General features: G+C 41.4%; 52 protein-coding genes, 2 pseudogenes and 1 other annotated feature (2 of these 55 cut by a window edge). Of the genes and pseudogenes, 38 read left to right on the forward strand and 16 right to left on the reverse strand.

Going from position 1 to position 57,671, the window contains the following annotated elements; genetic code table 11:
- The 4 genes from F895_RS10825 to F895_RS10810 all read left to right on the forward strand — a co-directional run.
- Positions 1-453, forward strand: the 3' portion of a protein-coding gene (locus tag F895_RS10825) for a 3'(2'),5'-bisphosphate nucleotidase CysQ family protein (protein ID WP_005240864.1). 405 nt of this gene lie to the left of the window's left edge; 453 of the gene's 858 nt are visible here — the last part of the coding sequence; the start codon falls outside the window, past its left edge; the stop codon is at positions 451-453.
- 51 nt (positions 454-504) lie between these two features.
- On the forward strand, positions 505-1,236 hold the full coding sequence (locus F895_RS10820; RefSeq protein ID WP_005240865.1) for a histidine phosphatase family protein: 732 nt from the start codon (positions 505-507) through the stop codon (positions 1,234-1,236).
- Between the two features lie 635 nt (positions 1,237-1,871).
- Positions 1,872-4,784: a M66 family metalloprotease gene (locus F895_RS10815; protein ID WP_005240873.1), complete on the forward strand. Its 2,913-nt coding sequence runs from the start codon at positions 1,872-1,874 to the stop codon at positions 4,782-4,784.
- Positions 4,785-4,964: 180 nt separating this feature from the next.
- Positions 4,965-6,233 (forward strand): hypothetical protein, encoded by a 1,269-nt coding sequence (locus F895_RS10810; RefSeq protein ID WP_005240875.1) that lies wholly within the window; start codon positions 4,965-4,967, stop codon positions 6,231-6,233.
- Between the two features lie 47 nt (positions 6,234-6,280).
- Here F895_RS10810 and rpsT read toward each other — a convergent pair whose 3' ends face one another.
- Entirely contained in the window at positions 6,281-6,547 is a 267-nt protein-coding gene (gene rpsT / locus F895_RS10805; protein WP_004652997.1) for a 30S ribosomal protein S20, read from the reverse strand.
- A 213-nt stretch (positions 6,548-6,760) separates the two neighbouring features.
- On the opposite strand from rpsT, the gene F895_RS10800 reads away from it, so the two are divergent.
- From F895_RS10800 to F895_RS10785, 4 genes are all read left to right on the forward strand, one after another.
- On the forward strand, positions 6,761-7,426 hold the full coding sequence (locus F895_RS10800) for a Rossmann-fold NAD(P)-binding domain-containing protein (protein WP_005240877.1): 666 nt from the start codon (positions 6,761-6,763) through the stop codon (positions 7,424-7,426).
- 12 nt (positions 7,427-7,438) lie between these two features.
- Positions 7,439-7,951, forward strand: a complete 513-nt coding sequence (gene rraA / locus F895_RS10795; protein WP_005240879.1) for a ribonuclease E activity regulator RraA — start codon at positions 7,439-7,441, stop codon at positions 7,949-7,951.
- A 12-nt stretch (positions 7,952-7,963) separates the two neighbouring features.
- Positions 7,964-8,752, forward strand: a complete 789-nt coding sequence (locus F895_RS10790) for a glutathione S-transferase N-terminal domain-containing protein (protein ID WP_005240881.1) — start codon at positions 7,964-7,966, stop codon at positions 8,750-8,752.
- A gap of 117 nt (positions 8,753-8,869) precedes the next feature.
- Positions 8,870-9,223, forward strand: a complete 354-nt coding sequence (locus F895_RS10785) for a hypothetical protein (RefSeq protein WP_005240882.1) — start codon at positions 8,870-8,872, stop codon at positions 9,221-9,223.
- Between the two features lie 85 nt (positions 9,224-9,308).
- On the opposite strand, the gene F895_RS10780 is transcribed toward F895_RS10785, so the two are convergent.
- Complete coding sequence (locus tag F895_RS10780; protein ID WP_005240883.1) at positions 9,309-10,844, reverse strand: acetyl-CoA C-acetyltransferase; 1,536 nt, start codon at positions 10,842-10,844, stop codon at positions 9,309-9,311.
- Between the two features lie 223 nt (positions 10,845-11,067).
- Here F895_RS10780 and F895_RS10775 point away from each other — a divergent pair, with 223 nt between their 5' ends.
- The 3 genes from F895_RS10775 (at position 11,068) to F895_RS10765 (ending at position 14,790) form a co-directional block, all read left to right on the forward strand.
- The gene (locus F895_RS10775; RefSeq protein WP_005240885.1) at positions 11,068-12,459 is read left to right on the forward strand and encodes a 3-oxoacyl-ACP reductase; all 1,392 of its coding nucleotides are present in this window, start codon (positions 11,068-11,070) and stop codon (positions 12,457-12,459) included.
- A gap of 142 nt (positions 12,460-12,601) precedes the next feature.
- Positions 12,602-13,456, forward strand: coding sequence for a MaoC family dehydratase (locus tag F895_RS10770; protein ID WP_005240886.1), 855 nt, complete (start codon positions 12,602-12,604; stop codon positions 13,454-13,456).
- Between the two features lie 80 nt (positions 13,457-13,536).
- Complete coding sequence (locus tag F895_RS10765; RefSeq protein WP_005240887.1) at positions 13,537-14,790, forward strand: serine hydrolase domain-containing protein; 1,254 nt, start codon at positions 13,537-13,539, stop codon at positions 14,788-14,790.
- Here F895_RS10765 and F895_RS10760 read toward each other — a convergent pair.
- Together F895_RS10760 and F895_RS10755 are read right to left on the reverse strand one after the other, a co-directional pair.
- Complete coding sequence (locus F895_RS10760) at positions 14,787-15,305, reverse strand: GNAT family N-acetyltransferase (RefSeq protein WP_005240888.1); 519 nt, start codon at positions 15,303-15,305, stop codon at positions 14,787-14,789. The genes F895_RS10765 and F895_RS10760 overlap by 4 nt on opposite strands.
- A 7-nt stretch (positions 15,306-15,312) precedes the next feature.
- On the reverse strand, positions 15,313-15,903 hold the full coding sequence (locus F895_RS10755) for a TetR family transcriptional regulator (RefSeq protein ID WP_005240889.1): 591 nt from the start codon (positions 15,901-15,903) through the stop codon (positions 15,313-15,315).
- Between the two features lie 126 nt (positions 15,904-16,029).
- Here F895_RS10755 and F895_RS10750 point away from each other — a divergent pair, with 126 nt between their 5' ends.
- Positions 16,030-17,520, forward strand: a complete 1,491-nt coding sequence (locus F895_RS10750; RefSeq protein WP_005240890.1) for an MFS transporter — start codon at positions 16,030-16,032, stop codon at positions 17,518-17,520.
- Positions 17,521-17,562: 42 nt separating this feature from the next.
- Here F895_RS10750 and F895_RS10745 read toward each other — a convergent pair whose 3' ends face one another.
- Both F895_RS10745 and F895_RS10740 read right to left on the reverse strand, forming a co-directional pair.
- Entirely contained in the window at positions 17,563-18,156 is a 594-nt protein-coding gene (locus tag F895_RS10745) for a Maf family protein (RefSeq protein ID WP_005240891.1), read from the reverse strand.
- On the reverse strand, positions 18,156-18,539 hold the full coding sequence (locus F895_RS10740) for a DUF2237 family protein (protein ID WP_004653014.1): 384 nt from the start codon (positions 18,537-18,539) through the stop codon (positions 18,156-18,158). The genes F895_RS10745 and F895_RS10740 overlap by 1 nt, the downstream gene beginning before the upstream one ends.
- A gap of 139 nt (positions 18,540-18,678) precedes the next feature.
- Between F895_RS10740 and F895_RS10735 the strand changes: the two genes are divergently transcribed.
- Both F895_RS10735 and F895_RS10730 read left to right on the forward strand, forming a co-directional pair.
- Positions 18,679-19,866, forward strand: coding sequence for a phosphoglycerate kinase (locus F895_RS10735; RefSeq protein WP_005240892.1), 1,188 nt, complete (start codon positions 18,679-18,681; stop codon positions 19,864-19,866).
- Between the two features lie 154 nt (positions 19,867-20,020).
- A complete protein-coding gene (locus tag F895_RS10730; RefSeq protein WP_005240893.1) occupies positions 20,021-20,266 on the forward strand; it encodes a hypothetical protein in 246 nt (81 codons plus the stop codon).
- Positions 20,267-20,317: 51 nt separating this feature from the next.
- Here F895_RS10730 and F895_RS10725 read toward each other — a convergent pair whose 3' ends face one another.
- Positions 20,318-20,698 carry a hypothetical protein gene (locus F895_RS10725; protein WP_005240894.1) on the reverse strand — a complete coding sequence of 127 codons (381 nt, stop codon included), beginning with the start codon at positions 20,696-20,698 and terminating at the stop codon, positions 20,318-20,320.
- Positions 20,699-20,950: 252 nt separating this feature from the next.
- On the opposite strand from F895_RS10725, the gene F895_RS10720 reads away from it, so the two are divergent.
- From F895_RS10720 to ahpF, 18 genes are all read left to right on the forward strand, one after another.
- Complete coding sequence (locus F895_RS10720; protein WP_010589949.1) at positions 20,951-21,529, forward strand: nitroreductase family protein; 579 nt, start codon at positions 20,951-20,953, stop codon at positions 21,527-21,529.
- Between the two features lie 48 nt (positions 21,530-21,577).
- Positions 21,578-22,651, forward strand: a complete 1,074-nt coding sequence (locus F895_RS10715; protein ID WP_005240897.1) for an NAD(P)H-dependent glycerol-3-phosphate dehydrogenase — start codon at positions 21,578-21,580, stop codon at positions 22,649-22,651.
- 57 nt (positions 22,652-22,708) lie between these two features.
- Complete coding sequence (locus tag F895_RS10710) at positions 22,709-23,164, forward strand: SixA phosphatase family protein (RefSeq protein ID WP_005240912.1); 456 nt, start codon at positions 22,709-22,711, stop codon at positions 23,162-23,164.
- A 40-nt stretch (positions 23,165-23,204) separates the two neighbouring features.
- Positions 23,205-24,344 (forward strand): type II secretion system protein GspL, encoded by a 1,140-nt coding sequence (gene gspL / locus F895_RS10705; protein WP_005240915.1) that lies wholly within the window; start codon positions 23,205-23,207, stop codon positions 24,342-24,344.
- Complete coding sequence (gspM, locus tag F895_RS10700; protein WP_005240916.1) at positions 24,344-24,823, forward strand: type II secretion system protein GspM; 480 nt, start codon at positions 24,344-24,346, stop codon at positions 24,821-24,823. Before gspL ends, gspM begins: the two co-directional genes overlap by 1 nt.
- An 88-nt stretch (positions 24,824-24,911) precedes the next feature.
- A complete protein-coding gene (locus F895_RS10695) occupies positions 24,912-25,919 on the forward strand; it encodes a quinone-dependent dihydroorotate dehydrogenase (protein ID WP_005240919.1) in 1,008 nt (335 codons plus the stop codon).
- 1 nt (position 25,920) lies between these two features.
- The gene (locus F895_RS10690) at positions 25,921-26,514 is read left to right on the forward strand and encodes a CvpA family protein (protein WP_005240920.1); all 594 of its coding nucleotides are present in this window, start codon (positions 25,921-25,923) and stop codon (positions 26,512-26,514) included.
- 24 nt (positions 26,515-26,538) lie between these two features.
- Complete coding sequence (gene purF / locus F895_RS10685) at positions 26,539-28,077, forward strand: amidophosphoribosyltransferase (protein ID WP_005240922.1); 1,539 nt, start codon at positions 26,539-26,541, stop codon at positions 28,075-28,077.
- A 100-nt stretch (positions 28,078-28,177) separates the two neighbouring features.
- Positions 28,178-30,067, forward strand: coding sequence for a M48 family metalloprotease (locus F895_RS10680; RefSeq protein WP_026040172.1), 1,890 nt, complete (start codon positions 28,178-28,180; stop codon positions 30,065-30,067).
- Between the two features lie 120 nt (positions 30,068-30,187).
- Positions 30,188-30,988 (forward strand): undecaprenyl-diphosphate phosphatase, encoded by an 801-nt coding sequence (locus tag F895_RS10675; protein ID WP_005240926.1) that lies wholly within the window; start codon positions 30,188-30,190, stop codon positions 30,986-30,988.
- 106 nt (positions 30,989-31,094) lie between these two features.
- Positions 31,095-31,892 (forward strand): PaaX family transcriptional regulator C-terminal domain-containing protein, encoded by a 798-nt coding sequence (locus F895_RS10670; RefSeq protein WP_005240927.1) that lies wholly within the window; start codon positions 31,095-31,097, stop codon positions 31,890-31,892.
- A 122-nt stretch (positions 31,893-32,014) separates the two neighbouring features.
- Positions 32,015-33,004, forward strand: a complete 990-nt coding sequence (locus F895_RS10665; RefSeq protein WP_005240928.1) for a fatty acid desaturase family protein — start codon at positions 32,015-32,017, stop codon at positions 33,002-33,004.
- Between the two features lie 50 nt (positions 33,005-33,054).
- Positions 33,055-33,474, forward strand: coding sequence for a PaaI family thioesterase (locus tag F895_RS10660; RefSeq protein ID WP_005240929.1), 420 nt, complete (start codon positions 33,055-33,057; stop codon positions 33,472-33,474).
- A gap of 217 nt (positions 33,475-33,691) precedes the next feature.
- Positions 33,692-34,636 (forward strand): putative solute-binding protein, encoded by a 945-nt coding sequence (locus F895_RS10655; RefSeq protein ID WP_010589947.1) that lies wholly within the window; start codon positions 33,692-33,694, stop codon positions 34,634-34,636.
- A 179-nt stretch (positions 34,637-34,815) separates the two neighbouring features.
- Complete coding sequence (locus tag F895_RS10650; RefSeq protein ID WP_005240932.1) at positions 34,816-35,592, forward strand: hypothetical protein; 777 nt, start codon at positions 34,816-34,818, stop codon at positions 35,590-35,592.
- Between the two features lie 12 nt (positions 35,593-35,604).
- Entirely contained in the window at positions 35,605-36,735 is a 1,131-nt protein-coding gene (locus tag F895_RS10645; RefSeq protein WP_010589946.1) for a toxic anion resistance protein, read from the forward strand.
- Between the two features lie 30 nt (positions 36,736-36,765).
- Positions 36,766-37,683 carry a hypothetical protein gene (locus F895_RS10640; RefSeq protein WP_005240934.1) on the forward strand — a complete coding sequence of 306 codons (918 nt, stop codon included), beginning with the start codon at positions 36,766-36,768 and terminating at the stop codon, positions 37,681-37,683.
- A gap of 127 nt (positions 37,684-37,810) precedes the next feature.
- Positions 37,811-39,376, forward strand: coding sequence for an alkyl hydroperoxide reductase subunit F (gene ahpF / locus F895_RS10635; RefSeq protein ID WP_005240935.1), 1,566 nt, complete (start codon positions 37,811-37,813; stop codon positions 39,374-39,376).
- A 47-nt stretch (positions 39,377-39,423) separates the two neighbouring features.
- Here ahpF and F895_RS10630 read toward each other — a convergent pair.
- Positions 39,424-41,262, reverse strand: a pseudogene (locus F895_RS10630) (esterase/lipase family protein); the annotation flags it as partial.
- A gap of 48 nt (positions 41,263-41,310) precedes the next feature.
- On the opposite strand from F895_RS10630, the gene F895_RS10620 reads away from it, so the two are divergent.
- Positions 41,311-42,530 (forward strand): IS3-like element ISAba19 family transposase gene (locus F895_RS10620; RefSeq protein WP_087486619.1). Its coding sequence is split into 2 segments (ribosomal slippage): positions 41,311-41,587 and positions 41,587-42,530, totalling 1,221 coding nucleotides; the frame shifts between segments, so codons are not numbered across the junction.
- Positions 41,586-41,702 (forward strand) — a sequence feature (AL1L pseudoknot). It overlaps the preceding gene by 117 nt.
- A 35-nt stretch (positions 42,531-42,565) precedes the next feature.
- On the opposite strand, the pseudogene F895_RS10615 reads toward F895_RS10620, so the two are convergent.
- The 5 genes and pseudogenes from F895_RS10615 to dnaE all read right to left on the reverse strand — a co-directional run.
- Positions 42,566-42,766, reverse strand: a pseudogene (locus F895_RS10615) (alpha/beta hydrolase); the annotation flags it as partial.
- A gap of 123 nt (positions 42,767-42,889) precedes the next feature.
- The gene (locus F895_RS10610) at positions 42,890-43,789 is read right to left on the reverse strand and encodes an ABUW_2363 family tetratricopeptide repeat lipoprotein (protein ID WP_005240938.1); all 900 of its coding nucleotides are present in this window, start codon (positions 43,787-43,789) and stop codon (positions 42,890-42,892) included.
- A gap of 114 nt (positions 43,790-43,903) precedes the next feature.
- Positions 43,904-44,716 (reverse strand): serine O-acetyltransferase, encoded by an 813-nt coding sequence (gene cysE, locus F895_RS10605; RefSeq protein WP_005240939.1) that lies wholly within the window; start codon positions 44,714-44,716, stop codon positions 43,904-43,906.
- Positions 44,709-45,548 carry an RNA methyltransferase gene (locus F895_RS10600; protein WP_005240940.1) on the reverse strand — a complete coding sequence of 280 codons (840 nt, stop codon included), beginning with the start codon at positions 45,546-45,548 and terminating at the stop codon, positions 44,709-44,711. Before F895_RS10600 ends, cysE begins: the two co-directional genes overlap by 8 nt.
- A 13-nt stretch (positions 45,549-45,561) precedes the next feature.
- Positions 45,562-49,125: a DNA polymerase III subunit alpha gene (dnaE, locus tag F895_RS10595; protein WP_005240943.1), complete on the reverse strand. Its 3,564-nt coding sequence runs from the start codon at positions 49,123-49,125 to the stop codon at positions 45,562-45,564.
- 216 nt (positions 49,126-49,341) lie between these two features.
- Between dnaE and F895_RS10590 the strand changes: the two genes are divergently transcribed.
- Positions 49,342-50,238, forward strand: coding sequence for a tetratricopeptide repeat protein (locus F895_RS10590; protein WP_005240945.1), 897 nt, complete (start codon positions 49,342-49,344; stop codon positions 50,236-50,238).
- 35 nt (positions 50,239-50,273) lie between these two features.
- On the opposite strand, the gene F895_RS10585 is transcribed toward F895_RS10590, so the two are convergent.
- Positions 50,274-51,704, reverse strand: coding sequence for a pyridoxal phosphate-dependent aminotransferase (locus F895_RS10585; RefSeq protein WP_005240946.1), 1,431 nt, complete (start codon positions 51,702-51,704; stop codon positions 50,274-50,276).
- Between the two features lie 241 nt (positions 51,705-51,945).
- Between F895_RS10585 and msrB the strand changes: the two genes are divergently transcribed.
- The 4 genes from msrB to F895_RS10565 all read left to right on the forward strand — a co-directional run bounded on the left by msrB (position 51,946) and on the right by F895_RS10565 (position 54,422).
- On the forward strand, positions 51,946-52,365 hold the full coding sequence (msrB, locus tag F895_RS10580) for a peptide-methionine (R)-S-oxide reductase MsrB (RefSeq protein WP_005240948.1): 420 nt from the start codon (positions 51,946-51,948) through the stop codon (positions 52,363-52,365).
- Complete coding sequence (locus F895_RS10575) at positions 52,362-52,847, forward strand: glutathione peroxidase (RefSeq protein ID WP_005240950.1); 486 nt, start codon at positions 52,362-52,364, stop codon at positions 52,845-52,847. Before msrB ends, F895_RS10575 begins: the two co-directional genes overlap by 4 nt.
- 69 nt (positions 52,848-52,916) lie before the next feature.
- A complete protein-coding gene (locus F895_RS10570) occupies positions 52,917-53,720 on the forward strand; it encodes an AraC family transcriptional regulator (RefSeq protein WP_005240952.1) in 804 nt (267 codons plus the stop codon).
- Between the two features lie 72 nt (positions 53,721-53,792).
- Entirely contained in the window at positions 53,793-54,422 is a 630-nt protein-coding gene (locus F895_RS10565) for a LysE family translocator (RefSeq protein ID WP_005240953.1), read from the forward strand.
- 37 nt (positions 54,423-54,459) lie between these two features.
- Here F895_RS10565 and F895_RS10560 read toward each other — a convergent pair whose 3' ends face one another.
- Positions 54,460-57,609, reverse strand: coding sequence for an efflux RND transporter permease subunit (locus F895_RS10560; RefSeq protein ID WP_005240955.1), 3,150 nt, complete (start codon positions 57,607-57,609; stop codon positions 54,460-54,462).
- A gap of 1 nt (position 57,610) precedes the next feature.
- On the reverse strand, positions 57,611-57,671 hold the final stretch of the coding sequence (locus F895_RS10555; RefSeq protein ID WP_005240956.1) for an efflux RND transporter periplasmic adaptor subunit. 1,130 nt of this gene lie beyond the right edge of the window; 61 of the gene's 1,191 nt are visible here — the last part of the coding sequence; its start codon lies off the right edge, out of view; its stop codon occupies positions 57,611-57,613.

Raw genomic sequence — 57,671 nt, forward strand, 5'->3', positions numbered from 1 at the left:
TATATCGGTTACACCTCGCAACGACCTTATAAATATAGCTTTAGCCGACAAGAATGGGCGCAATATCAGTTAGCAGAACATGACTTGGCAGCACCACTGCAAATTGGTTTGAGTCACAACAGCAAAAATCCTAAATATAAAAATTTTATTGAGCCGATTTTGCAAAATCGTGAAGTGGAGCGTCGTGAAGCCGGCAGTGCTTACAAGTTTTGTATGATGCTGGAAGGTGAAATTGATATTTATCCTCGTTTTCACCCAACCTCTGAATGGGATACCAGCTCAGGACAGGCTTTACTGGAAAGTATTGGGGGTGGTTTGATGACGTTGGACGAAAAACCTTTTATGTATAACCAGCGTGAAACAGTCTTGAATGGTGGCTTTATCGCTTATCGAGATCAACATTGCAAAAAAATTGCTTATGAGGCTTTGGCGCTTTCTGGCATTTTAGATTGAGAGTCATCCTGCTCATGCTATAGTGGAGTAAATCCGAACTTGTGTGTGAATATGGCCCTGCATTTATTGCCTAAAAGCATGTTTGAAGCAATTGATTTATTACCCGATGCTTCAACACCTGTGACGTTATTTACTCGTCATTCCCTACGTGAGTTGGTGAATGGACAGGGCTTGGCGGGTTATGATCTACAGTTGACTGAACAGGGGCGAGAGTTGGCCTATGCTTGGGGTGAATATTTAAGCCAGCATAGTGATCGTGCAATCCAGCATTGTATTTCAAGCCCAATTCAGCGTTGTGTGGATACTGCAGCCTTGATGATTGAAGGGGCTGATCAGACCCGTAAAGCCGTGAATACCCATCGTATTGAAATTGTGGAACAGCGTTTATTGGTTGAGCCTGGTAGTTTTGTGTTGGATATACAGCAAGCAGCCCCGTACTTTCGCAAGCAGGGAGCTTTGGGGTTTATTAATAGTTTTGTGAATAATGCATTACCAGGAATGAAGCATCCGATTACAGGTGTGTTTGATGTACTTGAATTGCTTTACCATACGCATCCCACACAAAAGAATGGTCTGAGTTTAGCGGTTAGTCATGACACGATTATTGCAGCAATCCTTGCTGTGATTTCAGGTAAAAATCAAATTGAACAAACAGATTGGCCCGCCATGATGGAAGGATTGTTTGTCTGGTTTGAGGGCGAGGATTTTGTTGAAAGCCAGTTGAAATGGATCTGGCGTGGCGAACTTAATAAATTAGATGTTAAACAGTTTTTGCATCAATAGGATTAATAAACGACGGGCAACTTTATAAGAGTAAAAGGCACTGAATCGCTGTTAATTTGAATCCAAATGCTATATTTGGATTTATCTATAGCTGATTGCAAAATAACCTGATTATCGGCCTTTTACTAATTTCTGTCCTTCGATACTGCTAAGATGGGCTTACAACGTGGTTGAGATTGAGCCATGTATATCACTAGAAATAATCGATTTATCTCAGCTGAATGTGGTCGCTGAATCTGCAATAAGTACATCATCCCTCGCACTTGAATGAATTGATCTAATCGCTTTTGCCTGATTGGCTTGAATACTATTTTGCACTGAAGAGCCATGTTCCAATTAAACATCCGCCTTTTTGAATATCAATATCCTCTTTAATTGATGAATTGTTTAGCGTGCAGTTTGCTCGTGAGGGGATGGTAAGCTTGCTGGATGGTTTATATTTAATTTAGCGGTGTGAATAAACTGGGGGTGCGTGTGCCATAAACTTAGCGTTTCTTGTTTTTAACTATAAATTAATTTCCCTTGATGGTAATAAAATTGCTAGTATATATAAGCATATGATTTATATAAATTTTAACTATTTAACCTAATTTGTCGTTAACGATAATTTATCAAATTTTTCTTGGGGAAATGTGATGCAATTACAACTTAAGCATTTAACAGTTTGTTTGCTATCGATCATGCTGGCCGCTTGTGGAGGTGGGGCTGATCGTACAAGTGGGGCAAACCATAATGAACCACCAAAGAATGATCAAACCACTGCTGGAAATGGCAACCTCATTCCAGGTGATGGAACCAATGAGTTACCGGGTGACGGCACATCTGAGACACCGAATAATGGCTCGGGGAATATTACACCGGAGACACCAAATAACGGTTCAGGGACTAACACGCCAGAAACACCAAATAACGGTTCAGGAAATACTACGACCGAAATACCCAATCAGGGCGGGAATGGAAATACTGAGACGCCTTCAGTCCCACCCGTTGCCGAAAAGTATCCCGAACCTCGTAAAGATCTTATCGATGAAGCGGTATTAGGTTTTTATGATTACGATAAACTTGGATTACCACGGTTACTACGCAATGATTTAAATGGCAGTTTTGCTGCAATGTTGCAGTTTGCACAAAGCCATGTAGTGAACCCTAAAAATAATGAAAAAGATTCAATGCCGCGTTTAACCACAGAAAAAGATGCTTTGTTGTTGGTGACACCTCTGGCGGAAATGGGTGATCTGCAAAAACTACAAGTCGAAATTTATCAAGGTAATCAACTGCTCAGAACGGTTAAATTAAAAGAGCCATCACGAATTGCGGCTTCTGATCAGTCCAATACCGATGGGCGCCCACCAGTAAGCTATTCAAAGCGAGCATGGACGGTTGCATTAAAATGGAGTGAAATTCGTGCAGGCCTGCATCTTCGGGTCATTGATCCACTGAATAATCGTAGTGGTGAGCTCACTGCTGATAATATTGATTTAGCCGCACCGGGTGAATTGGTATTGCAAAATATCCGTCTAGGCCTATTGACCGACCCGCCAAAATCAACAGGTCATTATATGTTGCTCGAGCCTGCAAAGGCAGGCACAGATTATTTTCAAACGATTCCTGCGGCACGCATGATTGTTGCTAAATATGATGACTTAAAGTTGAATAAAGTTATGGTGGCAAGCGGTATCATTTATGATACTGCCAGTGCAAGCACGGGTGATGTCTATAGTGGTGATATGCGTGAGGATACGGCTAAATCGACCTTTGGTGTTGGGATTAACCTAGCCAATTGGGGGATTACCAGTGCTTCAATGGCCAGTCAGGAACAACCACAAATTACTCAAAGTGTCGTGGCACATTATGCACGTGGTAAATATAGCAACGGTGAGGCAACCCATGGCTTAAGTGGTGGTAATGGTATGCTGACCTTGATTGACTCTGTGGGTAATGAGTTTAGTCACGAGATTGGACATCACTATGGGCTTGGGCATTATCCTGGCGCTGTGGGTGACAATATGTTTTGGGCTGCGCATCATGCAGATAGTGGATGGGGCTATATTGCCTTTAGAAATAAAATGCGTGGTAACCTCAATTGGACCACCACCAATCTAGGTGATGGTGCCAATGGAGTTCCTAACTTCCTGAATAAATATGCCTATGGTTGGGATGCAATGTCTGGTGGTGCAACTGCAAGCAGTATTTCTAAATATACCCATTACACTGGTTATAGTACCTATTTGAAAATTCAGCCAGCATTTGATCGTTATGTCTGGGATGCAAGTTCGCCAACAGGCTATAAAAAATGGAATGCAATAACCCGTAGTATGGAAGTGGCTCAGCCTAAAACGCCTAATTCAAGCAATGTTTGGTATAACCGCGCCGATGGCAATTACTTGAAACCAAGAATGTTTGGTGTGCCTGTGTATACCATTCTGGGTGGCTATGATCCAGAAACACAAACAGGCTTGGTCTATCCTGCTGCCAAAGGGAACTGTGGTAATGTATTTGACCTGCCGCAAGCCAATCCGAATGCAGTCACGGCAAGTTGCTGGTTGAATGTGCAGTTTGCAAGTGCGAGTCAAAATATTGCTTTGGCTCCACAGCGAATGAACAGCAATAGCAATGCCAATAAATTCCATGTCAACCTTGCACAAAGTGAGGTGCCACAGCAAGTTAATCTGTATTGTAAAAAAGCCAATCAAGCGGCGGTATTACTGTCGAGTATGTCGATTCCAGCCAATACAATTGCTTTAGCACCCGCAGTTGAAATTGGTAAAGAAGCAGAATACTCAGCGCTCAGAGCGATAGAGCTACCTCAACTCGAGCAGGTCTTGCTTGATAATAAAGATAAGGCTGTTGTAAATCTTTCGCCTGAATCTAAACTGTTGTTTGATTCATACCGAGGTTTTAAAGATCAGCTTTCTTCAGATGCTCAGAATGAAATGGTACGTTATACCCAGCAGCAAATTAAGCTGTATCGTTTAAATCGCTGGATCAATGTGTATCGTTCAGATTTAGATCATTTAAATGCTGATGCAGTAACGGCATTTCAGGCCTTTGTGGAAAAGCTAGCGCTTAAAGGTGATTTGAACTTTGCTTCGAGTACCAATTTAATGAACCGTACCAACTGCCTAAAAGCTGAAACTTTGGCCAATGGACAACTCAATGCATTTATCAGTGGTTCTACGGGTTGTGTTGGTAATGATTCGGAAAAGTGGGTCTACGATGCCTTGGGTAAAATTCATAACAAGCAATATATCGATCAATGTTTAACGACCACCGCAGGCAATGTGATTAATCTTATGCCTTGTAGTGGCGTGAGTAGTCAGGTTTGGGAAATTGATACGACTGCACAAGCGATTAAGCAGTCAAATCAGTGCTTTGATTTGGAGGGTGGTTATTTAACCAATAATCGTGCACGCTTAATTCGCTATCGTTGTACCAGTGGTGCGAATCAAAAATGGACAATTCCTGTAGCAAATAACAGTTTGATCCTTGCAGGTTTGTCTGCCAAGAATTTACCCGTTGCGAGCAAGATTTTGGCTGTTGCCCCTTAATATTTTTATTTGTGTGTCATAAATGAATGGTATGAAGCTCTTCGGAGCTTCATATTTTTTTATCCAGAATATATTTGTTATAAAGTTTAAAAAATAATAAAAGTGCACTTTTAAAATTTATCATTTTTCGTCATGATAAGGCTATAAAAAGAGAAACTTGACACATAATTGGATAAAAAGATGTTATCAAACACAATTTATTTATGGGAGCCTGAAATTTTTACAGGTAAAGTTCCCGCAGAAGATGATTCATATCAAGTTGCTTTTGAGTTGCATCAGCAATATCGTAATATCTCTAGTCATGGCAGAACTTTGCAGGCGTGGTTAGAGTTATTTAGCAACAAGATTGGTGATCCACAATATCAATCCTATTTTTCTGAACAGACCCTACAGTGGGTGCAAGAAATTAAGAATAAATTTGCTCAGGGCATATGTGCCAGTATCCAGTTGGAAACTTGGGCAAGTGAAGCGCAAAATGATGCGGTATATCGGGTTTTCTATGAGGCGGTTCATGAAACAGGGATAGGCTTCTATGAGCCGAATTATAATGTATGGGCTACAGGAGAGTTGCAATCTCCTGAAAATGCGGTTTCCCATATGCTGCAACCTTATTTATTGGAGCCTTTGCATACTCAGCAGATCGAAGCTTTGGTTGAACCTGAGCCTGTTAAGGTTGCAGGTGAGTTACCAGCCCCACAGAATATGCCTGAGGCTGAGCAATTGATCAGTCAGTGGTTTGAACAACAATTCTATACCCAGCAGTTAAGTCTTAATGTGTTTAATGTTGCTCATGACTTTATTTCAAATTGGGGGAATATTGGTCGTCCTGAATTGGCTTTGGATACAGGCTATCGCTGTTTTTTATTGACGCAAAAACAACTGGGTGTTTTTTATCAGTTAAAAATGGTGCTAAGAAAATTAACAGTTAGTCCAATGCTATCTTTTGCGATGGACTTTACTGACCGCTTTATTCCTCAGCAGTTGCAAGAACAGTTATCAGAGCGTTTGATTTTTAGGCTGCGCTCTATGGATGTACATAAGAATACAGGGCAGAAGTATCACGCAGAACCGTGTTTTGCCTTAACAGGTCGATGGGATACACAGGCTGATATTCAGAATTTCTTTAAAAATCTGGATGATTATATTAATTTTATCTTTTCTAATTTGGGACAAAGCCGATTAGAGGTGTTGCAGGCCTGGGCGTATGGGGATATGCCTGAAGGAATTAAAATTGATCTGGATTTTCGTTTTGAATTAATGATGCTGGCGTTGAGCCAAGATGAACTATATTTGCAAGAGCGTTATCAGTATCATAAAACTGTGCTGACACAGAATCATGCACGTGCCAGTGATTTAGGTTTACTTGAAGAAAGTCATAACTTTTGTCAGAAGTTAGTCAGGATCGTGACAGAAGCGGGAACAGGGATGCAGCCTTACATCAAAAATTAAACACAATAAAAAAGCCCGAATATTCGGGCTTTTTTATATGCATCAAATTAGTTAGCTAATGCTTTAACTTGAGCGTTCAAGCGGCTCTTATGACGAGCAGCTTTATTTTTGTGGATAATGCCTTTATCAGCCATACGGTCGATAACTGGAACAGCAGTTTTATAAGCTTCTGTAGCAGTAGCATAATCACCAGCAGCGATCGCATTTACAGTACGTTTGATATAAGTACGAACCATAGAACGTAAGCTTGCGTTGTGTTTACGTGCTTTAACGTTTTGACGAGCACGTTTTTTAGCTTGAGCAGAGTTTGCCACTCGTGCACTCCTTGAAAATAAGTTGGTCTGGGCGGGCTGAAGTTAAAACCAATAAAACATTAGCAACATTCACCAGCCCGTAAACAAGTGCCATATTTTGAGGAAACTAAGCCGCGAAGTCAAGTCTTGTGATACTTTTAAGTAGATTTAACAGGTGAAAAACGTGCAAGAAAACGTTACATTAGCCTTAGTCATTGATTGGAACAAATAAAAATGAAAATAGGTGATAAAAAGGCAATTGTTATTGGCGCAACAGGCTTGGTTGGTCAAGCCCTTGTAGATGCGTTGCAGCAAGCAGGTGATTTTAGTTCAATTACAGTGGTGGTTAGAAAAAGTTCAGAAATATTAAAATCTTACAGCAAAGTAACACAGCTGATATTAGAAGACTTTCTGCTATTGAATGATGAGGATGTAAGTCCCTATACCCATGCATTCAGTTGTTTGGGAAGTACGATCAAACAAGCAGGATCTAAAGATGCTTTTTATGCGATTGACTATGAAATCAATGCCCATTTTGCAGATTTAGTTCAGGATAAAAATATTCATTTATTGGTGGTGAGTGCATTGGGAGCGAATGCTAATTCGCCAGTTTTCTATAATAAAGTCAAAGGCGAATTGGAAAACTACCTAAAAAACCTGTCAATTTATAAGCTATCAATTTTCCAACCCTCACTGTTAATTGGTAAGCGTAGTGATATTCGCTTGCTTGAGGACTTGGCGCAGACCGCATTTAAGCTGGTCGAAAAAGCATGGACCAGACCGTTTAAATTTAAACCTGTTACTGCTGAGCAATTGGCGCATACTATGTTGATTGCAGCACAAACTCAAACTGCAGCACTCAAATACTATGATAATTTAAGCATACAACAAACTAGATAAAGGAGCATTTCAGTGACCGCAATCCCTTTCGTAACATGTGATTTGTTAGATGATAATCCTGAAAAAAAGTTACAAGTCGTAACACCATCTCTAGATGGTAAATTCTTTAAAAGTTATGGTGCCCGTAAGACATTTGGTGGACAAGCCGTGACCGTTAAGTGTTTTGAAGACAATTCACGTGTAAAAGAATTATTGGCAACCGATGGTACGGGTAAAGTGTTGGTGGTTGATGGTGGTGCTTCGATGCGTTGTGCGCTCATGGGGGATTTGATTGCTGAGTCAGCGGTTAAGCATCACTGGAATGGTGTGGTGATTTATGGTTGTGTCCGTGATGTTGATGCGATTGCAGAACTCGATTTAGGCGTACATGCATTGGCTGCCATTCCACAAAAAAGTAATCGTAAAGGCATAGGTGAAGTGGACATCACATTGTATTTTGGTGGTGTGACAATCAACTCTGGCGATTATATCTATGCAGATAATAATGGCATTGTGATTGCAGAAGAAAAATTAGTCGACTGCTAAAAGGATAATATTATGTTGAAAATGGTGAGCCATCAATTCAAGGTTTTACAATCTGTATGTGCAACTGTAATTGAAGGTGGAAGAGGTGTTTCTGGTACACCATTTCCAAATCAGCCTGCAAAAGCACTTAAGCTCTACGAGTTTGAAGGTTCTCCATTTTGTCGCCGTGTTCGTGAAGTAATGACTTTATTGAATCTGGATGTAGAGATTTATCCCTGCCCAAAAGGGGGGCAGAAATATCGTCAGATTGTCAAAGCAACTGGTGGTAAAAAACAGTTTCCATTTCTGATAGATGAAAATACGGGTGATCAGTTATATGAGTCACAGCAAATTATTCATCATCTGTTTAAACATTATGGCAAAACAGGACAAACACCAAAGAAGTTTAGTCATTATCCAAAGCTCCCGTATGTATCTGCTTTAGCTTCCGCTGCCAATGCTGCGCGTGGAGTATGGATTAATCCGCAGATTGTTGACCGACCAGCGCCAGCACAGTTACTGGAGCTGTGGAGTTTTGAGGCAAGCCCTTATACACGGCTGGTTCGTGAAGTACTGACTGAGTTCGAACTGCCTTATCTTCTGCATAATGTTGCTAAAGAGCGTTGGCAGGATATGGGGCCAGCAATTTTGCGTTTGAAGCCTGGAAAATATATTCCACTGCCCAATGGTAAACGTGAAAAAATTGTTGAAGTAATGGGGCGAGATATTCAGGTCCCATATTTGGTTGATCCGAACACAGGTGTGAAAATGTTTGAGTCGGCTAAAATTGTGGAATACCTCAAGCAGCAGTACGGGCAATAAAATGAAGGCAGAGAAGGCATCTTTTGGAAGATACTTTTTTATGTGAGATGAAGTGATTGCTTCCATCGAAGATTTAGCGGTTTAATAGACCCGAAAATAGTTATGTGATCATCCACCATGTTGAGTCAATTCACCAATCTCTTTAAAAGTTCCAAAGAAACACCTGAGCAATTATTTTTAAAAGAACATGCTTTGGTGTTTGATGCTGAGCAAGGCGCCATTCTGAATGGTGTAGTGTTGAATGGGTTGAGCGTTCGTCTGGAATATTTTTCTAATCGAAAATTAGACCGATTTGATGATCTGGAGAAGTTATTTCGGATTACACCGCAAATTAATGAAAAGATTGATTTGGAATTGCATTCGCAACGTTTTGTTGAGCGGTTAGGGAATACAGAGGAAAATCTGAAAGAACTCAAGCAAGCGATTAAAGTGTTAAATGATTATTATGTGAAGTTTAAACGGGCGAGATGAATGCAGCTACTGTGTAAGTCAAAGATGTGCTCTAAATAAAAAAGCTGAATCAAATGATTCAGCCTTTTTATGGGTAGGTGAACAATTATTTTTCAATAATCGCTGTTACACCTTGACCACCAGCAGCACAGATCGAAACGAGGATACGACCTGAACCTTTTTCATTTAAGATTTTCGCAGCAGTTGCAATGATACGACCGCCTGTAGCAGCAAATGGGTGACCCGCAGCTAAAGAAGAACCTTTAATGTTTAACTTACTACGATCAATTGAACCTAAAGGTGCATCTAAACCTAAACGCTCTTTACAGAATTTCTCATCTTCCCAAGCTTTCAATGTAGAAAGAACTTGTGATGCAAATGCTTCGTGGATTTCATAGTAGTCGAAATCTTGAAGTTTAAGACCAGCACGCTCAAGCATACGTGGAACTGCATAAGCAGGTGCCATCAATAAGCCTTCTTTCTTGCCAACGAAATCAACTGCTGCAGTTTCCGAGAAAGTCAGATAAGCAAGTACTTCATGACCATTGGCTTTCGCCCATTCTTCAGACGCTAAAAGTACACAAGACGCACCATCAGTTAATGGTGTTGAGTTACCCGCAGTCATGGTTGCAGCTTCGCCTTTACCAAAGACTGGTTTTAATTTTGCTAATTTTTCAGATGTAGAGTCTGCACGTAAGTTGTTGTCACGGCTTAAACCCAAGAATGGTGTGATTAAGTCATCGAAGAAACCTTCTTCATATGCTTTTGCCATTTTTTGGTGAGAAGAAGCAGCTAGAATATCTTGCTCTTCACGTGGAATACCCCACTCAAGCGCAGTAATTGCTTGATGGTCACCCATCGATAAACCTGTACGTGGTTCACCATTTTTAGGTGCATCCATAAGATCTTTCACATTGATTTTCGCTAAAGCTTTTAAACGGTCTTTACCTGTTTTCGCAATGTTAAGTTCAAGTAGGGCTTTACGTAAGCCATCACCGAAAGCAATTGGCGCATCAGAAGTGGTATCAACACCACCTGCGATACCCACTTCGATTTGACCTAAAGCAATTTTGTTTGCGACAAGGAATGCTGCCTGTAAACCCGTACCACATGCTTGTTGAATGTCATATGCAGGGGTTTCTGGCGCAAGTTGAGTATTTAATACACACTCTCGTGTCATGTTGAAATCACGGCTGTGCTTTAATACAGCACCAGCAACCACTTCGCCTAGGCGTTGGCCTTGTAGGTTGAAGCGCTCAACCAAACCGTTTAACGCAGCTGTAAACATATCGATGTTGGAAGCTGTGAAATAAGCGCCGTTAGAGCGAGCGAAAGGAATACGGTTGCCGCCGATAATGGCAACTCGGCGCACAGTGTTTTGGCTCATGGTTTTATCCTGTTGAACAGAAGGTTTGGTTGTTTTAGCTGCAACTGCTTTCGTTGTTGTCGAAGAAGCAGTGCTTTTTGTCGTAGCTGCACTACGCGCGGTAGAGCGAGCACGCGTTGTTTTTGGTGTCGTCGTTGCGGCTTTTGGAGTTGTGCTTGCAGTTTTACGTGAAGTTGAAGCTGCTTTTGATGTATTTGACACAGTCTCTTGAGCTGAAGTCTCGACTGCTGGATTTTCTTGAGTTGTTTTGCTCATAAGGCTTTTCCAAGCATAATTGCGATATTCTTGCTACAAACATACCATATTTCCAATACTGCTGTATTGACTAGAATGACGCTTGAGACCACATTCAGGTCAAGACATCCAGACATGAACTCAAGTATGATTTGCGATGAGTCAATCAGACATTGATTTCATGCCACATCCCAACATGATTCATGTGTTTGTAACAAATTCATTTGTATGAGAGATAATAACCATGACTGATCAGTACCAAGCATTTACACAATCACCATTAGGTAAGTTTGTCGTAAAAAATCTAGGTTTACCATCGCCAGTTGCGCTAGATCGTTTTGTAAGTGCTCAACCAGTTGTAAATGGTGCAGTATTGCTTGGCGCAGCACCATCAAGCACGATTTCTGCTGCGATTGCTCAGGTTTTGAGTAATATTCATGCCGATAGCTATGTCGGTAATAATGTTGAATTACAACAAACAGCTGCGAAAGTAGGCTTAAACCTTCGTCCACTGAATTCAGATGATAAAGAGTCTAAATTTAAAGCGGTTGTATTTGATGCTTCTGGTATTCAAGATTCAGAGCAGTTAAAAGCGTTATACGATTTCTTCAATCCTATTGCTCGTCAGATTTCAAGTTCAGGACGTGTGATCGTGATTGGTACCACACCAGAAACTGCAAAAACAGTCAAACAGGCGATTGCACAACGTGCGCTAGAAGGTTTTATCAAGTCTGTTGGTAAAGAGTTCAAAAAGGGGATTACTGCACAAGTGGTCTATGTCGATCAAGGTGCGGAAGCAAACCTTGAATCAACTTTACGTTTCTTGATTTCACCACGTTCAGCTTATGTTTCTGGTCAAGTGATTCGTGTTTCTAAAGCAGATGTGGTTGATTTGGACTGGGCAAAACCACTTGCAGGTAAAACTGCATTAGTGACTGGCGCGAGCCGTGGTATTGGTGAAGCGATTGCACATGTTTTGGCACGTGATGGTGCACATGTGATTTGCTTAGATGTACCACAACAACAAGCAGATCTTGAGCGTGTTGCGGGTTCAATTGGTGGTTCAGTATTGGCAATCGACATTACTGCTGCTGATGCAGGTGAAAAAATCAAAACTGCTGCTGCAAAACAAGGCGGTTTAGATGTAATCGTGCATAATGCGGGGATTACTCGTGACAAGACTTTGGCAAACATGAAACCAGAGCTTTGGGATCTTGTAATTAACATTAACTTGTCTGCCATTGAGCGTGTTAACGATTACTTACTTTCTCATGATGGTTTAAATGCAAATGGCCGTATCGTTTGTGTATCATCAATCAGTGGTATCGCGGGTAACCTTGGTCAAACCAACTATGCTGTGTCTAAGGCGGGTGTGATTGGTTTGGTGAAATTTACTGCACCGACATTAAAGAATGGGATTACCATCAATGCAGTTGCGCCAGGTTTCATTGAAACGCAAATGACTGCTGCGATTCCATTCGCGATTCGTGAAGCGGGTCGTCGTATGAACTCAATGAACCAAGGTGGTTTACCTGTAGATGTCGCTGAAGCAATTGCTTGGTATGCGTCAACGGGTTCAACAGGCGTGACGGGTAACGTTGTTCGTGTCTGCGGTCAAAGCTTGTTAGGTGCCTAAGAACTTCAAGCTATAAAATCTCCCCTAACCCCTCTTTAAAAAGAGGGGAATTCCTAAAAATTAAAACCTGTATAATTTGTGGAAGCTCCCTCCTTTATGAAAGGAGGGTTGGGGAGGATTCCTAAAATATAAAAGGTTTATTATGAATACACGTCATTTTAGTCAACTGCCAAAACCTTATTTAGCTTATCCAAAAGTCATTCAAGGTCTGATTTTCAAAAAGCCAAAGGGTGAAAAAGTATTACCACAAGTTGAATATGTGGTGGATACACTCAAGATTGATAGCAAACATTTAGAAAGCTATAACGAGATTTGTGGTTTTAAAAATGATGGTTTCGTGCCTGCGATTTATTTAGCTGTTTTGTCGCAAAGTCTGCAAATGCACATGATGACCAGCGAAGCATTTCCATTCCCGATCTTGGGTTTGGTGCATATTCGTAACCAGATCAAGCAAACTCGCAAAATTACTGTAAATGAGCAAATTACGCTGTCTTGTAAATTTGGTGAGTTAAAGCCGCACGACAAAGGCTTACAGTTTGATTTCATTACCACTGCCAAAGTGGGTAGTGAAGTGGTGATGGAAAGTTTAACCACTTATTTATCCCGCCAAAAAACAGAGAATAAAGTGACTGAAAAAGCCAAAGAGTCTCAAGAGCCAGCTTATCAACCCCAAGCAGAATGGAATATTTCTGAAAATACCGGCCGTCGTTATGCAGTGATTTCAGGGGATTTTAACTTGATTCATATCCATGCCGTAACTGCAAAGGCATTTGGCTTTAAACAGGCGATTGCACACGGGATGTGGAGCAAGGCTAAAGCTTTGGCGAGTATTGAGCTTCCAGCAGCGTATGAAGCAGATGTCTGGTTCAAATTGCCAATGTATTTACCTTCAACGGTAGAGTTTTTAACTGCGGCTGAGCCAAAACAAACAGACTTCTTGATCCGTAATGTGAAATCTAAAAAGCCGCATGTTGCAGGTACAGTAAAAGCCCTTTAATACCATCATGTCGTGCAAATGATCCCTGTTGTTCGCAACAGGGAGATTATAAAAACATAAATATCATAAGGAATTGAGCCGTGATTAAAGAAATTCTATTTGCCGATACGCAGCATTATCATGGTAGTGTTGATGAACGCTTTATTGATTTAGCAAGCCAATTTAGCCGCTTGCAAGATGCGCGTAGCCAGCAAGGCGGGGCGGCATTGGTGGTGTATTTCCAAGGTCAAAAAGTGGTTGATATTTTCACGGGTAAGAAATCTCAACAAGAAGATTGGCAATCCGATACTTTAGCGATGTGCTACTCAACTGGTAAAGGTATTCTGGCAACACTTGCACATATATTGGTCAGTGAAGGTGTGTTGGATTATGAGCAGCCGATTGCCTATTACTGGCCTGAGTTTGCTCAGAATGGCAAAGCCAATATTACGCTACGTCATGTCCTGTCACATCAAAGTGGTATGTTTGATATTCGCAATACCATTGAAACTGCAACAGAGATGCTGGACTGGTCGCATATGCTGGAGGTTATGGCCGCAGCGACACCACGTTTTGCAGCAGGGCAAAGTTTTGCTTATCAGCCTTTAACTTATGGTTGGATTTTAGGTGGTGTGATTGAGAAGGCAGCCAAACAACCCTTAAGTTGGCTCATGCAGCGTTATCTTGTACAACCTCTTGAGCTGGATGGCGCGTATTTTGGTATACCAACTTCAGAATTGGGCCGAGTAGCACGTTTATTGGAAAGGCCAAAAGCACCATCAACAAGTGCGCCACAAAGCAAGAAAAACAATGCTCCACGTAAAGCATCTTTATCAGAAAGATTATTAGAGCTTTCAGGGCAAAACCCACAAGATTTTCAGGATGCCATGATCCCTAAAGGGATGCGCAATTTTAGCTTCTATAGTGATGAAGGATTGCAAGCTGTCATTCCTGCGGCCAATGGCGTATTTACTGCGGATAGTTTGGCAAAAGTCTATGCCATGCTGGCCAATCAAGGACAATGGCAAGGGCAGCAACTGATTCGCCCAGAAGTATTCAAGCAACTCAGTACGGTGCAAAGTAAAGCACGTGATCGCGTGATGCCGATTCCAATGCATTGGCGTTTGGGATATCACCGTATTCTAACTTTAGGCAAACGTGCGCCACATGGCTTTGGACATGTGGGCTTTAATGGTTCAGGTGCGTGGTGTGATGTTGATCGTGAACTGAGTTTTGCTTATACGCATAATTTTAATGTCACCTCGGCAACAGGGGATTATCGTCTATGGGGCTTGAGCCAAGAAACCCTACGCTGTGCAGATGAAATTCTAACAGGGCGAAAGGGCTGGTTCTAATTGGACTTTGCTTGATAGGGCGGAATATGATAAATCACGGCATCATATTTCTTTTCGGTTTTATGTGCAGCAACTGTTCCACCTAAAAATTCAGCCAGTTTTCGACTTGGCTGATTTTCGGTTGCAACTGGATATAAGAAATATTCGGCAGAGAGATGTAATGAAGCCCATTGAAATACTTCAAACAAGGCTTCTTTAGCAAAACCTTGATGATGACAATCTTCCCGAATCCATAATCCCAGTTCGGGTGTTGAGGTCTGCATTCGATGAACCCCAATGAGACCAATAAAACGTTGATCTTGTTTGCTGCGTAAAACAAAATGTCGGTCGGTATTCTTTGTTTCTTTGACTAGCCATTCTTGACCAATTTTTTCTTGCGTTGCGAAATTTTGAGCGGGTTCCCATGCCATATAACGGGTTAATGTTGTTGTCACACAAGGATAGATGTCAATCAGATCATCCATTTGAAATACAAATAAATCGAGTCTTCGGCTTTGTAATAATGGTCGTTTCATTGTTTACTCATTCTGCTTTTTTAAATAGTTCTGCTTGAATAATGGCTTCGGTATGGCGTTTAAAATCAGTTTCATTTAAACCGATTAAGCCTAATTTATAAATACCTTCTAAGCCACAAACAAAAGCGATGAGTCTCCATGCAATATCATGGTGATTGGTGTCAAAATGAAATTCGCCGTGTGCTTGGCCATCTTCAATGATTTGAACAATAGAACGGTGCCAGTCTTGCATGGCAATGTTATAAGCAAGTTTGATTTCCTGATCTTGGTCGATTAAAACCTCTGCTTCATTCCAAAGGCGTAAATAGGGCTGAATTTGTTCAATATTTTCACAGCCAAGCAAGAGGGAAAGACGTTGTAGATAATTGGCAGTCGTCACCTGATTTTCAATTTCGTCCAATTGCTGCATCAGTTTAACAAAAGCTTCGGCTTTGAGCTGTGAGCTAGAGGCGAAGTGATGATGAACTTGCCCAGTCGAAGTTTGGGCTTCAGTGGCGATACGGCGAACCGTCATTGCAGAAAATCCTTCGTTTAAGGCAACTTGCATGGCGGCCTGCAAAATCATGTCACGACGCTGTTCGCGGTTTAAATAAGCCATTCTTTCTCTAATACCTATTGCATATACAAATCAGAAACAAACTCACTTAAATCCAAAAGTTGGACAAGTGTTCAATTTTGGTTATAATAGCGCCAATTTGAACAGTTGTCCAATTTAGAGGCATTTATGTCACGCAAGTGGTTAATTCTTGCAATTGTTGTATTGATCTATATTCCTGTCGCGATTGATGCAACCATCCTACATGTAGCGACGCCAACTTTGAGCGAGTCGCTTTCTTCCTCAGCCAATGAGCTGTTATGGATTATTGATATTTATTCACTGGTCATGGCAGGGCTGATTTTGCCGATGGGTGCCTTGGGTGATCGTATCGGTTATAAACGATTGATGATCATTGGTGCCTTTTTATTTGGTCTTGCTTCATTGGCAGCCGCATTTTCACCAACGGCACTGGCATTGATTGCTTCACGGGCTTTATTGGCCGTGGGTGGGGCAATGATCCTGCCTGCAACCTTATCGGCAGTTCGCAACACTTTTCTGGATGAAAAACAACGGAACTTTGCTTTAGGAATCTGGGCGACAGTTGGTGGTGGTGGTGCAGCTTTTGGCCCACTATTAGGAGGTTTTTTGCTTGAGCATTTCCATTGGGGTTCAGTCTTCCTGATCAATGTGCCTATCATGATCACCGTGGTGGTATTGGCTGCATTTTTGATTCCAAAACAAACAGGTCAGCCAAAGCAAAACTTGAATTTATTGCAGGCGCTCGTTTTGGTGATCGCCATCTTGAGTATGATCTATGCAGTGAAATCGGTGATGCATGGTTTTAGCGTGTGGTCGGTTCTGATCTTTGCCGTCGGTTTTAGTTTGTTGGTTGGTTTTATTCGTCAGCAGTTGACCTCGAAATCACCAATGATTGATATTCAATTGTTTAAACATCCTGTCATTGCGACTGGTGTGGTCATGGCGATTGTATCAATGATGGCTTTGGTGGGATTCGAGCTGTTGGTTTCGCAAGAGCTGCAATTTGTGTATCAGCTTTCGCCATTGGCCGCTGGGGCATTTATTTTACCGTTCATGATTGCGATTAGTTTAGGTGGTCCAATTGCCAGTCTGTTGGTGAACCGTTTTGGTCTACGTTCTGTTGCTTCATTGGGTATGCTGATGAGTGCGATGAGTCTGTGGGGCTTGGCCAATACCGACTTTATGCAAGCACAAATCCACGCATGGGCATGGATGGTGTTATTGGGTTTAAGTGTGGAAATTGCCTTACTTTCTTCAACCTCTGCAATTATGTCTTCCGTTCCACCGAGCAAAGCAACGGCTGCGGGTGCGATTGAAGGGATGGCATACGAGCTAGGTGCAGGTTTGGGGATCGCATTTTTCGGTCTGATGTTGTCATGGTTCTATGCCAACTCGATTGTAATACCAAGCGATGTACCGAATAACATGCTGCAGCAGGCGAGTAGTTCAATTGGAGAGGCGATTCAAGCGGCGAAACAATTACAGCCAACAATTGCTGAACATTTGATTCAGGCAGCGAAACAGGCCTTTAGCCAATCGCATCGATCCGTATTGAATGTGGCTGCGTTATTGTTCTTGATTCTGTCGATTTTTATTTGGTTTGCTTTGCCAAAAAGAGTCACTGTGGTCGAGGAGTAAGCATTGACCCTGATCTAAATTAAGTTTAGGTCAGGGTGTTTTTTAAGGTGCACTTATTCCAAACTGACGTAATATTTTACACAGCTGAATCATCGGCAAGCCCATCAAGGTGGTTTGATCATCACCCATCATTTTCTCAAATAGACTAATCCCTAAACTTTCACATTTAAAACTACCCGCACAATGCAAGGGCTGATCAAGTTCAATATAGCGCTCGATTTCCGGCAATGTCAGTTGACGAAATTTGACTTGGTAATGTTCAACCAATGTGGTTTCAAAGCCAGATTGCAGATGTTGGACGCTCAGCGCAGTACTAAAAAATACGGTTCGACCTGAATTTTCCTGTAATTGCTGAATTGCATTTTCAACGCTTAAGGGTTTACCAATAAAATCATACGGGGCATGTTCACGCCAAGCCACTTGATCCGAGCCAATGATAATCGCATCGGGATGTTGTTCTGCGACGACACGGGCTTTCTCAAAAGCGAGTCGTTTTGCCAAATCATCGGCATGCAATTCACCTGCTGCTGACTCATCAATATCTGGTGAAATACAACGATAATCAAGCTTTAACCGATCCATCAGATCTTTACGGGTTTGGCTGCTAGATGCCAGAATCAGTTCACGTTGATGCATCAGACTGCGTATTCCACCAGAATATTCAATGGAACATAATGCAAAACGGCATTGTGGCAAGCATTCAACTTAATCGGTGGTGCTTGTCCTGCTTGATAGGCTTCGACCCAACGGGTAACACAGATACACCAGAAATCACCGGGTTTAAGTCCAGGAAAGCCAACTTCGGGTAAAGGCGTGATCAAGTCATTGCCGACTTTTTGTGAGAAATTTAAAAACTCAGACGTCATTTGTGCACACATGGTATGCTGACCTAGATCAGTGACCGCCGTATGGCAAAAACCATTACGAAAATACCCTGTAATCGGATCATAACAACAGCTGGCTAAAGGTTCACCAAGGACGTTTAAACGATTAATTTTAGGATCTGGATGAATAGACATAATAATATAAAACTTTAGTGATCCTGATTATCATAATCAAAACTGAAGCTTTCGGCAGCTTTTCTGCAAAAAAACTCACCTTTATTTCAGAGAATCATTTAAAATTACGCCGTTTTTAAAATCAATTAGAGAGCCATCCATGAATTTTCAGCGCATGACTGATCTTGATTTAGCAGGTAAACGTGTTCTTATTCGTGAAGACTTAAACGTTCCTGTAAAAAATGGGGAAATTACCAGTGATGCACGTTTACGTGCTGCATTGCCAACCATTAAAGCGGCTTTAGAAAAAGGCGCGGCAGTGATGGTATTTTCTCATTTGGGTCGTCCTGTAGAAGGTGAGCCAAAACCAGAACAATCGCTTGCTCCAGTCGCTGCTTATTTAAGCAAAGCCTTGGGTCAAGACGTAAAATTATTCACAGATTATTTAGATGGTGTTGAAGTCGCTGCGGGTCAAGTGGTGTTACTTGAAAACGTTCGCTTCAACCATGGCGAAAAGAAAAATAACCAAGAGCTTGCAAAAAAATATGCAGCTTTATGTGATGTATTTGTGATGGATGCATTTGGTACGGCGCATCGTGCAGAAGCTTCAACAGAAGGTGCGGCACGTTTTGCACCAATCGCCGCTGCGGGTCCTTTATTGGCAGCTGAGTTAGATGCGCTTGGTCGTGCAATGCAAACCCCAGAAAAACCAATGGTGGCGATTGTTGCGGGTTCTAAAGTATCAACCAAACTTGATGTCTTAAACTCATTGTCTAGCATCTGCGATCAAATTATTGTGGGTGGTGGTATTGCCAATACCTTCCTTGCAGCAGCAGGCTATAACGTTGGTAAATCACTGTATGAAGCTGATTTGGTTGAGACTGCAAAACAAATCGCTGCAAAAGTGAGTGTTCCATTACCAACTGATGTTGTGGTTGCTGATGCAAGCCAAATCAACTTTGAAGACTTCTTGGGTTCATTGGCGAACGCACAAGCGGTTGTCAAAAATGTTGCGGATGTTACAGACACCGACATGATCTTGGATGTAGGTCCTGAAACGGCTAAAGCATTTGCAAACATTTTAAAAACATCAAAAACCATTCTTTGGAATGGTCCTGTCGGTGTGTTTGAAGTGGATCAGTTTGGTGAAGGAACTAAAGCGCTTTCACTGGCAATTGCTGAGTCTGCTGGTTTCTCGATTGCAGGTGGTGGTGATACGCTTGCTGCGATTGATAAATACCAAGTTGCTGATCAAATTGGTTATATCTCAACAGGTGGTGGTGCATTCTTGGAGTTCGTAGAAGGCAAAACTTTACCTGCTGTTGCAGTATTGCTTGAGCGTGCATAATCAGGTTGCAATGAACTGATTCATCAGTAGATCATTCAAAAAGAGTCGATGTCCATCGGCTCTTTTTACTTTTGTACAACGATGCCGTCATGAAAATGTCATATATCTGAAATATGATTGTCACAACTTAACCAAGTAACTGTGGAAAGCCGTGATGAAATTCAAATTAACCCTTGCCGCTTTAATCATTGCTCCAATCATGCTCAGTGCATGTGCAAAGAAAGAAGAAGCGAAAAACGCTGAACAGCAAGACCAGACAGCTGCTGCTGTATCAACACAGACGACCCCAGAGCAGCAAGCTGCAATTGATGCACTTGATAAGCCGAATTTAGATGAACATAATACGGATGCTGTTGCACAAGAAGCTGCTTCCGAAGTCGCTGCGAGCGAAGCTCACTAAGTGACAGTGCAGAAAAAAGCCGATGTTTGAACATCGGCTTTTTTATATTTATCAATTGGCTTTGCAATAGAACGTGAGCGTCGTTTGATAATCGTCATCTTTTGCTAAAGATGCATTTTTACCTGTAAGGGTACCAAGTACACCTGCTGCAGCTTCGACCATTCGGCCTGTTTGTTCATCGACTACACCTTTTAATACGCCTTGGTATGCAGTTTTTTCATCAACAACGACTGGCGCCGTATTGCGCGTACAGGTTTTTTGCGCTGCTGCAATCGCATTGTTTTTCGCGATTAGACTGGTTTTACCAATACCGGTCACTTCATATTGATTATTTTCTTTCTGAATCGCTAAGGTATTGGTCGGTGTTGAGGCACATGCCGTTAAACCAAGGGCTAAACCACCAAGTAAACTCATGATGACGGTTTTTTTCATGTTTTTTCTCAATTTGCTGCTGAATGGTATTATTTGAACATAAAAACGCTGAGTGCTTTTGCAGATTATGTACAGTTTGTGCAGGGACTCTGTTAATTTTTTCAAATGAATGATGAGCTTAGCATTTATTACATTGTCGATTTAACAGCAAGAATCAGGATATCCAGATTTTATAAGTACGAATAAGCGTAGTGGAAATCATTCAGGTTATGCTAATCTAGGGCCATCCTTGTGTTAGTTAGATTCATTTCAATGACGGACTCAATTATAGAGACAATTCATCAAAATATTCATCAACGTCAATCTATTGGGCAACTCATTGAGCCAGCGCCGAATACAGAACAACTCGAAAAAGCGGTGCAAGCAGCATTGACAGCGCCTGATCACCATCGCTTAAAACCCACCCGTTTTGTAATTATCACACCTGAGCAACGAGCTACTTTTGGCGAGCATTTGGCCAAAGCTTTAGCTGATTTGGGAGAGGCTGATCCAGCACAACTCGATCGCGTTAAACAGCATCCATTTCGTGCACCATTATTGGTATTAGCTTTAACATCGATTCAGGATCATCCTAAAGTTCCACATTTTGAACAGATTTTAAGTTCAGGTGCAGCGATTCAAAACTTTTTGCTGTCTTTACAGGCGCAAGGTTTTGCAACAATGTGGCGTTCTGGTGCCGTCGTAGAGTCGAACTGGTTAAAGCAGCAATTGGGCTTAAAACAGCAGGATTTAATTTCAGGGATTATCTATATTGGCACAGCAGCGAAAGCGATTGCACCCCGTGCCGCGATTGATAGCCAAGATTTTGTAAAAATATGGCAAGACAGCTAAGCTTTTTTAGCTATTTATTAAAGAAAAAAATTCGTTTCAGGATAAAAAATGTCAGAGTTAAATTTTAGCGATCTGGTTGAGCCAGTTGCCGTAGATCAGAAAACAGCATTGAGAATTACCGTCTTGGGCGGTGGTAGTTTTGGTACGGCGATGGCAAATTTAGCGACTAGAAATGGCTGCGATACCATGATCTGGATTCGTGATGCTGCTGTTGCCGAAGAAATTAATCAAACCCATATTAATAAACGCTATTTACCTGATTATCCATTAGAGGCGGGTTTGCGTGCGGTTGCTGATCTGGAACTTGCAGTACGTGATCGTGACATTATTCTGGTTGCGATCCCAAGTCATTCTTTTCGTGATGTCTTAAAACAGATTGCGCCGTTTATTAGCTCACAAGCAGTCGTTTCGTTGACCAAAGGGATTGAAGCAAAAACCTTTAGTTTTATGAGCGAAATTATTCGTGCCGAATTACCAGAAGTCCCTTATGGCGTACTATCTGGTCCAAACCTTGCCAAAGAAATCATGGCAGGTATGCCATCTGGCACGGTTATTGCCAGTGAATCGGAACTAGTACGTTATGCCGTGCAACATGCTTTGCATAGTGCCTTGTTCCGTGTATTTGGCAGTGATGATGTGCATGGCGTTGAATTGGGTGGCGCATTAAAAAATATCTATGCCGTTGCCATGGGCATGGGTGGTGCTTATAAGATTGGTGAAAATACCAAGAGCATGATTTTAACCCGTGCTTTGGCTGAAATGAGTCGTTTTGCGGTCAAGCAGGGTGCTAATCCCTTGACCTTCTTGGGCTTGTCGGGTGTGGGGGATTTGTTCGCAACCTGTAACAGCCCGTTAAGTCGTAACTATCAAATTGGTTTTGCATTGGGTTCGGGTAAAACACTGGATCAGGCAACCAAGGAATTAGGTCAGACTGCGGAAGGTATTAATACCATCGTGCAAGTACGAACCAAAGCCGAAGAACTGGATGTGTATATGCCGATTACCAATGCGCTATATGAAGTGATTTTTGAAGGCGCGCCACCAATGACCATTGCATTATCTTTGATGAAGAATGGTCATCGCAGTGATGTGGAATTTGTTTTGCCGCATCATGAAGTCTAATCAAAAAACTGTCATCAATCATGGTTATGCTATAGGAATAACAAATAAGGTCGTTTTATGCAGTTAACTTTAGTTCGTCACGGTGAAGCGTCTCCAGCTATTAATGGAAACGATATGCAACGCCCGCTCACGCCACGGGGGCATCAACAAGCTGAGCAAACAGGCCAGTTTTTAAAAGATATTATCCAGCCAGAAATTTTTGTGGTGAGTCCTTTATTGCGTGCTCAGGAAACTTTGGCGCATATCAAAGCATATTTTTACGGTATCCCAGTTTTAATTTGCGATAAGATTAAACCCGATGATGATGCTAAAGATGCGATTGAATGGTTATCCAAATTACCCTATGAGTCGATTGCAGTGGTGTGTCATATGAATGTTGTGGCACATATTGAAGAACAATTGACACATGAAGGCTTTAATCCATTTGCATTGGCAGAAGCTCGTATTTATGATCAAGCTGTGATCGCAAATGGTTTGTCGACGCAAAAGAATCGTTTTACACCAACATTATAATTTTTATATATCCGCAATAGGATAAGGGTACTGAACACCGATGCTGTATTTATGGATGCCCGAAACCAATGGAACATGGTATTGGTCGGCAGGGGAAAGTTGGTTGCAGGCACCGAGCCTTGAACAGTTGATTCAAGACTTGCAAGAGCATCATGGAAAAGAGGCTGTGGTTTATTTTCCAAGCCGCAATGCGCAATTATTACAACAACCGATGAGTAAAGTGCATTACAAACAATTGGGACAGGAGGGTGTTAAATACCTCTTGGAAGAATTTGTGACCTTGCCGATTGATCAAATGAAAGTGGTTCATCATTTTCAAAATGATCAGCTCAATATTCTGGGGGTTGCACAATCATCGATTGAAACTTGGCAACATGCACTCAGTCTTTTACCGATTCAGATTGCCGCATTTTTACCAGATTTTTTGATCGTAGCTGAGCCTGAACCGAATCAAGTGGTGCTGCTGAATCTATATGATCATTTATTGGTAAGAGAAAATACATGGTCTGGGAACTCAATTGATGATCTGGCGCTATATCTCGAGTTTCAGACAGCCGAAACCCAGTATAAATTTGCGAATTTAAATGCTGCTCAGTTAGAGAGCCTAGCGACTATATCTACTAAAGATCAGCGTACTGAATTTAGTTATCAATTTGAGCCATTGTTAAGACCTAAGCAACATCCGTTTAATGTTTTACCCAAAGCAAAAAATGCTGAAACACAATGGTCTGGCTACTGGAAAGCTGCCGCAGCCGTATTGTTGGCTGTAATTATTGTACAGCTTGGCTATGATGCTTTGCGTTGGTCGAAGTTGAAAAAAGTGGCTGATCAAACCTCAGCTCAAGCGATTGAACAATATAAAGCTTGGTTTGGTGAAAGTGGTCGTGTGACTGAACAAAATCTGAAAAGCTCGTTTGAAGCACAACTGCGTATGAGCCAACTTGGTGATACGCAAGCGTTGTCACTCTTGAGCCGTGTTGGTCCAATCTTGATGCAAAAACAGATCGTAGCGCAACAAGTGAGTTATGATGCTTCGACCTTGGCTCTGTCGCTTAAAGCAAAATCTGCGGATGATTTACAAGGCTTAACACAGCAATTGAACCAACAAGGTTTTCAAGCTGAATTAGGCAATGTACAGGCAGATAGTGTCGGTGCAATTGGGGTGGTGAAAGTAAAATAATGAAAGCATTAACTCGATTACAGAACAGCTTCGATCAGAAGGTTGAAGCATTAAATGAATATCTACAAAGCTTATCTGCCCGTGAACGGGTGATGGTGATTGTCACCACCATTTTTGTGCTTGTGGCCGCCATTGGTTCATCTTTATGGCAAATGCATGTTTTGGCAGACAAGCAACAGAAACGTTTGAATGATCTAAAAGATATTACCGTGTGGATGCAGAGCAATGCAGCAACCATGAAGCCTGCCAATGAGCAAGGGTTAACGGCGGCAGATAAAATCCAGCGTACCGCACAACAACAAGGTCTGGCTGTTTCTTCACAACAAAATGGCGAGCAGATCCAGTTGGTTGCTGAACATCAGAACTATGCGGTATTGGCTAACTTTTTGATGCAATTGTCACAAGCAGGCATCAGTATTCAAAAAATGGATCTGGTCTCAAATAATAATCAGATTAAATTAACTGCAACAGTACAGTAAGCAATTAAAAACCCTATGTCAGGCATGGCGTTTTGGTACGCCTATGCCTATAATACGTTTACTTGAAAATCAGTAGACTGTGATTGGTATGTTATATTCATTGGCTCGCCCTTTGTTGTTTACTTTAGCGCCAGAGCGTGCACATGAACTTACACTTTCTATGCTAGATAAAGCGCATAAACTGGGCTTTATGCATCAGAAAGTTGCTGCAAAACCTGTGACATGTATGGGCATTGAGTTTCCAAACCCTGTCGGTCTTGCTGCTGGGCTAGATAAAAATGGTGCACATATTGACGCTTTAGCGGCATTAGGTTTTGGTTTTATTGAAATTGGAACCATTACACCACGTCCACAGGCAGGTAATCCTCAACCGCGTTTATTCCGTATCCCACAAGCAAAAGCGATTATTAACCGTATGGGCTTTAATAATGATGGGGTAGATAAGCTCATTGAGAATGTCAAAGCGTCGAAGTTTAAAGGTGTTTTGGGCATCAATATTGGTAAAAATGCGGATACGCCTGTTGAAGATGCAGTATCCGACTATCTGATTTGCTTAGAAAAAGTTTATAATTACGCGTCTTATATTACGGTTAATATTTCATCGCCGAACACCAAAAATTTACGTAGTTTACAGAGTGGTGATGCGCTCACAGAATTGCTACACACTTTAAAAGATCGCCAACTCGAACTGGCAGATCAATATAATCATTATGTTCCTCTTGTCCTTAAAGTTGCACCAGATTTAACCCCTGAAGATATTCAATTTATTGCAGCACAATTATTGCAATTCAAAATTGATGGTTTGATTGTGACCAATACCACCTTAGGTCGTGAAGGTGTGGAAAACTTGCCAAATGGCAATGAGGCAGGTGGTTTGTCTGGTGCCCCAGTTTTTGAAAAGAGTACCGAGTGCTTACGTCAATTTGCTGAAGTATTGGCAGGACAAATCCCATTGATTGGCGTTGGTGGCATTTTAGCTGGACAACAGGCTGTCGCGAAACAACAAGCAGGTGCGCGTCTGGTACAAGTTTATAGCGGACTGATTTATACAGGCCCAACACTGGTCAAAGACTGTATTGATGCGATGACAGTGTGAAATGAATACACTTGATATCATTATTCTGGTCATCTTGCTCATTGGAGGGCTGAACGGTTTGCGTCAAGGATTTATAAAAGCCTTTGCGAACTTGATCGGATGGATATTCGCATTGATCGTTGGGGCAAAGTACGCCGTTGTATTGGCACCTGCGATGAGCAGTTTAAGCCAAGATCCTGTTGTACAGAAAATTGCGGCTTTTGCCTTTATTGTATTGATCATTGTGGTCTGTACATGGATTGTGTCTGCCTTACTGAATGGCCTCTTGAAAAGTTTGAAATTGGGCCCATTAAATCGTTTAGCAGGTGGTGCTTTTGGTTCGTTAAAAGGACTTTTAATTGTCCTCATTGCAATGCAAGGTTTAGGACCTTGGGTTGAGAGCTCGCCGCACTGGAAACAGTCTAAATTTGTACAGATTCTATTACCTTATGCGCCTTTGGCAACTGAATTGTCCAAAGATGCAGCAAATCAAGCTTTAAATCAAATGACATCTGAGGGGGCGTTATTACATCGCCCTTCGAAAGAAATGGACGAATCAGAACGAGCTTCAGTCAATGAACGTTCTGATCATTCGACGAAAAACCCTTTTTATTAATCGCTAGCTTGTCGCGAGGTTGCTATGTGTGGAGTTGTTGGGATAGCCGGTAAATCACCAGTGAACCAAATGTTATTTGATGCCTTAACGATGCTGCAACATCGAGGACAGGATGCTGCAGGGATCGTAACCTGCCATCAAGGGCGTTTATTCCTCCGCAAAGATAACGGTATGGTACGTGATGTATTCCATACGCGTCATATGCGTGCATTACTTGGAAACTATGGGATCGGACATGTTCGTTATCCTACAGCAGGTTCATCAAGCAGTGCAGAAGCACAACCATTTTATGTAAACTCTCCCTACGGTATTACCCTTGCGCACAATGGTAACCTGACCAATGCTGCTGAAATTCATGATGACCTGTTTAAAACAGATTTACGTCATATGAATACAGATTCTGATTCTGAAGTTTTACTGAATGTGTTTGCGCATGAGTTACAGAAGATCGGTACTTTAAATCCAACACCAGAAGATATTTTCCACACCGTTTCTCGCGTACATGAGCGTTGTAAAGGGGCATATGGTGTTGTCGCGATGATTACAGGCCATGGTTTGGTTGGTTTCCGTGATCCAAATGGTATCCGCCCTTTGGTTTACGGTTCACGTGAGACCGAACAGGGTGTAGAGTATATTATTGCTTCTGAATCAGTTGCGATTACTGCACTTGGTTTTAAAGTTGAACGTGATATTGCACCTGGTGAAGCAATTTTTATTGATAGCGATGGTCAACTGTTTACCAAGCAATGTGCTGTAAATCCTGAATATCGTCCATGTATTTTTGAATATGTATACTTTGCGCGTCCAGATGCAACCATTGACGGGATTTCAGTATACAAAGCCCGTTTAAAAATGGGTGAGAAGCTGGCGCACAAGATTCTGAAAGAATGGGGTGAGCAACACGACATCGATGTCGTGATTCCAATTCCAGATACCAGTCGCACTTCTGCTTTAGAATTGGCGAATATTTTAGGTGTGAAATTCCGTGAAGGTTTTATGAAAAACCGTTATATCGGACGTACCTTTATTATGCCGGGTCAGCAACAACGTAAAAAGTCAGTCCGTCAAAAGCTGAATCCCGTTGCGCTTGAATTTAAAGACAAAAACGTTTTATTGGTCGATGACTCGATTGTACGTGGTACAACTTGTAATGAAATCATTCAAATGGCACGAGACTCTGGCGCGAAGAAAGTTTTCTTTGCTTCTGCTGCACCAATGGTAAAATATCCAAATGTGTATGGTATTGATATGCCAGCAAAAGCCGAGTTGATTGCTTCTGAGCGCAGCGTTGAAGAAATTCGTGAAATTATTGGTGCTGACCGTTTGATCTTCCAAGACTTGGAAGATTTAAAAAATGCAGTTCGTACTAGCAAAGTTCCTGATCTAACTGAGTTCGATTGTTCAGTATTTGATGGTGTTTATGTGGCTGGTGGTATTGATCAGGCCTACCTTGACAACCTTGAACAAAAGCGTAGCGATTCTGCGAAAAATAAATCAGATAGTTATATTGATGTGAATATCGATGCAGCATCGGTCGATTTAACTGGTATTAAAGAAGAGTAATTATCTTAATCCATAGAAAAGCGGGAATTTCCCGCTTTTTTATTTTATGATAGGGGTTAAGAAAACCTTAACTGAAACAATGTAATCGGGAAAACTTACATTGAAAGAAATGAGCCATTATTTAATTGAAAATAAGAATATTGCATGGTCAGTCAGCTTTTGCCTTCTTGCGATGTTACTTACCGTCTTTATTCTCAATTTGATTTTGGGATTGGTCGTTCATTTTTTTGATTATTCACAACCGATTTGGTGGCATGTTCTTAGCCCGTATTTTATTGTTTTACTGTTTTTTGTTTTGTTCTGGTCGGTTGGCGTAGAGCTGTATGTTTTGCGTGAAGGTGGTCACTCACTGGCGAAACAGCTTAAAGCGCGGCGTCTGGTTTTTGATGAAAGTATTCCAGAAGAAAGTACCGCATTAAAAGTGGTCGAACAGATTGCCAAAAGTTTTGATATTGATACACCTGCGGTTTATGTACTCCCTGATGAAGTGGGCGTGAATGCACTAACAGCGGGATTTAGATCTCAGGATATTGTAATTATTCTGACGTGGGGTGCGCTACAAAATCTGGATGAACTTGAGCTTTATGGTTTATTGAGCTATGAGTTTAACCAGATTCTATCTGGCGAAGCAGTAGAAAATACCAAGCTGAAAATTCTATATAGTGGGTTAACGACGTTTAGTCAGTGGGGAAGTAAGCTGGCGCAAGCAGGTTATAACCCTTATGTTACGTCTTATCGGAATAAATTTGAGACCATCTTTGTTGCAATTGGCGGGGTGATTTGGCTGATTGGAAGTTTAGGCATTTTGATTACCCGTTGCATTAAATATCTGACGCTCAGTGGTCGTACTTTTCGTAATGATCTGAAAACCATGCGTTTAATGAACAATAATGCCAATATTCAGACTTTGTTGCGGATTTATGTGCATCATTCAGGCTCTCAGATTCATAGTGCTTATTCTGAATCGATTTCACATATGTGCTTCGCCAATTCATTGAGTCCGCAAAGTTGGATGAATATCCATCCAAGTATCAAAGACCGAATTTATGAACTTAATCCAACCTTGTTGCAAGACCTACAATTAGAAAATTTAAGAAAGCTTCGTAATCGGCCCTTGTTCAGTTTATTTCGTTCCTTGGAGGAAGAGGGTGCTGATATTGCAATGCCGTGGAGTTCACCACAGCCATTACCTTTACTACGTTTATCACCGATTAGTTTTGCTTTAAATGATGCAATTAAGCCGCTGAGCTCAGAAGTCCGCAAGAATAAAAAACGCCCAGAGTTAATTCAACGAGCAATGCAGACCGCAACGGGTTCACGGGAAGTCATGGTCGCGATTTTAATGATTCGTCAATATCGTGAATTTATTCCTCAAGAAGCCCCAGTCAGTCATGCAATTGTCGATGCTTTATTGAATTTGGATGGCCGTATTCATGTACAGATTTTTCATGATGCCTGTAAAAACATTGGTCATATGCCGACCAGTATTGCCCGCCAGTTTCTCACAAAACTTGCTTGTATTATTCAAGAAGATGGCGAGGTTGGACTGCTTGATGCCTTGTTGCTGGAACGCGTCAAGCAAGAACTTAATTTAATGCCTGTACATTTACCTACGGCTTTTGAGGATATTAAATCTCAGATTGTGCATTTGATTGATGCGCTATTGCATGTGCAGCAGATTAATAGTCCAAATCAGTTAGAGGTACGTGAACGTATCTTACAAATGCTGCTGACCGAAGATGAAATGCAAACTTATGCTGATATTTCAGATGAGCCACTCGATTTGGCTGAAATATTGAATGATGTTTCGGGTTTGTTGTTACGTGATCGTCTGAATATTTTATCTATTGCAGAACGATGTCTCTGGAATGACCGTATTATCACACAGGATGAACTCGATGTTTTAGCACTTTTATATTGGCGTTTAGGTTTTGATACGCATGAAGTGGTCGAGCAAATGCAAAAGAAAAATAGTCTGATGATTATTTAAGGGACATTTTTATCTTCATCTGAATTTTTCGTAAAAACGTTACGTGACAGTCACATAAAATGACAACATTTCAGGGTAAGCTTGCCATTTATTTTTATATTACGTACTTTTGAGTAAGTTATGGAACATATTGAAATTTTAAAAGCCTTATTTTTGGGTTTTATTGAGGGTCTTACCGAATTCCTACCCATTTCAAGCACCGGTCATTTGATTTTATTTGGTCATATGATTGACTTTCATTCTGATGATGGTCGTGTGTTTGAAGTTGTTATTCAGCTTGGTGCAATTTTGGCTGTGTGCTGGCTATACCGTCAAAAGATCTTTGACTTAGTCAAAGGCTTCTTTAGTAGAGATGCAGAATCGCGGCATTTTACTTTTAGTGTCTTACTCGCTTTTATTCCAGCCGTTGTGATTGGTATTTTTGCGGTTGACTTTATCAAAAGTGTTTTGTTTAGCCCGCTTGTAGTGGCATTCGCTTTGATTATTGGTGGTTTAATCATTTTCTGGGTTGAGTCCAAGAACTTTGATCATAAAACTACAGAGGCGACTAAAATCACTTACAAGCAAGCATTTTTGGTGGGTTGTGCACAATGTGTCGCGATGATTCCAGGTACATCTCGTTCAGGTGCAACCATTGTGGGTGGAATGTTTGCTGGCTTGTCTCGTAAGGCAGCAACTGAGTTTTCCTTCTTCTTGGCCATGCCAACCATGTTGGGTGCAGCAGTCTTTGACTTAGCGCGTAATGCGGATGTATTGACGCAAGACAACATGTTGAATATTGGCGTTGGTTTTGTGGCAGCATTTTTTTCAGCGCTGTTGGTGGTGAGTGCACTGGTGAAGTTTGTTGAACGCCATACTTTACGTGTGTTTGCTTGGTACCGTATCGTGCTCGGTATTATCTTATTGTTTGTGTTCCTATAAAAAATAAAAATATCTCCCTTTTTGCAAATGCGAAAAGGGAGATTCTCAGTTAAAATCCCTTCTCTTATTTAAATATTTTCTATGTGAATACTGGTTCTACTGCGACATGATAATAGCGAAAATGAATGCTCGAGACTTAATTATTGATTTATTGTTAGGTCTTCAGGGGCGAGCGATTTCCATTAAGCAAATTATTGTTGCAGCAAGGCTATTTGAGATTAGTGAAAATAGTATTCGTGTTGCGGTTACGCGTTTATCTGGCGATGGGGTAATCGAGGCCATTGAACGTGGAACCTATCAATTTACCCTTCAGTCACATGAATGGGCCAATGTGATGCTGAACCGTAAGCATGGCACCAAACAAACGAAAGTGTGGAATCAACATTATCTGGCTGTTTTTACGGGTGAGTTAGGACGGGTTGATCGAACTGCATTGAATCGTCGGGAGCGGGCCTTAAAGCACTTTGGCTTTAAAGAGTTGGAACAAGGGATCTATATTCGTCCTGATAATTTAGTAATTTCTTTTGAGCAGCTTTTTGCTGAATTGCAGGTGTCTGGTTTAGAGGCCAGCGCAAAAATTTGCCAAATTAGCCATTTCGATACCATGACTGTTGATCGAATTCCAAAATTGTGGGCCACACAGAATTTAAATCAAAACTATGAAAAATATAACCATATGATTCAAACTTGGCTATCGACAGTTCATCAACTGAGTTTAGAAGAAGCTGCTCGAGAGTCGTTACTACTGGGACGACAGACCATTTCACTGTTGATGAATGATCCTTTGCTGCCTGAAAGTTTTGTGGACGTACAGCTTCGCGAGCAATTTGCACAAAGTGTACAACAATTGGATCAGACCGGTTTAGAGGCTTGGCGAAAATTCTACGAGGGTCAAATCGAGTAAATATTAATTACAAATATTACATATAATTTAATTTTAATAGATTGACAGAAATATTACTTAATTTAAAATAAAAATATAAATTGTGTAGTTTTAGAAAAATAGAACACATAGAGGGAAGGAATATGAATACACGTGTGGCGATTAGCGACCTATTTAGTCGGGAAGAAATTACTGAGCTTACGAGCAAATCAGACCTGCATGGCAGTTGGGCTGTATTTTCAACTTGGGCGGTGATTGGTGGAACTTTTGCTGCGGTTGCAAGCTCTTGGGAATATTTACCTGCTTGGGGCAAGTTACTGATGTGTATTGCCGCTTTGGTGATTTTGGCAGGCCGTCAGTTAGCTCTTGCAATCATTATGCATGATGCCTCTCATCAAAGTTTATTTAAAACCAAATGGCTGAATGACACCTTAACCGATTGGCTTTGTGCTCGCCCGATCTGGAACGATTTGCATAAATATCGAAAGCATCATATGCGCCATCACAGTAAAACTTCAACAGAGGATGATCCAGACCTTTCCCTTGTAACAGGATTCCCAACCACTAAAAAGTCCCTAATGCGTAAATTTATGCGTGATTTGTCTGGTGTAACGGGGTTCAAATTTGCGGTTGGGCGTGTATTGATGGATGTTGAGAAAATGGAATGGACGGTCTCGAATGATCGTCGCTGGATTTCGCAGGAAGGGCGACATTGGACGGATTATCCCAAAGCATTCTTAAAAAATAGTGGGGGTGCAATTGCAACCAATGCGGCTTTATTTTCAGCCTTATGGGCGGCAGGTCATCCTAAACTTTATGCGCTTTGGGTATTGGCCTATTTAACCCCGTTTCCATTATTCTTAAGGGTGCGTTCTATGGCAGAACATGCAGGGATGCCAAGTAGTCATAGTGCCTTGAGCAATACTCGTACGACTAAAGCAGGCTATATTGCACGTGCTTTGGTTGCTCCAATTCATGTTAATTATCATAAAGAACATCATTTAATGGCAGCGGTACCTTATTTCAAACTACCTAGAATGCATGAGATGTTGCGTGAACGTGGGCATGTTTCAGAGCCACCAAGCTATTGGCAAGTACTAAATGAGCTTTCAAATCAGGAAGAGAAATCATAGTTTTTTGATTTTAAAGTGAAAATTACACAATATATGGGATTGAAAAACGCATGGCAGCAACGAAAGAAGAAATTAAGGGATTTTTGGCGCAGGAATTTCCACAAGCACTGAAAAAAAGTGTGATTGAAGAAATTACACCGAAAGGTGCGCAACTCCTTTATCGTGTCGATACAGGGGATTTACGGCCTGGTCAAACGGTTTCAGGTCCGACACTCATGTTGGTTGCCGACTATGTACTCTATATTGCAATTATGGGGCACTTAGGTCTGGTCGCGATGGCAGTCACCACCAATATGACCATTAACTTTTTCCGTAAACCCAATGGTAACCGTGATATTCGGGCAGTATGTAAATTAATCAAAGTGGGGAAAACTTTGGTAACGGGTGAGGTCTGGTTATATTCGCTTGATGACGATGAACCTGTCGCACATGTGATCGGGACTTATGCGTTACCGTCAAGTCAAGCTTAGAAATTAAGCTGTTCAATCACAACAATCTTTATTAAAACCCGACAGCATCCGATTACTGAGGAATTGACTGCAAATCTGTTAAAAATGCAAAACATGTCATAGGATAATAGAAATAAATCAGGTGTGATGGAGGAGGATAGAGACAATAAATCTTATCGGGAAGAAAAAAATGATAATTAGAAATAGTTTAATCGGTTTGACACTACTCGGATGTGCAATGACAACTCAGGCCAAACAGACGGTTTGTGTTTTTGATCCAGTTGGTAAGTCGGGTGATGCATTCGCATTGGCAAAGGATTATGCGCTCGAAGCTAAAAAGTGGGGTGCTGACATTGATTTAAGAGCTTATGTGGATGAGCGCGTCGCTGCCGAGGATTTAAAAGTTGGACAATGTGATGGTGCGATCATCAGCGGTTTACGTGGGCGTCAGTTCAACAAATATATTGGCTCTTTAGATGCGATTGGGGCATTGACCGATTTAAAAACCGCCATTCTTGCCTATCAGTTACTGTCTAAGCCCCAAGCTGCAAAAAGTATGATTAATGGGCCTTATGAAATTGCAGGTTTAGGAACGATTGGCCCTGCATATTTGTTTGTAGTAGATCGAAGTATTAATACACTGGCAAAGGCGGCAGGTAAAAAAGTAGGGGTCTTTGCTTATGATGAAGCACAACCTAAGCTTGTTGCGCAAGTGGGTGCCCAGGCGGTCTCCGTCGATGTGACCAATGCTGGAGCAAAGTTTAATAATCATCAGATTGATATTGTGCCTGCACCAATCGTCGCCTACAAACCATTTGAATTGTATAAGGGGTTGGGAGATAAAGGCGGAATTGTAAAATTTCCACTGACACAAATCTCGGCAAACTTTATTATTCGAAAAGATAAATTTCCCGAAGGATTCGGGCAGAAATCACGTGAATGGGTGGCAGGGCAATTGGGACGTACCTTTAATATTATTGCCAAATATGAAAAAGAAATTCCTGCAAAATACTGGATGAATATTTCACCAGAAGAACAGGTGAACTATATGAAAATGATGCGAGAAGCTCGTATCGCTTTAACCAAAGCTGGAATTTATGATCCCAAGATGATGAACTTCTTGAAAAAGGTGCGTTGTAAACAGAGTCCTAATAATTTTGAATGTGCACTCAATGATGAGTAAAACGTGACTTAATCGGCTGAATGAACTCTCTCTTTATTCATTGTAATTCAGAGGGTTTTTCATGAATAGCAGGGCAAGAGTTTTTAAAAAACATAACAACATTTAAGTATGCGAAATAGCGAGAACATGCTACAACTAAGAATGTTCAAATTTATTTGTTGTTACGATTTTCAACTGATATGACGCTACCGCTCGACCTAATACCTTTATCGCAAATTGAGTCTAATCAAGAGCATATTTTAGCGATTAAGCGTAATGACCTGTTGCCTTTGCTCAACGATCCTCATCGTCTCAATTATTATGCAGATCACTTAGTGCAGGCGCAAAGTGTCTTATTAAATGGCGTAGATCCTAGGCTGAATCAACAATTAAGTGAAGTGATTGCTCAAATCATTCAGCAATTGTCATCATCTAAAAAATATTTGGCTACACGCCGTTTTAATGCGCTGCAAAAATGGTTAGGTATTGATATTGAGTATGATGCAGGGCAGGTCAAGTATGTCAAAGATCTGGATCGTTTAATCAATGAGGCAAATCATTTAAGCCAGAGACTGCAGATCGAGATTCAAAAGTCACAATCGCGTTTACAGCAAGCCCTAGGGTTAAGAGAACAAATGGCTGCCTATATACAGGCTGCTGATGAGTTCCTAAAAGAATATCCTCAATTTACGAAACAGCAAATACTAGACCATTTTGTTGAGCGACTCTCTAAAAAGATCAATACGTTGCAGACATTGCAAACAAGCAATGATATTGCGATGAAACAAATGCAATTATCTCAGCACTTATCTTTTAGTCTTCTGGATCGTTTCAAAGAGGCGCAGCAAGTCTTGATTCCTGCATGGCGCTATCATTTAGAACAAAGCCGAGCGTCTCATTCAACAGCGACACTGGATCAGCTGGATCAGAGCCGAGAAGATTTAATTCAAAATTTGAAAAAATCATTACAGAAATAAGAGGGAAATATGATGTCAGATTCAGAACTTAGCAAGGTATCTCATGAGCCTGAAATTCAGACAGCGCAACGTTTTGAGCAGTTGAACCTAAAAGATTTAGGCTTACAGCCACAAGATTTTGCTGAAGTGATGGATGCGCACAAAGAGCTGGCAGATATCAGCACCACTGTAGTGGCAGAATATGGCAAAAATATTGCCAATAAAACATCCACTTATACCGATGAATTACTGAGTTTGGTTCAAAATAAGGACTTAGATGCTACAGGGCAAAAGTTGAATGAAGTGGTGCAGGTTGCACAACAACTCAATACTTCAAGTATTTTGAATAAGTCTAAAAATTCAGGCTTCTTTGGTGGCTTGCTGAGTAAATTTAAAGGCGCCAGACAGAGCTTTGATCAGCACTTTAATACGACTAAAGAGCAAATCGATGTGCTGGTCAAAGAAATTGAAAGTTCACAGACTGGTTTAAAAGCACGTGTTGGAACATTAGATAAAATGTTCGATGCAGTACAGGATGAATATAAGCAACTGGGTGTTTATATCGCTGCAGGACAATTGAAACAGCAAGATATTCAACAGCAGATTTCGGCACTCACCACGCAAGAGCAAGATCAGCAAATCACTCAGCAGATCTATGATCTTAATCACTTGGCCAATAACCTTGAAAAAAGAGTCAGTGATTTGCAGGTTTTACAACAATCTGCGATGCAGACTTTGCCGATGATTCGGATTATTCAGTCGAATAACTTGATGTTGGTGGATAAGTTCTATGCCATTAAAAATATTACGTTACCGGCATGGAAAAACCAGATTAGTCTGGCGATTTCATTACAAGAGCAAAAGAACAGCGTGCAGTTAGCAAAAGCGATTGATGACACCACCAATGAATTATTGCGTCGTAATGCTGAGTTATTGCATCAAAACTCCGTGGATACTGCCAAGGCCAATCAGCGTTCAGTGATTGATGTGGAAACGCTTGAACATGTACAAAACACCCTCATTAAAACGGTAAATGATGTGATTCAAATTCAGAAAGAGGGCATGCAAAAACGTGCCGAAGCGACCACTCGTTTACGAGCATTGCAGGAGAGTTTAAATCATTTGGTTCTGGAGAATAGTGGACAGAATCCATCTAAATCTTGAGATGTGTTTTAGTTATTAAAGGAAAGATCATTGTCGCCTATAGAAGATTTTAGCGTACAGCCGATAGACCAACGTTTGGATGTTCTGAAAAAGCGTCAGCGACATTTAATGCTCTGGTTTATTTTGACCAGTATGTTAGTGGTAGTGAGTATTGCATCGCTATTTTTGCAAAAAGAATTCATCTATCGGTTCTTTGATCTTTCGACACATGTTCAGGCCTTGGATTTGCCTTATCATGTTCAAGAACTTATCCCATTTAAACAACCTGTCGATTATTTATTTAATCTGTTGTCCTGGTTTGGTTGGCTGTTTCTGAAAATATTTATTTCATTCATTGGTGCATTTTTACTGGTCAGTTGGGTGAAGAAATTTAAGTTTTTTCAACAGCGTTTTCAGGCGTGGTCGCAACGAATCTTGGCTTGGGTCATTGCATTTATTTTGCTTTGGTCAGGCCTGAGCTATATCCAATATGACTGGAAAGATGAAACCAAACAGGCTTATCAACAATGGATGAGTTATCAAAATAATATTGTTGAGAGCCAAATTGCTCAAGACTTACAGCAAGCTGACATTGAGCCGACTGAAAAAGCTTATGTTTTAGCGCAGGTTGCAATGTTATATCAGCCTATTGATCGCAAGACTGCAAATAGTTATGTGAATCAATTGATCGAAGCTGAAAAGCGTAATCCAGTTCAGTTTAAAGCCTATGATTTTAAGCCTGAACAGTTATGGGTGATGCAGCAGCAGCTCTATGGTAAAAGCATTACGGCAATCACCCAGCCTTTAGATCTCCGCGCGCAACAAGCAGAGCGGATCTCTCAGATTGTAAATATAATCTTGTGCGGATTGCTTATATTGGCGATTGCTTTAAGCATGATCTTATATGCACTTGCCAATAATTTGAAAAAGCGTCGTGCTCGGATTAGTCAAAAGCTCGATGTCTTATAAATCTTGGTTCGGTTTATCCGATCAAACTGATAAAAACATACTGTTTTACCTATTTAGTACTTTTGCGTACTATAGCCTCATTGAATGAATTTAGCTGATTTGAAAGTCTTAGCGTTTGGAGAAATAGATGTTAGATCAAAATATTAAAACTCAATTAAAAGCTTACTTAGAACGTTTAGAAAGTCCAATCGAGTTGGTTGCTGCTTTAGATGACTCAGATAAAGCAGACAAAATCAAAGAACTCGTGACTGAAATTGCTGAACTTTCTGACCAAGTTACGGCGCGTTTTGACGGTTCAAACGCTCGCCGTCCTAGTTTCGGTGTGGCCAAAGCAGGCGAACAACCTCGTGTGTTCTTTGCTGGCTTACCGATGGGACATGAGTTTACTTCTTTGATTTTGGCATTGTTACAAGTGTCGGGTTATGCCCCTAAGGTCTCTGATGAAGTACTGACTCAGATCAAAGGTTTAAATTTAACTGCGAACTTTGATGTGTTCGTATCGTTAAGCTGCCACAACTGTCCAGATGTGGTGCAAGCTTTAAACTTAATTGCGATCAATAATCCAAATACTACGGCAACCATGATTGATGGTGCCTTCTTCCAAGACGAAGTTGAAGAACGCAAAATCTTGGCGGTACCCATGGTATTCCAAGACAACCAGCATATTGGTCAAGGCCGTATGACACTGGAAGAAATCGTAGCCAAACTGGATAGCAATTCAGCTGAGAAAGATGCAGCTGCAATCAATGCCAAAGATGCATTTGATGTGTTGGTGATTGGTGGTGGTCCTGCGGGTGGTACTGCGGCAATCTATGCAGCACGTAAAGGTATTAAAACCGGTATCGTGGCTGAACGCTTTGGTGGTCAGGTCATGGATACCATGGACATTGAGAACTTCACTACGGTTCAAAAAACGGTAGGTCCACAGTTTGCCCAAGACATGGAAGCCCATGTACGTGAGTACGGTGTAGATATTATGAACCTGCAACGTGTCAGCAAGATCACGGGGGCAGATCAAACGGCCAATGGTCTGGTTGAAGTCGAACTGGAAAATGGTGCCAAACTTGAATCGAAAACCATCATTCTTTCAACGGGTGCACGTTGGAGAGAGATGAATGTCCCAGGTGAAGCAGAGTACCGTACGCGCGGTGTTGCGTACTGCCCACACTGTGATGGCCCATTATTCAAAGGTAAACGCGTTGCAGTCATTGGTGGTGGTAACTCTGGTGTAGAGGCAGCCATTGACCTTGCAGGTATTGTTGAGCATGTGACTTTGGTTGAGTTTGATACCAAACTTCGCGCTGACCAAGTATTGCAGGACAAATTAAACAGCTTGCCAAATACCACCGTGATCATGAATGCCTTGAGTACTGAAGTCGTAGGTGATGGTTCACAAGTCACGGCGTTGAAGTATAAAGACCGTGCCACTGATGTTGAACATACTGTTGAACTTGCAGGGATCTTTGTACAAATTGGTTTATTGCCAAACACCGATTTCTTGAAGAACAGTGCAGTAGAGCTGAGTAATCGTGGCGAGATCGTGATTAATGAGCGCAACGAAACCAATGTCAAAGGTGTATTTGCCGCAGGTGACTGTACTACAGTGCCGTACAAGCAGATTATCATTGCGACCGGTGAAGGCGCCAAAGCATCATTATCTGCCTTTGACTATATGATCCGTTCTGGCGTGTAAACTACCCGATAAAAAAGCCCCAATTATTTGGGGCTTTTTTATCGCAATTAGTTTTTGGGCTTATATAAACCGTGATCTACTAAATGCTCACGTAAAATACGACGAAGTTCTAAAACAGCCTCTGGCGTTTCCTGAATGGAGTGGCCACCTGTAAAGATCTTTTCAGAAACTGCACCCTCTAAATGTGCGCTTTTATAAGGGACAATCCCATCGGTAATTACATTCGGATCATCACTTTTAGTAATGTTACCCATGATTGAATGAAAAACCAGACCATTTTCTGGCGGAATAGAGGCTGTTAATTCCATGAACTTGGATTTCTTGCTTAAATCGCTTGGCCCATTTTGAATAACATCATTGGTTAGGGTTTGGACAAAGTCTTTCAGATCCATATCATCACTGGTCAGCGTATCGGCCAATGTGGTCAGGAATGTGGCTGGAAGTTTGATAATTTTTCGTGCGGCCAGCGTAAACCAGCGATCCGCATAATCGGTGCCGCGATGTGGCGCAGCAAGGAAAATGGCACGATCAAAATTATGAATGGGCTCCATTTTGAGTCGTTCACCGATCACAGGATGTTTTCTTAAACGGGCTTGTTGGCGACTATTCATCATTGTCAAAGCCTGTTTTGAAATATCAGCATTGCTTACCAGAAGTCGGCTGATAATTCCCCCCATACTATGTCCGACCAAGACCGCATCCTGAGCAGCAGCATCTTTAGGATTGAGTGAAGCAAATGTTTGTTTTAACAAGGCATAAATTTGGAATCGACTTTCCAAGATTGGCATATTGGTTGAGTAGAAGACTTGCCATACTTGATAATGTTCACGTAGTACAGCATCACCCATAATATCATTGGTCACTGCAATCCACGCTTCTGGGCTGCTGGCAAGTCCATGCACCAATACAATGACCTTTTTATTTGGATTATATGGTTCGAGCATATATAAGTGCGGCATAGTGAGATGCTGATCACGGTCAATCAAGGTTAAATAAGCTGCTGCGCCTAAGTTGTTTTCAGCCAGCCATAAACCATAGGGAGCGGAGAAGTTTGCTGCAAGCGAATATTCTTTTCCTGCGATGTTTACTTTTTCCACGCTATATGGATCGTAGACCTTCACTTCAAAGTCTGGATTATTCAAAACATCATTGATTGTTGCAGCCGCATTTTTGGGTTGCGCGATAATGGTTGCAGCTAGATAGCGTGCCTTGTGAATATTTGGATTAATGCCATTAGGATAGCTATAGCTTAATGGATCCAGAATATATTTATTGTCGCCATGTGGCGCATCGGCAGAAGGGAAAACCGCGACAAAGTCTGAGCCGAAGCCATCACGGCGATTGATGGCTCTTAAACCAGAAAAGTTCATGTTATAACTGGAGATAAATTTCTCAAGCTTCATGCTTTGCAGGCGTTGATAAGATTGAATATCAATCGTATAGGTGCTTTTACCAATCTGGATTTTAGGTGTAATAGTTTTAGATGGGTTTCTTAGGCTGTGAACATTTACCAGTTTAGTCAATGCCTGATTGTAGAAATCTCGAATTTGAACCTGACGGTTATCAAAAATACGCTCTTGTGGCTGTCGGGCAGTTTTGAATAAATATGCATAACTATAGCGGATGCTTTTATCTAAAGCTTCCAGCTCCTGATCCAGACATTGCTCATAGTTTTGTTGAATGTCACTTTGTTCCTTGGCTTTTCCCTGTTTTTGCTTGTGTTTGGTGAGTTTACTTACCTTACATTCTGAAGAGTCAGACAGTGACATGGCTTTAGCAAGGTATAATTCACTGGCTGTTGATAAAAGCTGTTCGTCTTGGATTTGGGGAATTTTATGTAGATCTGCAATGCAATCATTTGGAGTCTGCATGCAAGTTTTGGCTTGAACCGTACCGGGTTTGTCGGAGAGTCAATATTCTGAGAGACTATCCCGATGACAAAACCAAACTATACCCCCGAAATTAGAGAAAGAGCGGTTCAATTACTAATTGAATCTGAAAAAGATTATCCTTCTACTTGGGCAGCAATCACAGCTATTGCTCCTAAAATCGGTTGTACTCCTGAAACATTGCGTGTTTGGTATTTAAAGCATCTGGATCAACTAAATCCTGCCAAAGTACAACAGATATCTGACCAAGAAAAAATGAAGCAAATGGAACGTGAAATTAAAGAATTAAAACGTGCCAATGAAATTCTACGTAAAGCAGCCGCTTTTTTCGCCCAGGCGGAGCTCGACCGCCCACACAAATAATGGTGGATTTTATCCATAACAATAAAGATCGATATGGTGTTGAAGCGATTTGTAGAATTTTACCGATTGCACCTTCAACCTATTACCGAACTTTAGATCTCACTGACAATCCAGAACATCGAGCGAAACGAGATCTACATGATGAGTATCATGCTGAACAAATTAAACGAATTTGGAAAGAAAGTTCAGGTCGATATGGTGTACGTAAAGTTTGGCAAAAATTGAAACGTGAGGGTTATGTTATTGCACGTTGTACAGTTGCTCGATTGATGCAAAAGCTAGGTATACAAGGTGTTTGGCGTGGTAAGAATAAACAAACCACCCGTAACCGAGATGACCAAAAACGGGCAGATGATTTAGTGAAACGTAATTTTAATGCTGATCATCCAAACCAACTATGGGTGGGTGACTTTACGTATATTCAAACTCATTCAGGCTGGGTATATACCGCATTTGTTATTGATGTGTTCTCACGAGCAATTGTTGGATGGAAAGTATCTACACGGATGAATACAGATATGGTGCTTGATGCATTAGAGCAAGCATTGCATGATCGAGGCATGCCAAAGAATGTGATTCATCATTCCGACAGAGGTGTGCAATATCTTTCCATTCGCTATACCAATCGTTTAGAAGCAGCAAATTTACGAGCATCAGTCGGTACAACGGGTGATTCATACGATAATGCTCTGGCTGAAACGGTGAATGGCTTATACAAAACAGAGGTGATTGAATATTTAAAAGCAGATTGGCAAGGTTTAGCAGATGTACAACTTGCGACACTAAACTGGGTAGATTGGTTCAATAAAAAGCGTGTACACAGTGCACTGGGTTATGTATCGCCTTTTGAGTTTGAAGCAATGTACTATGATAAGATTAACCCGTTAGGTCAGGTGGCTTAACTTAAATAAAAAAGTCTCCGACAAACCCGGTACGGTTCAGCTTCTTTGCCAGACATGGACAAGACGTTTAAACTCGCTTCGCTGAGTTTTTTTTGTGTCAGTATGCTGTTACGTTCATTGGCAATCGTTACATTAACCGCTTGTTGCTTAAGGCTGACAACTTGGCAGCCACTCATTGTAAGAGCGCTCAATAAAGAGAGAAGAACTAAAGGTTTTTTTGAGTTAAATGCTTGCATAGATGTTTAGCAAGTTCGTTGGAAGATTCTAGCTATAATACGAAAAACGAATGTTTTTTCAATGATAGAGAAAAAAATAGACTGCACAAGGCAGTCTATTTTTTAGTGCAAATTGAAACTGAATTAGTTCAATACTTGCCACACATTCCATCGTTTTCCAGATTCCACTTCTTTGATCAAGCGATCGGTTACTTCTGCTTCATCTGGGTAACTTACTTTATAGTTTCTTAAGGTTTGCAGCGCATTTTTCTTTTGCTCTAACCAAAGGTAGTTATTGGCAGCAGAAAGATAGGCTTCCTGCACACCACCTTTCATCGCCTTATCTAAATAAGGAATTGCCTCGCGTTGACCACCACCTTCAGACAGACCAAAACCAAACCAGAAGTTGGTTTCAGCATCATTTGGATTGATCGCAAGAATACGTTGCGCATAGGTCAATGATTTGGTGGTGTATGCCGTTCCTAAATCCATATTACGTGCCATGACACTGGCTTTAAATGCACGTGTCAATATATCAAGTGAAGCATTTGGTTTTTCAGCAAGTGCATCAAGTTTTTGCGTAGTTTCTTTTAGCTTCGCTTCATAGCCTTTGCGTTCTTGACGGTCAGGAAAGCGTGGCGGGTAATGACGTGCTTTACCTTCAACCAGTTGCAAGAAGTCATCCACTTCAGTGATATCAATTTCATTGTCACCTGCAAGAACGGCATATTTCATGCTGCGCTGTTTACTATCAATAGTAGGAACAATCAGTTTGTTGATATCAAGTGTAGTTGACTTTGATGGATCGTTTTGTAATGACACAACCATTTTAGTCACAGGTTGAGCCGCAGCATCTTTAATGGCGACTTCAAAACTTGGTGGTGCATCATAATTGATTGGATTTAAAGCATAGAATGGAGGTGTTGGATCTGGCTCTTTGAATACAAACGGTTCAGATGCTTTATCTTTTTTTACTGGGGCGACGCCACAGGCTGTTAAAAAAGAGGTTGAAAGTACAAGTAGTGCCAAAGGCTTAAAATTCATGCTTTAACATCCATTAATTTTAGTTAAATGAGAAGTAGATCGTTGGTTTCAACAGTCTAGGAAAAGCAAAACCAACTTGCAATGAGAAGCTTGTTACATTTCTTATATATTCGCTTATGTTGCTGAAGTTTTGTTCTGTGCTTCACATTCACGTCTAACTTCTTCAATAATTTTGAGTTCTTCTTTACTTAATGGTTGAGTTTTTGAACTTTGCGGTGCGAAGCTTGGATCAAGTTCTGATAAACGCTGACAAAGTACATTCATGCGTTTTTCATTTTTTTGCATCCGGTCAAGCAGAACGCGGATTCCTTCCAAAACTGGGTCAGATTGCTCTTGTGTCGTGGCATAAGGTTGGAAACCAATGCTTTCAGCATAGTCACGACGACTTGCTTCATCTTGCTCAACTTGATTTTTGTCTTTAAAAATATAACGGGCAGGGTTACCAACCGCAGTCACACCTTCAGGAACTTCTTTGGTCACAACCGCATTAGAACCGACTTTAGCCCCTTTATGTACCGTAAATGGGCCCAGGATTTTTGCACCAGCACCAACGACCACACCATCTTCAAGTGTCGGATGACGTTTGCCTTTATTCCAAGTTGTGCCGCCTAAGGTTACCCCATGATAAAGTGTGACATCATTCCCAATTTCTGCGGTTTCACCAATCACAACCCCCATACCATGATCGATAAAGAAACGCTTACCAATTTTAGCGCCTGGATGAATCTCAATTCCTGTGGCAAAACGACTTAATGAAGAAAGTAGGCGTGCTGTGCCTTTATATTCTTTTTTCCAAAGCTCATGTGCCAGACGATGCATAATAAGTGCATGAATACCGGGATAGGTGGTCAAGACTTCTAATGTGTTTCTGGCTGCAGGGTCACGTGCAAATACAGCCTGAATATCTTCTTTAAGCTGTTTAATCATTGGCGTGATCCTCCGAGTTGGTTTTTTTCCATGAGCCGTTGGCTAAAGCCTGTACACGGCTGAAAATTCCGCGCAATAAATGATACTCCATACGATCTAATTGTATCCTTCCGAATAAACGACGCAAGCGTAATGGGAGTAAACGGGGATTATTGGGATCTAAAAACTCGATTTCGGTGAGCATTTTTTCTAAATGAGGATAAAACTCTTCCATTTGTTGCTGTGTCACCAAAGGTTCGTCCCACTCCATGCTTTGTTGTTGTTTCAGCTGCATGTGACCGTCAGGAATAGCGGTTGCTTGTGTGTTTTGTTCAAGCGCAGCCATTCTTAATTCATAGCAAACCACTTGAATGGCTTGAGCAACATTCAATACACCATATTCAGGATTTACAGGAATGGTTAAATGATAATTGGCTAAAGCAAGCTCTTCATTGGTCAGACCGCGGTCTTCACGCCCAAATACAATTGCAATATTCTGCGCTTTATGTGCTGCTTGTAGAGCTTCTTGTGCTGCGGGACGAACATCGAGTAATGGCCATGGAATGGTACGACTACGGGCACTGGTTCCGAACACCAGATGACAATCTTGAATCGCTTGCGCTAAGGTCTCAACAATCTCAATTTGTTCAATTAAATCTTGCGCACCTGCTGCTAAAGCATCGATATCCGGATGTGGATAGGTTTTTGGTGCAACCAAAACCAGTTTAGATAATCCCATGGTTTTCATTGCACGTAAGGCACTACCAATATTGGCTGGCAGGGTGGTATTGACCATAACAATACGCACATGATCCAAATGTTTGGACACGTTATTTGAGTCAAACTGGTTCATATATCATCCAAAATTAAGAATATTGAGAGACTTCAGCTTGATAAAGATCAAGTGCTTCATCCATGGACATATTGTCCGGTGGTGGTGCGATCGTCGCGACTTTTGGCGTTTCTGCGACTTTTGCCGCTTTGGATTTTACTTGGTATTCGATAAAAATCGCTTCTTTACCAAAATAATCACGTAATTTGCTTAGCAGTTCATCTAAAGGCGCGACTTTCCACTGTGGGCCGAGATGAAGCTCTGCTGTAGCAAAACTTTGCTCAAGCTGGATTTGTAGCGCAATATGTTGACACATATCAACATTACAATAAGGCAGTAGAATTGCCTGTAAATCTTTGGCTAAAGATTTGGTCATTAAATCTTGAGAAAGGCGAACCTGAACGCTTTGAGCCCGTTTTTGACGAATTTCATTTAAACTAAAAGCTTTACTTAGGCGAGCCATTGGGCGGTCAAAGCCTTCGCGCTCATAAATTTCACCTTCGATCACCACGACTTGCTCTAAGCGAACAATATCTTTATAACGCTGGAAGCGTTCATGATTACAACTGATTTCAACCCGGGCGGTACCATCATCTAGCGTGATCATGATACGGTTTGGGAAGTTGGCAATATCCACGACTAAACCGGCAAAAACGGTGGTGACGCCTCGGCGGGTTGGGGTAAGTTCATTTAATTTCGCAGGAATAAATGATTTTAACTCAGGACGATATACATCAATAGGATGACCCGTAAGATACAGGCCAAGGGTATCTTTTTCACCTTTGAGGCGAACTTCATCCGACCATGGTTTGACTGGTTTTGCTGGTTTACGTTGAACTTCTTCAACCTCGCCAAACAAATCCATAATTCCCGTTTCACGGTTACTGCGCGCTTGTTCGGCTGCTTGTACGGCTTCTGGTAATTGTGCCATTAAGCTCGAACGTTCAATACCGAGACAATCCAGCGCACCCGCACGGATCAGGGCTTCTAAAGTACGTTTATTGATTTTTTTCAAATCAATACGATGACAGAAGTCGAATAAATCCTTGTATGGGCCTTCATTAATGCGTGAGTCGATGACCGATTGCATCGCTTGCTCACCAACGCCTTTAATTGCACCTAGACCATACACAATGGTTTGTTCATCACTGGCGTGGAAATGATACAAAGACATATTGACCGAAGGTGGCAGTACTTCCAGCTTGTTATTACGGCAGTCATCAATTAAGAACACGATACTATCAGTGTTCTGCATTTCCGAAGATAAAACGGCGGCCATGAATTCAGCAGGATAATGCGCTTTTAACCAAGCGGTGTGGTAGGCAACAAGGGCATAGGCTGCGGCATGGGATTTGTTAAAACCATAGCCTGCAAACTTTTCCATATAGTCAAAGATATGGTTGGCTGTGGCCTCATCAATGTCTTTTTTCGCAGCACCTTCAATAAAGATCTGGCGCTGTTTGACCATTTCTTCAGGTTTCTTTTTACCCATGGCACGACGAAGTAAGTCCGCACCACCGAGTGTATAACCCGCACAGAACTGGGCGGCCTGCATGACCTGTTCTTGGTAAACCATAATCCCGTAAGTCGGTTCTAATACACCTTCCAGCAATGGATGTAGATATTCAAACTCACCACCATGCATACGGTGAATAAAGTCAGGAATAAGATCCATTGGACCCGGACGATACAAGGAAACGAAGGCAATAATTTCTTCGAATTTACTTGGTCTTGCTTCCTTGAGCATTTTTTTCATGCCGACGGATTCAAACTGGAATACCGCAGTGGTATTTGCTTCAGCAAAGACCAGATAAGCATCTCTATCGTCTAATGGGACATTGGCAATATTGAGCGGTGTTTCAGATTTGATTCTTTTATTAATATTCTGAACTGCATCTTCGATTACGGTCAGGTTACGCAGACCCAAGAAGTCAAATTTAACCAGACCGGCTGCTTCAACGTCATCTTTATCGTATTGCGCAACGCGGTTGGTACCATCAGCATCACATAATACTGCGGAGTAATCGGTAATCTTGCCTGGTGCAATTACTACGCCACCTGCATGTTTGCCTGTATTACGGGTAATACCTTCCAGTTTGAGTGCCATTTCCCAGATTTCTGCGGCATCATCATTATCAGGGTTGGATGGATTGGTGACGATATCTTTGAGTTGGGGTTCCATGTCAATTGCAGTTGCCAAATCCACGCCGAGTGGTTTGGTTGGAACCATTTTAGAAATACGATCAGCAAGACCATAGGATTTACCCAAGACACGGGCTACATCTCGAATTGCACCTTTCGCTGCCATCGTACCGAAGGTGGCAATCTGTGATACCGCTTGGCGCCCATAATTTTGTGCCACGTATTCAATCACGCGGTCACGACCGGCAATACAGAAGTCGACGTCAAAGTCGGGCATCGAGACACGTTCCGGGTTTAAGAAACGTTCAAAGAGCAGATCATAACGCAATGGGTCAAGATCGGTAATTTTTAAGCTATACGCAACCAGTGAACCCGCACCTGAACCACGACCAGGACCCACAGGCACGCCATTATTTTTGGCCCATTGAATGAAGTCCATAACGATCAGAAAGTAACCAGGGAATCCCATCTTGAGGATGATATCGACTTCGTATTTAATCCGTTCATCATAAGGTTTGCGAATTTCTGCCCAATCATCATCACGTTCAGCAATAGGGTAAAGATGATTTAAGCGTTCCTCTAGCCCTTCACGAGATAAATGTTCAAAATAGGTGTCGATGGTATAACCATCTGGAATTGGGAAATCAGGTAGGAAATAAGTCCCGAGCTTTAAGGCAACATTACAACGTTTTGCGATCTGGTAAGTGTTTTCGATGGCACTAGGAATATCTGAGAATAGCTCAGACATTTGTTCGCCCGTTTTAAAATATTGTTCAGTACTGTAGTTTTTTGGGCGTTTATCGTCCCCTAGAACATAGCCATCTGCGATACAAACACGGGCTTCATGTGCTTCAAAATCATCTTGTTCAACAAAGTGCACATCGTTATGAGCAACTACACCAATTTGATATTTGGCTGCGAGCTTTACCGCTTGCTGAATAAAATCTTCTTCACCGACACGTTCTGTACGGGTTAAAGCGAGATACACCCGATTGCCAAATTTTTCAATCCATGCTTCTAATAAAGGTTCTGCTTTTTGTGGGTTGGAAGAACAGAGCATTTTCCCAACATCACTATGTTGTCCAAGTAGGACAATCAGGTCATCGGATTGCTCAAGTATCCATTCTTTTTGTACACAAGGAATGCTGAGTTGTTGGCCTTCAATAAATCCTCGAGACACAATTTCAGTAAGATTAAGCCAGCCCGTACTGCTCATTGCGAGTAATGTTGCACGGTGTTCGGCATCATTGAGTCGAATGACACTGCCTAAAATAGGCTTGATGCCTTTTTTTAGACAAGCTTCATAAAATTTGACTGCTGCATGCAGGTTGGATAAGTCGGTAAGTGCCAGTGCTGGCATTTCATCTTTTACGGCAGCTTTGACCAAATCAGGTATGCGAACAATCGACTCTGTAATCGAAAATTCTGTATGGATACCGAGATGAACAAACCGCATAGAAGGACTATCCTTTTTCAAAACAAGGCATAGTTTAGCATGCAAAGTTAAAATGACATGCTTAATATTTTGGCAAACCGTGTCTCAGCTATGTTATTTTGATAAAAAATTCAAAATTAGTTTTTGATTTTTCTGAAAATATAAATATTGGTTTACATGAAGTGATTTGCCGTTAGAATGTAATTGCGTAAAAATGTAACAATGTGAGCAAAAATAATGAAATTAAAAAATATCGTATTTTCAATATTATTAACGAGCAGTCTATTCAGTTTGAGTCATGCAGATGATGTTGCATTTAGCCAAGAACTTGTACAGCGAGCAACAGCAGGTGACGCGCGCGCCCAAAATAATTTAGGTGATGCTTATTATTATGGAAATGAAGTAGATCAAGATTTCGGCAAAGCGCTTGAGTGGTTTAAAAAAGCAGCGGCTAAGGGCAATGTAGATGCGATTTTTTCAGTTGGTTATATGTATGACTACGGAGAGGGTGTAAAGGAAGATAATCTAACCGCTTTAAAGTGGTATACCCAGGCTGCACAAAAGGGTCAGCTATATGCACAATACTATCTCGGCTATTTATATCTCTATGGCGATGATCATGTAAATGTAAATACCAAAAAGGGCTTGGAGTGGATGACCAAGTCGGCTGATGCTGGTCTGGATATGGCTCAAGCGGAACTGGGGCATTTATATAATGATGGGACTGATGAAGTAGCACAAGACCTACAAAAAGCATTGCATTATTATCAATTGGCTGCGAAACAAGATGAATCTTCTGCAATTAACAATTTAGGTATTTTTTATTTAGAGGGAAAGGCGGGGTTAAAGCAGGATTATAAAGAAGCCTTGCGCTTATTTAGTTTGGCCTCAGGCGCAGGAAATGGTTTGGGTTCTTCAAACATTGCCTATATTTATGAAGAAGGTAAAGGGGTCACTAAGAATTATAAGAAAGCAGCAGAGTTTTATGAACTGGCTGTGGCGCAAGGTGAAGATGAAGCCTTATTGGATTTATCTCGTATATATGAAAAAGGTGGGTTTGGTTTAAGCAAAAACTTAAAGAAATCGAAAGAATATGAAGCACAGTGGGATGCGACCCAAGATTCAGATTCTTAAATATAAAAAATCCCCCGATTCAGGGGGATTGTGCATTAACGCATTTTTGCTAAGAAGCGGCTTAAGCGATTAATGGCTTCACGAAGTTCATTTTCAGCAGGTAAGAACACAACACGAAAATGATCTGGTGTAGGCCAGTTAAACCCAGTTCCTTGTACTAGAAGTACTTTTTCTGCTTTTAAAAGATCCAGCATGAGTTTCTCATCATCTTCAATTGGATAAACTGCTGGATCAAGCTTAGGAAAGCAATACATTGCACCCTCAGGTTTTACGCAGCTTAGACCTGGGATTTCATTTAGCATTTCCCATGCAATATTACGTTGTTCGTATAAACGACCACCCGGGCGAATCAAGTCATTGATTGACTGGTAACCACCAAGTGCGGTTTGAATCGCATATTGTGCTTGATGATTGGCACATAAACGCATAGAAGCCAGCATGTCCAGACCTTCGATATAGTCTGCGGCACGTGCCTTATTGCCCGTAATTGCCATCCAGCCTGCACGATAGCCTGCAATACGATAAGCTTTTGATAAACCGTTAAATGAAATACACAGTTGATCACCTGCTAAAGCTGCAACAGCAACGTGCTCAATGCCGTCATAAACGATTTTGTCATAGATTTCATCGGCAAATAAAATCAGGTCATGCTTTTTCGCCAGCGCCACAATTTGTTCTAATACATGGCGTGGGTAGACTGAACCAGTAGGATTGTTTGGGTTGATAATGACAATACCACGGGTATTTGGCGTGATTTTGCTTTCCATATCTGCAATATCTGGATACCAATAGTTTTCAGAATCACACTTATAGTGAACTGCGGTACCACCTGACAGATTTACGGCCGCTGTCCATAATGGATAGTCGGGCATAGGCACCAACATTTCATCGCCATCATCCAGTAAACCTTGCATCGCCATAACGATGAGTTCAGATACACCATTGCCAACATACACATCATTGACATGCATATCGAAAACACCTTTTTGCTGGTAATACTGGCAGATCGCTTTGCGTGCAGGGAAGATCCCTTTTGAGTCGGTATAACCAATCGCATTTGGAAGATTTAAAGCAACGTCGTTAATAATTTCTTGTGGTGCTTCAAAACCAAAAGGTGCTGGGTTACCGATATTGAGTTTGATAATCTTGTGTCCTTGCTCCTCCATTTCATTGGCGGCGCGTAATACTGGTCCACGAATGTCATAACAAACATGCTCAAGCTTAGATGATTTTTTAATTTCTCGGCTTGATTGGATAGACGGGGAAACAACAGTATTTTTAGACATAGCTGGATTCACTTTTGCATATCGGTATAAATAACTTTTAAAGGTTTCGACACTGACCAAATTTAGATCATGTTGATCTCTCAGTAATTCAACAATTTTTTCGTGGGTAAAACCTGATTGTTGATATTGTCTGATCGTTGGTAATAAGTTTTGGAAAACCACACTTTTTTTCTGAGACATGTTTTGTCCTGTATCACCGTGCGAAATTAGAATACCACCATATTTGCTTACATAAAATAGAGGAATGTTGAAAATTGCTTACTTTTATAAAAATAAAATGCTTACTTTTTGCTATTTTATTTTTTAATGCTGAAAATTCATTAAATTGTACGAACTGAGACTAGAGTTTTTTTTGTGAATGGCGTAAATATAAAACCTGATCATCAAGATAGTTTTAACAACAGAATAAAAGGTGCAGGTTATGGGAAAAGTCAATAAAACAGACCGGGAATGGCAAAGAGAGTTATCACCTGAAGAATATCGCATTACTCGTCAAAAGGGCACAGAACCAGCATTTACAGGACAATATTGGAATAATAAACAGCATGGTACTTATGTCTGTCGTTGTTGTGGTGCAGAATTATTTTCTTCGGATACAAAATACGATAGTGGCTGTGGTTGGCCTAGCTTCTTTAAACCAATTGACAGCATTGCTATCGAAGAGCATGAAGATTTATCTCATGGTATGGTCAGAACAGAAATTGTCTGCCATGATTGCGATGCGCATTTAGGCCATGTATTTGAAGATGGTCCACAGCCGACGGGACTGCGTTACTGCGTAAATTCGGCATCATTACAACTTAAAACAGAAGAAAAGAACGACGAGGAAACTTATCCATGAGTAATATTTATCAGTTTGAAGCTGAATTGTTAGAGGGAGAAACAAAAGCGCTCGCTGATTATAAAGGCAAGGTCATGCTGATTGTAAATACTGCAAGCAAGTGTGCCTTTACCCCACAATTTGCAGGACTTGAGAAACTTTATGAAAAATACAAATCTCAAGGTTTAGAAGTTTTAGGCTTTCCATGCAATCAGTTTGGAGGGCAAGATCCGGGAACCAATAAAGAAATTGGCGCATATTGCCAGCGTAATTACGGAGTTAGTTTCCCCATGTTTGCCAAGGTTGATGTAAAAGGCCCCGAAGCACATGTGATTTTCCGTTTTTTAACCCGTGAAGCCAAAGGTCTTTTAGGTCGTAATATTAAATGGAATTTCACCAAGTTTTTGGTTGGACGTAATGGCGAGGTTTTAGAGCGTTATGCGCCGACTACAAAACCTGAAGCATTGGAAGCCGATATTGAAAAGGCGTTGGCGAAAAAGTAGATGAGTAGAGTTTTGGTTGAGGTTTGAATTATTTTGGACTCAACTGTCGAGTTTTGGAATCATCCTGACATGCCTTATGTTGAAACACGTAGGGCATGTCAAAGTCGAATCTGTTATAAATCGCATAGCCATCCGACATTTTCAATCGGGGCAGTTGATGCAGGGCAGAGTTATTTTTCAAGTTTTTTAGTCCAGGATCGTTTGATTCAGCCAGGTAGTATTGTTGTTATTCCTGCTCATGTAGAACATTCCTGTAATCCTCTTCAGAATCAGGCATGGAGTTACCAGATGATGCATCTGGATGCAACATGGCTGGCTGTATTGATTGAGGAGCTGCAACACAATACGCTTCTAAAAATAGATGTTGATACATCATATTTTCCCCAATTAAAGCCAAATATCATCAATGACTTATATGTCTATCATGCATTCTCCGGTTTAAATGCGATCTTATTTAATCCGCAAATCTCACTCTTGGAAAAAGAGCATTATTTAATTCAGGTTTTAACTGATATTTTATTGCCAAACTTTAACTGGGAGAAAATCATCCCATCTCGTTACTTTCAGCAGTATTTACCTGATTTATTGCAGTGTCTTGAGGGCAATATTGATGGTTTGTCCTTGCAAAATCTAGCTGAAAAGATGCAGATCAGCCGTTATGCATTAATACGCTTATTTAAACATTATTTTGGTTTAACACCACATGCTTATCAATTGAATGCCAAGGTGAATCAGGCTCGGCAGCGCTTGAGAGAAAAGTGTGATTTAGCGCAGTTAGCGCATGAACTTGAATTTACGGATCAAAGCCATTTCCATCGTGTTTTTAAGCAACATACTGGCATAACCCCAAAGCAATATTATAAAAAATCTTAGTTCACGCAATTTCATACAAGAATTAAGCATGGCACTTTCTTAAGCTGACTCCCATTGATTTGGAGAGGATGTATGGAGCTTTTTCTGACGATTGCGATCACTCATTTTATCGCTTTGCTGACACCAGGGGCAGATTTCTTTTTAATTTTAAAAACAGTCATACAAAGCAGTAAAACGGTAGCGAGATATACCTGTGCAGGAATCGCATTTGGCAATGCGATTATTTTAATTGTGATTTATTACAGCCTATTCCTGATGGGGCGGATGAATGCTGACTTATTAATCTTACTGAAATGGTTGGGTGTAATGTATTTTGCTTATCTGACCATTCAATGTTTTCGTTTGGCACACTCAGTAAAAATAGCCAACAATCATACCGAGTATCATATCAAAAAACATCGAAAAAATAGCGAGTTGAAGGCGTTTCTATCCGGCTTGCTCTCAAGCTTGTTAAACCCGAAAAATTTGATGTTCTATACGGTATTGGTAATCTTGATTTACCCTCAATTTAGTGTTGTTCAAAATGCTTTGGTCTGTTTTTGGATGGTCGGTTTGGTGTTGATCTGGAATCTCACTATTGTTCAATTGATCGGTTCAAGTATTTACCTGTCATGGTTAAATCGGCATCTGCATCATTTATATTATTTAGCAGGTTTCGCTTTTCTGCTATTTATGTTAGCGCTGATATTGTATTCAAGATAAAAAAGGCGGTTCAAACCGCCTTTTTTATTCACACTTATTACGTTGGTCCAATAGTTTTGGCTTCGGTCTTCCTCAAGCTGTGTATCTTGCGATTAATATCATCAATAAAGGTATAGACGACAGGAATCACCAGCAATGATAAAAACGTACTGGTAATCAAGCCTCCAATTACAGCGATTGCCATTGGTGCGCGAAAGCTCGGATCTGTACCGATACCGAGAGCAATCGGTAACATCCCGGCACCCATTGCCAGTGTGGTCATGATAATCGGACGTGCCCGTTTATGGCAGGCATCAAGTAGTGCGTTCAAGCGAGAATAATGCTTCTCATTCCTTGCAATAATGGCGTAATCGACCAGTAAGATTGAGTTTTTACTGGCGATGCCCATCAGCATGATCAGACCAATCAAGCTTGGCATAGAGAAGCTACTTTTCGCTAATAGCAGCATCACGAATGCACCACCAAGTGATAAGGGTAAGGCGACCAGAATGGTAATAGGTTGTAAAAAGTCTTTGAATAACAATACCAACACCACATAGATACATAACACACCCGTTAGCATGGCGAGACCAAAACTCGAGAATAATTCCTGCATGACTTCGGCATCCCCAATATTGGTGCGTTTAACCGTTGGTGGCAGATTTTTCATGGTTGGTAGTTGGTCCACTTTTGCGGCAATATCCCCCAAAGGTTGATTATTCAACTCAATATTGAAGTTGATGTTACGTAAGCGATTAAAGCGATCAATTTGTGATGGGCCGCTTTCAATGTTGACCTCGGCAATGTTACCCAACATCACAGGACCATGACTGCCTTTGACCATGAGGCGCTTCATCAATTCCTGATCCTGTCGTGCAGCCAGTGGAAGCTTGATCACAACTGGCACCTGACGTTGAGATAAATTTAACTTTGCCAGATTTTGATCAAAATCACCTGCAGTTGCGATTCGTAAAGTTTCAGCAATATCATAGGTGGTTACGCCAAGATCTGCTGCCTTGGCGAAGTCTGGACGAATCACCAATTCTGGACGAATCAGGGCTGCACTTGACGTGATACTGCCAATATTAGGAATGGTTCTCAGCTCACGTTCAAGGCTTCGAGCCGTTGACATCAGTGCATCAGGATCATCTCCAGAGAGAGCAATCTGATATTGACCATTATTACCTGCAAGTCCGACTTGAATTCGCGCACCGGGAAGAGGAGCGAGTCGTTGCCGAATTTGATCTTCAATATCTTGCAGGCTTGCACTGCGATCTGACCGTTCGGTGGTTTGAATGGTCAATGTAGCCTTACGTGGTTCACTGGATGCACCACCCGAGAAGGGGTCTGTTCCAGCCGCACCACCGCCAATGGTGGTGTAGATGCTTTTAATCTCTGGATAATCTTTAATTAGGTTACGTGTATATTCGGCTGTTTTAAGGGTGTCTCTAAATTGAGAACCCGGTGTTAGCTCTAGGCGAACTTGGGTTTGCCCGGTATCTGGTGGAGGAACGAAACCAGTCGGTAACAATGGAATCAACATCAGTGAGGCAATAAAGAAGGCAATTGCTCCGCCTAAGGTGACCCATCGATGATTCAGGCACCACGTCACCAAACGCATATAGCTGCGCATGACTTTGCCATCTTTTGCGCGGTCATTGGCGAGTCTGCTGTTCCCTTGGTCGGTTATCGCTTGGGCAGTTGTGAATTCATCATGTTGTTCTACCTTCCCGATCCAAGGTTTTAGAATGTAGGCGGACATCATTGGCGTGAGTAATCGTGCGACTAAGAGCGAGGCAAAAATTGCCAACGCTGCAGTCCAGCCAAATTGAACAAAAAATTTACCTGCAATACCACTCATAAATGCAGTTGGTAAGAACACGGCAATCAGGGTAAAGGTAGTCGCGATGACGGCTAGACCAATTTCATCGGCGGCTTCCATCGCGGCTTCATAGGGTGTTTTGCCCATACGTAAATGTCGGATGATATTTTCAATTTCAACAATCGCATCATCGACCAGAATCCCCACCACCAAGGACATGGCTAATAGGGTGACAGTGTTGAGGGTGAAACCAAAGAAATACATACCAATCATGGCAGGTAAAATTGACAATGGCAGGGCGGTTGCGGCAATAATCGTAGCGCGCCAGTCTCTCAAGAACAACCACACTACCAAGATCGCAAGGATTGCACCTTCATAAAGTAGGGACATCGAACCATGATAATTGTCAACTACCGGATTCACGAAGTTAAATGCTTCGGTAATCTTGATATCGGGGTGTGCTGCTTTGAGTTTTGCAAGTGCTTCGGTCACACCTTTTTGAACATCGACCTCACTGGCACCTTTGCTGCGGGTAATTTCAAAGCCAATCACAGGTTGGCCATTTAATAATGCTGCGGAACGCCGTTCAGCAATCCCATCGCGGACAGTCGCAACTTGATCAAGACGGATATGCCGACCATCACTCAAGGCGATATCCATAGCACCGATTTCAGCTGCTGATTTGACGGTGGCAATCGTTCGAATGGATTGTTCACTGCCGCCAATTTTGGTTTGTCCACCAGAAGCATCTTGCTGGGTCAAGCGAAGTTGACGCGTGATATCAGTTGCAGTTGTATTGAGTGCTAATAATTTTTCAGGATCGAGTTCAACTTCAACTTGACGAGTTACTCCTCCCACACGTGAAACTGCACCAACCCCTTTAACTTGTAGCATCGCACGGGCAATATCATAGTCTACAAACCATGATAGTGCTTCTTCATCCATTTTTGGGGATTGAATGGTATAGGTCAGAATGGGTGAGCCAGAGAGATTAATTTTACTGACAATGGGATCGCGTAAATCGGCGGGTAGATCGGAGCGTACTTGAGAAACTGCATTCCGAACATCGTCCACCGCTTCTTGTAATGGTTTTTCAAGTTGAAATTCGGCTGTAATTGTGACTACGCCATCTTTGATATTGGTGTATTGGTTTTTTAATCCTTGTAAGGTTGCAATAGAATTTTCAATTTTACGTGCAACTTCGGTTTCAAGTTGTGGTGGTGCTGCACCGGGAAGTGCGGCAGTGACAGTAACCATTGGCAGTTCAATATCTGGGAACTGCTGGATTTTCATCCATTTAAAACAGAGTAAGCCCGCTAATCCAAGCATAATAAATAATAAAATGCCAGGAATAGGATTTCGGATTGACCAAGCGGAGAAATTCATCTTATTTCTCCTGTACAGTCACAAGCTGTTTGCTTAATGGGGTATCTGGAATCTCTTTGACG

Source organism: Acinetobacter sp. CIP 64.2 (assembly GCF_000369645.1).
Taxonomy (GTDB): domain Bacteria; phylum Pseudomonadota; class Gammaproteobacteria; order Pseudomonadales; family Moraxellaceae; genus Acinetobacter.

What these genes read in the sequence shown, in the direction of transcription:
- F895_RS10820 (WP_005240865.1), top strand. Translation starts at nt 505, where the DNA reads ATGGCCCTGCATTTATTGCCTAAAAGCATGTTTGAAGCAATTGATTTA.
- F895_RS10815 (WP_005240873.1), top strand. Translation starts at nt 1,872, where the DNA reads ATGCAATTACAACTTAAGCATTTAACAGTTTGTTTGCTATCGATCATG.
- F895_RS10810 (WP_005240875.1), top strand. Translation starts at nt 4,965, where the DNA reads ATGTTATCAAACACAATTTATTTATGGGAGCCTGAAATTTTTACAGGT.
- F895_RS10800 (WP_005240877.1), top strand. Translation starts at nt 6,761, where the DNA reads ATGAAAATAGGTGATAAAAAGGCAATTGTTATTGGCGCAACAGGCTTG.
- F895_RS10790 (WP_005240881.1), top strand. Translation starts at nt 7,964, where the DNA reads ATGTTGAAAATGGTGAGCCATCAATTCAAGGTTTTACAATCTGTATGT.
- F895_RS10785 (WP_005240882.1), top strand. Translation starts at nt 8,870, where the DNA reads ATGTTGAGTCAATTCACCAATCTCTTTAAAAGTTCCAAAGAAACACCT.
- F895_RS10780 (WP_005240883.1), bottom strand. Translation starts at nt 10,844, where the DNA reads ATGAGCAAAACAACTCAAGAAAATCCAGCAGTCGAGACTTCAGCTCAA.
- F895_RS10775 (WP_005240885.1), top strand. Translation starts at nt 11,068, where the DNA reads ATGACTGATCAGTACCAAGCATTTACACAATCACCATTAGGTAAGTTT.
- F895_RS10770 (WP_005240886.1), top strand. Translation starts at nt 12,602, where the DNA reads ATGAATACACGTCATTTTAGTCAACTGCCAAAACCTTATTTAGCTTAT.
- F895_RS10760 (WP_005240888.1), bottom strand. Translation starts at nt 15,305, where the DNA reads ATGAAACGACCATTATTACAAAGCCGAAGACTCGATTTATTTGTATTT.
- F895_RS10755 (WP_005240889.1), bottom strand. Translation starts at nt 15,903, where the DNA reads ATGGCTTATTTAAACCGCGAACAGCGTCGTGACATGATTTTGCAGGCC.
- F895_RS10750 (WP_005240890.1), top strand. Translation starts at nt 16,030, where the DNA reads ATGTCACGCAAGTGGTTAATTCTTGCAATTGTTGTATTGATCTATATT.
- F895_RS10745 (WP_005240891.1), bottom strand. Translation starts at nt 18,156, where the DNA reads ATGCATCAACGTGAACTGATTCTGGCATCTAGCAGCCAAACCCGTAAA.
- F895_RS10740 (WP_004653014.1), bottom strand. Translation starts at nt 18,539, where the DNA reads ATGTCTATTCATCCAGATCCTAAAATTAATCGTTTAAACGTCCTTGGT.
- F895_RS10735 (WP_005240892.1), top strand. Translation starts at nt 18,679, where the DNA reads ATGAATTTTCAGCGCATGACTGATCTTGATTTAGCAGGTAAACGTGTT.
- F895_RS10730 (WP_005240893.1), top strand. Translation starts at nt 20,021, where the DNA reads ATGAAATTCAAATTAACCCTTGCCGCTTTAATCATTGCTCCAATCATG.
- F895_RS10725 (WP_005240894.1), bottom strand. Translation starts at nt 20,698, where the DNA reads ATGAAAAAAACCGTCATCATGAGTTTACTTGGTGGTTTAGCCCTTGGT.
- F895_RS10720 (WP_010589949.1), top strand. Translation starts at nt 20,951, where the DNA reads ATGACGGACTCAATTATAGAGACAATTCATCAAAATATTCATCAACGT.
- F895_RS10715 (WP_005240897.1), top strand. Translation starts at nt 21,578, where the DNA reads ATGTCAGAGTTAAATTTTAGCGATCTGGTTGAGCCAGTTGCCGTAGAT.
- F895_RS10710 (WP_005240912.1), top strand. Translation starts at nt 22,709, where the DNA reads ATGCAGTTAACTTTAGTTCGTCACGGTGAAGCGTCTCCAGCTATTAAT.
- gspL (WP_005240915.1), top strand. Translation starts at nt 23,205, where the DNA reads ATGCTGTATTTATGGATGCCCGAAACCAATGGAACATGGTATTGGTCG.
- gspM (WP_005240916.1), top strand. Translation starts at nt 24,344, where the DNA reads ATGAAAGCATTAACTCGATTACAGAACAGCTTCGATCAGAAGGTTGAA.
- F895_RS10695 (WP_005240919.1), top strand. Translation starts at nt 24,912, where the DNA reads ATGTTATATTCATTGGCTCGCCCTTTGTTGTTTACTTTAGCGCCAGAG.
- F895_RS10690 (WP_005240920.1), top strand. Translation starts at nt 25,921, where the DNA reads ATGAATACACTTGATATCATTATTCTGGTCATCTTGCTCATTGGAGGG.
- purF (WP_005240922.1), top strand. Translation starts at nt 26,539, where the DNA reads ATGTGTGGAGTTGTTGGGATAGCCGGTAAATCACCAGTGAACCAAATG.
- F895_RS10675 (WP_005240926.1), top strand. Translation starts at nt 30,188, where the DNA reads ATGGAACATATTGAAATTTTAAAAGCCTTATTTTTGGGTTTTATTGAG.
- F895_RS10670 (WP_005240927.1), top strand. Translation starts at nt 31,095, where the DNA reads ATGATAATAGCGAAAATGAATGCTCGAGACTTAATTATTGATTTATTG.
- F895_RS10665 (WP_005240928.1), top strand. Translation starts at nt 32,015, where the DNA reads ATGAATACACGTGTGGCGATTAGCGACCTATTTAGTCGGGAAGAAATT.
- F895_RS10660 (WP_005240929.1), top strand. Translation starts at nt 33,055, where the DNA reads ATGGCAGCAACGAAAGAAGAAATTAAGGGATTTTTGGCGCAGGAATTT.
- F895_RS10655 (WP_010589947.1), top strand. Translation starts at nt 33,692, where the DNA reads ATGACAACTCAGGCCAAACAGACGGTTTGTGTTTTTGATCCAGTTGGT.
- F895_RS10650 (WP_005240932.1), top strand. Translation starts at nt 34,816, where the DNA reads ATGACGCTACCGCTCGACCTAATACCTTTATCGCAAATTGAGTCTAAT.
- F895_RS10645 (WP_010589946.1), top strand. Translation starts at nt 35,605, where the DNA reads ATGTCAGATTCAGAACTTAGCAAGGTATCTCATGAGCCTGAAATTCAG.
- ahpF (WP_005240935.1), top strand. Translation starts at nt 37,811, where the DNA reads ATGTTAGATCAAAATATTAAAACTCAATTAAAAGCTTACTTAGAACGT.
- F895_RS10610 (WP_005240938.1), bottom strand. Translation starts at nt 43,789, where the DNA reads ATGAATTTTAAGCCTTTGGCACTACTTGTACTTTCAACCTCTTTTTTA.
- cysE (WP_005240939.1), bottom strand. Translation starts at nt 44,716, where the DNA reads ATGATTAAACAGCTTAAAGAAGATATTCAGGCTGTATTTGCACGTGAC.
- F895_RS10600 (WP_005240940.1), bottom strand. Translation starts at nt 45,548, where the DNA reads ATGAACCAGTTTGACTCAAATAACGTGTCCAAACATTTGGATCATGTG.
- dnaE (WP_005240943.1), bottom strand. Translation starts at nt 49,125, where the DNA reads ATGCGGTTTGTTCATCTCGGTATCCATACAGAATTTTCGATTACAGAG.
- F895_RS10590 (WP_005240945.1), top strand. Translation starts at nt 49,342, where the DNA reads ATGAAATTAAAAAATATCGTATTTTCAATATTATTAACGAGCAGTCTA.
- F895_RS10585 (WP_005240946.1), bottom strand. Translation starts at nt 51,704, where the DNA reads ATGTCTCAGAAAAAAAGTGTGGTTTTCCAAAACTTATTACCAACGATC.
- msrB (WP_005240948.1), top strand. Translation starts at nt 51,946, where the DNA reads ATGGGAAAAGTCAATAAAACAGACCGGGAATGGCAAAGAGAGTTATCA.
- F895_RS10575 (WP_005240950.1), top strand. Translation starts at nt 52,362, where the DNA reads ATGAGTAATATTTATCAGTTTGAAGCTGAATTGTTAGAGGGAGAAACA.
- F895_RS10570 (WP_005240952.1), top strand. Translation starts at nt 52,917, where the DNA reads ATGCCTTATGTTGAAACACGTAGGGCATGTCAAAGTCGAATCTGTTAT.
- F895_RS10565 (WP_005240953.1), top strand. Translation starts at nt 53,793, where the DNA reads ATGGAGCTTTTTCTGACGATTGCGATCACTCATTTTATCGCTTTGCTG.
- F895_RS10560 (WP_005240955.1), bottom strand. Translation starts at nt 57,609, where the DNA reads ATGAATTTCTCCGCTTGGTCAATCCGAAATCCTATTCCTGGCATTTTA.